This window comes from Streptococcus parasanguinis (assembly GCF_031582885.1).
In the GTDB taxonomy this organism is placed as follows: domain Bacteria; phylum Bacillota; class Bacilli; order Lactobacillales; family Streptococcaceae; genus Streptococcus; species Streptococcus parasanguinis_M.
Window position 1 is genome coordinate 173,014 of the sequence record NZ_CP133988.1, and the last position, 57,671, is coordinate 230,684.

Here is a 57,671-nt window from a genome sequence, read left to right on the forward strand (position 1 = left end):
CCTTATCAGGCAAGCTACGTTGTGGAATGTATTGGATCGAATAATCAACCGCTGCTTTCAAAACTTCATCTGGCAAGATGACATTGTGGTGTTTTTCATAAAGATCACGGATCCCTTGGAGAATCTTGAAAGTATCTTCAGCTGATGGAGCATTGACTTTCACTTCGTTGAAACGACGAGCAAGAGCCGCATTCTTCAAGATGGTGTTACGGTATTCATCTTGAGTGGTTGCACCAATGACAGTCAATTCCCCACGTGAAAGAGCAGGTTTGATGATATCCGCAAGACCTTTAGATCCTTGACCATCACCTGTGCTGCCTGCACCAAGGATTTGATGGATTTCATCAAAGAAGAGAACGACATTTCCCATAGCTTTGACTTCTTGGATCAGATTTTGAATATTTTCTTCAAAGCTACCACGGTATTGCGTACCAGCTTCTAGACCAGAAATATCAATCGAGATGATTTCTTTGTTTTTGATAGCCGCTGGAACATCCCCGTTCACAATAGCTTGTGCCAAACCTTCTACAACTGCTGTTTTACCAACACCGGCATCCCCTACAAGGACAGGGTTGTTCTTGGTACGACGAGACAAGATTTCAGCAGTTTCTTGAATTTCTTTATTACGTCCGATGACCGGATCCAATTTTCCTTCACGAGCTTCTTCGGTCAAGTTACGACCAAGTTTTGCAAGGATCCCATCTTGTTTCATTCCTTTACCTTGATGGTGTTGCACTTGCTCACTTCCTTCATTTGGAAGTTGACCAGTTTGGCGGTAAATAGCGAATTCTTCTGGTGTCACTTCACGACCGTTGATCATGTAGCGACGGCTTTCAGAACGAAAACCACCCATGTTTCCCATTAGTTGATTGAAAAGATCATCCATATTGTTAAAGTTGTTATTCATAGTTGTTACCTCATTTTACATAATTTTAATTCATTTATTTAATAATAGCCCTACAGGCTAACAGTTTCTATTTTCCTTTTATCAATTAGTTGTCTTAATTCTGGAAATAGCATATCACCATCTCCCTTCCACTATTGATCTTGTAAACCAGTAGGTTTTTCAACCTCTTTTTGTTTACATAAATTATTATAACGTAGACTGATTTCTTTGTCAACACTTTTTTACATAATTTTTAAAAATTTTTTAAAAAAATCTGGATGTCACTCCAGATTCCACATTTAAATAGAAGTTCTTGGCTAGATAGATTTAAATTTCCCAGCTTTTTCTTGAATAGCCGCCTGTACATTTTTAGCAAATTGACCCACCATGGACTGATCCTGTTGTTTTCCAACTACCTGGACGTCTTCTTCGGCTACTGTTGCAATCGCAGTCAATCCATCATTGTAACGTTTCTCAACTCCTGCCTTGCAGGTCAACAAAACGGGCGCATAGACAACACGGATTAAATCTTTTTCAAGTTTTTTTCGGCTTTCGATGATCCTCATCTTATCTTTCATATCTAAATCAAAGAAATCTTTGACTGGACTATCACCCATACTTCCTCCTCTTCTATACTATGAAACTTTATCTTGTGCAAACTCCTCTTCCAGTTGGCGTCTATCTTTCCGGTAGGATTGCCATAAATTCTCTTCCTCGATTTCGATCTGTTTTAAGGCTACTTGTGCAACTTCTCTAGCTTCGAGATCATACTCTTCTATACAGCGATGGAGGGACTCCCATCCACAACTGACATCAACCTCCTGCTCTTGTAAAAAGGAAGCTGCCATCGCATACTCTTCTTCCAGCATCTGGGTGAAGAGCTGCTGTTTTCTTTCTACTAAGCAACGCTTTTCATCTAACTCCAAGCGCGCTTTTTGGAACTCTCTTTCCAAGTGATCTAGTTTCTTTTCCTTTTTTGAAAGAGTAGATGAAATTAATAAGCTAGTTGTTCCCACTGGTTCATTTCTCCTGCTATTTCTTGATCTTTTGCTTTTAAGAGTTCAATTCCTGCATTCACTTGCTCATTTAAAGCATGAAATTCATTCGATAAGGACTGATATGTAGCCAAACGATTGTCGAACCTTTCTCTTACTTCAGTGACAACTGTTTGCCTTGTTGCACCAGCCTGTGCATAGGCCTCTTCTACTTCGGAAAGATTGAGAATGAAGCCTTTCGGAACGGTCTGTAATACTTTCTCCAAAGCTTCTAAATCTGTATCCAGTTGTTCCTTAGATTTCTGAGCTTGCCCCAGCCCTTCATCCACTACTCGAATCAGCTCATCAGAAGCCAAGCGCGCCTGCAAAGCATCAAGATAAATCCGTTCACTTGAGCTCAGTCCACCACCTGTTTTTTGCAATTTATCCTTTAGGCGATAGTAAACCTTCATCCGCTCTTCGATGATTTCCTTCCGAGTGATGGCTTCCGTTCCCTTTTCAAGAACCAAATTTCCATTCTTATCATAGATATAACCATGCATCATGTGCTGCAGGCCAGTATTTATCAAATTCTTAGTTTTGAGGTGCTTGACAATCCCACTTGATTCCTTGCTTCCAGAATCCTGATAGCCCAAGCTAACCAAATCTTTATGGTCAATGTGATTGTAGATTTTGTACTTCAACGAATCTATACGCGCTTTTTGCTCGGGTGTTAAGATGGAATAGGCATTAGGACCATTGTATAGGTGTACGGTCCCAATATGAGACGCTTCTTCTTCCGTCAAGCAGGCAAGCGCATACTGAATATTCATAGACCCCAGAGAGTGACCGTATAGATCGATCTTGGCATTAGGGTATTTTCGGATCACCTCTTTCAAATGAGCTGCAGCATCTTTAAATTGCGGAGGCGGGAAAGTACCTCTATCTTTGTTGTACTCTTTTAAAATGGTAGCCCCAATAAATACTGGAAACTTTGCTTGACTATCAATTAGAATATCCGTTCCCATACCATATAGATTTGCTTTCGCCTCACGATAAGCATTTGTTATTGGATTACTTCTAATACTCTTGACAAAGCTTTTTACATTATTTCCAACATTTTTATCGAGTAAACTAAACGGATAACTAATAAGCTCCGAAATATTATAATCGGCAGTTTCATCCCTTTTTTTCAAATTCTCCTTAATCTTATCTCTGGTGAATCTTTTCGCATAATCTGTCGCATAGTTCGCCGCTCCATTGGGACCAAGAATGTTAGAAGCAGCAGGCAAATCTGTCTTTACCCAATCCGTAAATGTATCATGGAGTAATTTTTGTGTACTTGTTTCAGTTTCAGATCCCTTCATCAAGACTGTCACGTCATGGATTTGGGCACGCGCTTCATCAGAAGCAGTATAGGGGACTGGATCTTGTTCAACACCCTTGCCACTATCCGTTAGTACGAAGACCTGTTCTTCATTGCCATTTACACTATCATAGATATGAGCTAAGTTACCAATATAATCATCTCCATCGTTAATAGAATAATCTTGCCCCATTTCTAACGGTTGATATTCTAATAAGGATGTTTTCTGATGTTGAAGATCCGAAAAATTAGAATTAATGACCATCACTTTCTCCTCTTATTAGTCTCGTTAACTTTTTTGGCATTCCAGACGCTGCAACGGTATATTCCCCTGAATCTTCCTCTTGAACTGTCATATTGATTATTAATGTATCATCATTGTTAATGACTACCTCTAGAATCAGCCCTCCCATTGGATTATATTTTAATTTATCTTTTAAAATCCTATAAGTCTTTATTTTTCCATTTGGAGTCAGTGCTTCCGGATCTAGTTTTTTTAAATATTTTTCAATCGCCACTTTCATCTTCTTACTCTCTGCGATTTGAATCATTTCTTGTTTTTTGGCAGATTGTCCATTAAAAAAGCTACAGCCTCCTAAGCTCAGGCTAAATACTACCATTATCAACACAATAAATTTACTTTTTTTCATCTTCTTCCCATTCTTTCTTCAGGTTTCTTAAAATTTATTATACAAAATTCTATCCATACCTGAAATGTTACTTTTGTTAAAAAATGTTGCCAAATCGTTACAAGCACTAGCTATTAATGTAACATACCAGCTTTGATCCAGAAATGTTTCTATTTAACTATATTAGGGGTATTTACCTATATGAGTTTATTTTCCAGTCTCTTCTGCTTTACTTAACAGATCATCTAATTTTGCTGAAATACCGTAACTACCTGCTTCGAACTGTCCTGAATCTTCCATTTGAACAGTCGTATCGATCGTTAACTTTTTATCGCCATTGATAACGAGAGAGACATTCATCCCTCCCATTGGATTGTATTCCAATTCACCTTTTATCAGGGTATAGGAGTGAATAACCCCTTCTGAAGTGAAAGCTTTCGGATCGATACTGGTTAACAAGTGTTTTATCGCTCGCTCCATTTTCGTGCTTTCTGCGATCTGAATCATTTCCCTTCTCTCAGCAGCTTTATCTGTAAAAAGACTGCAGCCTCCTAGAAACAAAGTCAGTAAGAATAGTAGTAAAAATCGTTGTTTTTTATCAGTCATATTTCCCTCTCACTTATATTATTCGTAATGATTTCTAAAAAATGAGCCAATTTTTAAAAATTTTTTCCAGAACCTAAAAAACACACCCTTACTGGGTGTGTCTCCTGTTAAATCATATATTCGACGCTATAAGTGGCATCGGATAAAATCCGTGAAAGGAATTGTTTGGTTCGTTCTTCTTTTGGACTGTTGAAGAATTCATGTGGTTCGTTTTCTTCGATGATGTGTCCGCCATCCATAAAGATGACGTTGTTGGCTACATCACGCGCAAAGCCCATCTCATGGGTTACGACAACCATGGTCACTCCTTCTTGGGCCAATTGCTTCATGACATCTAAGACGTCACCGACCAACTCTGGGTCTAGCGCTGAAGTCGGCTCGTCCAGCAAGATCACGTCTGGTTTCACTGCGATGGCACGCGCGATTCCGATCCGTTGCTGCTGGCCACCTGACAATTGAGAAGGATAGTAATCCTTGTAAGCGAGGAGACCAACTTTTTCAAGGGCTGATTCTGCCCGTTGGATAGCTTCTTCTTTTGGAATCTTCCGAGCCACAACCAGGCCTTCTAAGATATTTTCGAGCGCTGTTTTGTTAGCGAAGAGATTGTAATGCTGGAAGACAAAGGCTGTCTTTTGGCGAATTTCTAAAATTTCCTTTTTGCTGAGTTTTGAGAGATCATACTCTTTTCCACCCAAAGTCAAACGGCCTGTATCTGCCTTTTCCAAGTGATTGAGGCAGCGAAGGAAGGTTGTTTTTCCTGATCCAGATGGACCCAAAATAACGACGACATCCCCTTGGTTGACCTTGAGATTAACATCTACCAGGACCTGGTGGTCCTTAAATTTTTTCGATACGTGTTCTACTTCTAACATCTTCTTATTTCTCCTTCTTCTATGCGAGTGTCAGGCGTTTTTCTAAGAGATTGAATCCCCATTGAATCACCCCACAAATGACAATATAAAGAATAAAAATCACTAGATAGGATTCAAAATATTGATAGCCATAAGAGGCTTCGACCTTGGCAATGGCGGTGATATCCTTGATGGTCATGACAAAGACAAGGGAGGTTCCTTTGACCAAGTTGATAACCAGGTTACACAAATTGGGAAGGGCTGCACGCAAGGCTTGTGGAAAAACAATGCGGATGTAGGCTTGACGATTAGTCAAACCAATGGCTTGCGCTGCTTCTAGCTGGCCCTTATCAACGGTCAGAATGGCTGACCGTAGAATTTCAGCAAGACTTCCTGTTGTCATCAAGCTAAAGATGATAAAGGCATAGTAAATAGGATTGATCTCAAAGACATTAAAGTGACTACCAATACTCTTAAAAAAGCTATTTAAGAGGCTGGGAAAGAGACTATAAAAGAAGAGAATCAAGAGAATCGGAGGCGTCGCGCGGATAAAGGCTAAGTAAATCACTGAGAAACTGCGAACACCTTTGACCTTATAGATCTGACCGAGTGCCAAAAAGAGGGCTGGAAAGAAACTCAAAAGAATCGATACGACCATGATCAGAAGGGTCACTGGAACACCACCCAAGGTGGCTAGAAATGCTTTACTAATAAAATTGAAATCCATAAGCTACCTTTCTGTTACACTGAGTCGTTTCTCAAGGAGTTGAGCGGAGAAGGAGATCACAAGGGCAATTCCCCAGTATATCACTGCTACGGCTGTATAGGTCTCGAGGGAATAATTCCCAAGATTGCGGCTGATCAAGTTATTGCCTGCTCCCATGATATCGATAAAGCCAATGGTATAAGCCAAAGCGGCATCGCGCATGAGGTTCAAGATGGCAGTCGTCATATTTGGAAGAGCCACGCGAAAGGCTTGGGGAAGGACAATCCGCCAAATGGTCTGAGCTGGTGTCAATCCGATACTCAAGCCTGCTTCCATCTGACCTTTTGGAATGGCCAAATAGGCTGCCTTGAAGACCTCAGAAATCATCGCGGCAAAGAGAAGAAACATGGCAACCAAGACAAAGACAAACTTGGACCAGTGGTCAATATCTACTCCCAACCACCAGTTCAAAAATTGGGGCAGTCCATAAAAGACCAAAAAGAGCAAGACAATCGGAGGGGTACAACGCAAAGTAAAGACATAGCCTTTTGCCAGACCTGCTCCTACCTTATCTTCTGATACTTGTGCCCAAGTCAAAACCAAGCCAAATGCAGAACCGAGAACCGTCGTTAAAACCATCAAAGCTAGGGTCGCTGGTAGAGCTTGGACCAAGGTTGGAAGAAATGACCAGACCTTGGAAATGTCGTATGAGACCATGTTTCTTTTCCTTTCTGTATCCGTATAGAAATAAGGAAGCTGGGGCTATGCGCACCCAGTTTCATCTTATTTCTCTTTATCTACATAACTGAAGACATCTTCACCGAAATATTTTTTCGACAATTTAGCAAGTGTGCCATCTTTTTCTAATTCTTTGATGGCCTTGCTGTATTCTTCCGCAAATTTTTCGTTTTTCTTATCCTTATGGATCAATGGGTAAGTTGGAATTCCTTTGTAGGCAAACCAGCTCAGTTTGTCCGCATATTGGTGGTAAGAACCATCTTTATCTGTGACAGCTTTTTCAAAGGAAAGTTTGATGTCAAAGAAGGCATCGTAACGTCCTTCAAGAACCCAAGCATAAGCATCTGCGACTTTGAAAGATTCCGCAGCTGTTAATTCGATTTGTTGGTCCTTATGCTTTTCATTGTATTCTTTAATAACATTCCACTGCGCATTTTGTGGTGAAATTGGAACCAATTTTCCTTTTTCTTTAGCGAAGTCATCGATGTTCTTGTATTTTTTCGCATCTTCTTTCCGAACGGTAAATCCGATGATACTTGCTCCGATTGGTTCTTTTGGAATGATGAATTTCTTGGCACGTTCTTCGGTATACCAAGCTCCTTTGGTTCCGATATCGTATTTACCAGATTCTAGACCGATCAAGAGATCGTCATCACTTGTTCCAGTGTACTCAAACTTGTAGTCTGGTAGTTTTTCGTCAATGGCTTTGAGAACGGCTACTTCATAGCCATCTGATTCTCCTTTTTCATCAACGAAATCATACGGTACATAGTTTTGAGTGTGGGCTACTTTCAAGGTTGTTACCTTGTTCGATCCTGTTGAGCCTTTGCTATCGTTTGCATGGTTTAAGCTCCGTCCAAGAATGGTTGCACCTGCAATGGCAAGCACTGCCACCCCACCGATAATCCATGTTTTTTTACTCATACTCTGTTCTCCCTTTTTCCATTTTCCTTATTCTGCTGCAGCTTCACGAACCCATTCGATTCGTTCTTCATCAATGTCACTTGGAATCGTACAATCGGCACCAATGACCAAGCCTGTGGTTCCTGTTTCTGCGATGATGCGTTTGGTTTCTGCTTGGATCGCAGCCTTGTCTCCTGTGTAGAGAAGACCATTTTTGCCATTTTCAAAACCACCAAGAACCGTGCGTCCACCGAAGATTTCGCGTCCTTCTGCTAGGCTGATTCCTTCTGGTCCGACTGCCCAGTTAATGACTTGGGCTGGGTAGTCTGTGAAGAGGTGGATATCATTGCGAGCTCCTTCGTAGCCACAGATATGAAGGATATTTACGCCACCGGCTTCATTGGCTGTTTCTAAGACATGGAGTTCACTTGCTGCGATGACTTGTTTGTATACTTCTTGGCTCACGCGCGCATCTTGGATGCTTTGAACACTGAGGTAGATCCCGTCTGCCCCTGCTTCTTTGATGATTCGTTGGCTCAAACTTGCAATATCTTGGCCAATCGTATCCAATACTTTTTTAAGAGTTGCTGCATCTTGATCGATAAAGTTTGCGATCAAGTCATCTCCTCCTGAAACTTCTCCGACCAACCATTTGAAGTAGGTCACTGGAGCAAAGATATTGTAGATAGCCACAATGTCTTCTTCAAAACCGGCACGGATTTTTTTAACGAGCTCTACTTGCTCTGTGATCCATGGATGATCTGCTCCGAGTGGTTCAATCCCTGCTAAGTCAGAGATATTTTCAAGGCCTTTGTGAATGGCTGGATTTGGATAAGCAAAGTAACCATCGCTCATGAGTTTGACAAAGTCTGGTTTGACCTTGTGAAGGAAGTTTTTATGTCCATTCAGGTTTTTTTCAATAATTTCCGGATTAGAAAATCCTTTCAACCATTCTTCTTCTGTTGTAAAATGATGCCAAAATCCAACTGGCACACGGTCAACTGCTTCTCCTTTAAAAGCTTTTAAGACTAATTCTCTTTTTGATGACATGTTCTTACCTCGTTCTAATCTTTTCTTGTTTGTTATCTTATCACTTCGATAATTGTTTGACTAATATATATTTTTTATCAAGCTCTTCATCTTTTTTTATCACTGATCTTCAAGGAGTAGAATTCCTGCTAGGTCAGATGGGCGAAGGAGGGAGAGGCTATGAGCTGGAATCTTCTCCAGTCTTGCCATATCTGGATCTTTTTTTGCTTTCCCCTGACTACTTGCTAGAGCAGCTTTACTAAGCCCTAGAAGCAAAAACAAAACGGTTACCAGGATACACCATACATTGATCTTTTTCATCTCCCTCTCCTTTCTTCTTACAATACAGCTGCTTGACGTACCCAATCTAAGCGTTCCAATTGGAAATCATCTGGCACAGTACAGTCTGCTCCAAGGATCAAACCACGGCTTCCGGCTTCAGCCACCAAGCGACGAGTTTCTTGCTCAATAACTGCTCGTTCCCCTTGATAGAGCAAACCTTTCTTGCCATTGACAAAGCCACCCAAGACGGCACGATCGCCGAAAAGTTTACGACCTGCGGCTAGGCTAAGGCCTTCATGATGGGTCGCCCAGTTAATGACTTGAGCTGGATAATCCTTGAAGAGTTCCACTTCATTGCTGGCCCCTTCAAAACCACAGATATGAAGGATATTGATGCCTCCAGCTTCATTGGCTGCTGCTAGGACAGCGATATTGCTCGGTTCAATGATCTTACGGTATTCTTCCTCTGTCACACGCTCATCTTGGACTTGCTGGGTTGAAAAGTAAATCCCTTCAATACCTGCTTCTTGGATCAAGCGGCGACTTAAAGTAGCGATGTCTCCTGCAATCACGTCAAGGACATGAGCTAAAGTTTCTGGATCTTCCTTGATAAAGTCTGCAATCACTTGATCTCCACGGGATTGATCCGTACGGAACCAGCGTTTCAAATAAGAAATGGGCGAGAAGATATTGTAGAAAGAAGCAATCTCTTCATGGAAATGGGAACGAATCTCCTTGACCACTTCGATTTGTTTTTCAATCCAAGGATGATGCTCTCCAATCGGTTGAATATCCTTCAATTCTCGGATTGATTGGATCTCTCTCGAATAAAGAGCACTCGGATAGCGGAAGAAGCCATCGCTCATGATCTTGACAAAATCAGGTGAAATTTCTTCTACATAGTGTTGGTGGCCCTTAATACTTTTTGCTACTACAGCCGGATTGTCTAGACCCAATTCTTTTTCTTCTTGGGTCACATAATGGAGCCAAAATCCTACAGGGATTCGCTCTACAGCTTCGCCTCGAATGGCACGAAGAACCAATTCTTTTTTACTCATACTGTGCATCCTCCTCAATATTTCTCCAATAGAAAGGCTAACTGCTTTCCTTCTGGAATTTGTAACCATGATATCACCTCGAAAAGTAGCTGACTAATATATTTTCCCTATCAAGGCCTTAAAATTTCTTTATTAAGAAAGGTATCAAAAAAAGGCAAGCCCTTGAAAATAGGGACTTGCGGATATCTTTCTTTATTCTTTCATTTTAGAAGAAAAGGACCGCTTTGATCTTTTCTTGATCCTGTTATAGCAAAAAACTATACCTCTTCTTTTAAAGGAAAAAATGGCGTATGTTAAAGCAAAGAAACCTTTCATAACAGCATTTTTCCTCCTTTGTTCTTTTCACCGATTCCTAGACACCTTCTTCTCTTTCTTGTCAGGCAAGATTGAAAGGAGTATAATTTTTATAGAATAATTTTAAGGAGTGTACGGTTTATGAAAACAACAAAAACCACCTTTACCATCGTTTCTGCTCTTGCTTCTGTCATTTTACTGACGAGTTGTGGAAGCAACACCACTAAAACGCAAGAGACAAAAGCAAGCAGCACTAAAAATCAGGTGACGATGACCTATGATCAACAGCGCTCACAAGAAAATACCATGTCTGTTCTCTGGTACCAAAAGGCAGCAGAAACCAAGGCTTTGTATTTACAAGGCTACAATGTCGCTACTGACCGTTTGAAAGAGATCCTCCAAACTCCTTCTGATAAGCCTTATTCCATCGTCTTGGATTTGGACGAAACTGTTTTAGACAACAGCCCTTACCAAGTTCAAAACGTCAAAGATGGTACGGCCTTCAATCCTAAAGATTGGGATGTTTGGGTGAAAAAAGCAGCCGCAAAAGCGGTGCCAGGTGCCAAAGATTTCCTTCAATATGCGGATCAAAACGGAGTTCAAATCTACTACATTTCTGACCGTACAACCTCTCAAGTAGATGATACCATCAAGAATCTTGAAAAAGAAGGCATTCCTGTTCAAGGACGTGACCACCTCATGTTCTTAGAAGATGGCGTCAAATCAAAAGAAGGCCGTCGCCAAGCTGTACAAGAAAAGACCAATCTTGTCTTGCTCTTCGGGGACAATCTGGTTGACTTTGCAGATTTTTCTAAGACCTCTGAAGCTGATCGTGACAAGAAATTGGACGAATTGCAAAAAGAATTTGGTGAAAAATTCATCATCTTCCCAAATCCAATGTATGGATCATGGGAATCTGCTGTTTACCAAGGTAAAAAACTAGATGCCAAGGGACAAACAGAAGAACGCCTCAAAGCCTTGCAAGGTTTTGACAAATAAAGCAAACATCCTCGCTAGGAAAAACCTAACGAGGATGTTTTTTCTATATAGACAAGTTTATTCAACGGTTACAGACTTAGCAAGGTTCCGTGGTTTATCAACATCTAGCCCACGATGAAGGGTTGCAAAGTAGGCAATCAATTGGGTTGGTACCACCATTGAGATTGGAGAGAGGTAAGGGTGAACTGCTGTCAAGACCAAATCATCTGTCTCTTTAGCGACATTTTCTTCTGCAATGGTTAAAACATGAGCCCCACGTGCTGCCACTTCTTGGATGTTCCCACGTGTGTGGCTGGCTAGGACTGGATCAGACAAGAGGGCAATAACCGGTGTACCGTCTTCGATCAGAGCGATGGTACCGTGTTTCAACTCACCCGCAGCGAAGCCTTCACATTGGATGTAAGAAATTTCTTTTAGTTTCAGACTGGCTTCCATAGCAACATAGTAATCTTGGCCACGTCCGATATAGAAAGCATTGCGGGTTGTTTCCAACAAGCCACGGACTTTTTCGTCGATCACTTCTTTTTCTGAAAGGGTTGATTCGATCGATTGGGCAACGATAGACAATTCGTGCACCAAATCAAAGGCTTTGGCCTTCTCATTGCCATTGGCTTCCCCAACAGCTTTAGCAAGAAAGGCAAGGGCTGCGATTTGAGCCGTATAAGCCTTAGTAGAAGCTACCGCAATTTCAGGACCAGCATGGAGCAACATGGTCATGTCTGCTTCACGTGAAAGAGTTGAACCTGGAACATTGGTCACTGTCAAGCTTGGAATCCCCATTTCATTGGCCTTGACCAACACTTGGCGGCTATCAGCTGTTTCGCCAGATTGGCTGATAAAGATGAAGAGTGGTTTCTTGCTGAGAAGTGGCATACCATAGCCCCACTCAGATGAAATACCGAGTTCTACTGGGGTATCTGTCAACTCTTCCAACATTTTTTTAGAAGCAAATCCAGCATGGTAAGAGGTACCAGCCGCAAGGATATAGATCCGGTCTGCTTCTTGAACAGCCTTGATAATAGCTGGATCTACCACTACTTGACCAGATTCATCTGTATAGGCTTGGATCAACTTACGCATGACAGTTGGTTGCTCATCGATTTCTTTGAGCATGTAGTATGGGTAAGTCCCTTTACCGATATCAGAAAGGTCAAGTTCAGCCGTATAGCTAGCCCGTTCTTTGATGTTTCCATCATAGTCTTGAACTTCAACGCTGTCAGCCTTGACAATGACCAACTCTTGGTCATGGATTTCCATGTATTGGTTGGTTTCACGAATCATGGCCATGGCATCTGAGCAGACCATATTGTAGCCATCGCCAAGACCGATCAATAGTGGTGATTTATTTTTTGCTACATAGATGGTACTTGGATCTTCCGCATCCATCAAAGCAAAAGCATAGGCTCCACGGATGATGTGGAGGGCTTTTTTGAAGGCTTCCAGCGTAGACAAGCCATCTTCTTCAGCAAATTTTCCGATCAAGTGGGCTGCGATTTCTGTATCTGTTTGCCCCTTGAAATGGTGACCTGCTAGGTATTCTTCCTTGATTTCAAGGTAGTTTTCAATGACCCCATTGTGGACTAAAACAAAGCGACCTGTTTCAGAGCGGTGTGGGTGAGCATTGTCCTCAGTTGGTTTTCCATGAGTGGCCCAACGGGTATGTCCAATCCCAGCTGTCCCTTCGACACCTTCTGCCTTAGATGACAATTCTGCAATGCGGCCAACTGCCTTTACCAATTGGCTCTTGCCTTCACTAGCCAGAAAAACACCCGCAGAGTCATAGCCTCGGTATTCGAGTTTTTCAAGTCCTTGAATCAAAATATCAGTAGCATTTGTATTTCCTACAACACCAACGATTCCGCACATAGTTTTTACGATATAGCCTTGCTATACTTTCCCCTTTACTTAGTCAAACGACCCATGGTCGATTTCTCAGTTACTTTAAATTGGTCTAGTCTAATTTGACCAAAAAGCAACCAGCGGAGTCAGTATACAATGCTTCTTCTAGTTTGTCAACTAGGAAATTCAAGAAAATTGGTCTAGTTAAGGGAGGGTTAAGAAAAACCTATCAACATCTTGGTTGATAGGTTGCTTTTTCTACTCTTCAAATCCATTCCGCTGACTCAACTTACGGAACCAATGACCAGATTTTTTGAGGGTTCGTTTTTGACTTTCGAGCTCCAACTCAACTAAACCATAGCGGTTCTTGTAGCCATTGAGCCATGACCAGCAGTCAATAAAGGTCCAGATCAGATAGCCTTTACAGTTGGCACCATCTTGAATAGCCCGGTGGAGCTCGCGAAGATGGTCTTTGACAAAGTCAATCCGGTAATCGTCTTGGATCACTCCATCCTTGCGAAATTTTTCCTCTCCTTCAACTCCCATCCCGTTTTCGGTCAGGATCCACTCGATATTGCCATAGTTTTCCTTGATATTTTGGGCAATGTCATACAAGCCTTGCTCATAGATTTCCCAACCTCGGTGGGGATTGATCTTGCGACCTGGCATGACATAGGGTTCATAAAATTGTTCAAAGAGTAGGGGAGATGCTGGATTTGGAGCATAACGAGGAGCCGCCACACGGAGTGGTTGGTAATAGTTAACCCCTAGGTAATCCACCGTATTTTCCTCGATCAAGCGCAATTCAAAGGGATCATAATCCGGTAAGAGATCGCGCTCCCGTAGGATCTCCACTAATTCTTCAGGATAATGACCAAGAACAGATGGATCTAAAAAAGATTTGGCTTGAAAGAGCTCGGCAATACGCGCAGCTTTCACATCTTCTGGATGCTGGCTCCGAGGATAGGCTGGTGTCAAATTGAGCACAATCCCGATACGGTAATTAGGATCCACCTCATGACAGGCCTTAACTGCTAGAGAGCTTGCTAGCTGGGTGTGGTAGGCTACTTTAACAGCTGCTGCTGCGTCTACCTTATGAGGAAAATGGGCATCATAAAAATAACCAAATTCTACAGGGACAATAGGTTCATTAAAGGTGATCCACTGATCGACCAGATCTCCATAGGTCTTGAAACAAAAACGCGCATATTCCTGGTAAGCATAGGCGGTTTCTTTATTTTCCCAACCATCCCCTTGCTCTTGAAGAGCCATCGGTAAATCAAAATGATAGAGGTTGACCAAGAGGTGAATCCCTTTTTCTTTAATCTTTTCAAAGACACGGCGGTAGAAATCAACACCTGCTTGATTGATCTCCCCTCGTCCTTCTGGGAAAATACGTGACCACTGGATAGAGGTTCGAAAGGCCGTGTGGCCGGTTTCTAACAAGAGGTCCAGATCTTCTTCCCAGTGTTCATAAAAAGTCGATGTTTTCTCTGGTCCTTGCCCTTGATAAAAGCGGTTGGGCTCGACCCTATACCAGTAATCCCAGAGATTGTCTCCCTTTCCATCCTGGGCTAGACGTCCTTCTGTTTGAGGCCCCGAGGTCGAACTCCCCCATAAAAAATCCTTTGGAAATTGATACATGTCCTAATCCTCCTCATTCTACTAGCTCTATTGTAGCGCATCCTCCCCCAAAACCTAGGCACAATTTACAGTCTTTCTTACGCAGATTAAAGAAAAAGCCCCTTAGGAAAAATTCCTAAGGGAGCTGGTCCTCTTTATAATTGAGTCACGACATATTCAAAGAGCTTGCGATCTGCTGGGCTCTTGTCAAAACGTAGTTCTGGATGCCACTGAACTCCGAGGAAACGGCTCTCATCTGTGGATTGAACGGCTTCTATGATGTCATCTTTAGGATCCCGCGCGATTACTTCTAAGCCATCTGCCAAGTCTTTAATACTTTGATGATGGAAAGAATTGATGCGACTGGTCTTACCATAGATCTCTTGCAGGACCGTCTGATCCTTGGTCACCAACTCTTGACTGGTGTACTGACCTGGATTGTCCTGCCAGTGGTGTTCAATATCTTGATACAGAGTTCCCCCTAGAGCGACATTATAGAGCTGGGTCCCACGGCAGACGGTAAAGATAGCTTTTTTAGCCGCACGCGCTTCTTCAATCAAGGCCAACTCAAAGAGATCGCGTTTCAAGAGGTAGTCATCACTGTCGATGGTGATTTCTTCTCCGTAAAACTTGGGCAAGACATTTTGTCCACCGGTGATGATGAGCTTATCAATCATCGATATGTAGTCTTTGGCCAAGGCCGCATCTCCAATCGGCAAGATCAAGGGAATCCCTCCTGCCTCTTTGACCGCTTCGACAAAACCAGTCGCCGCATAGCTCATGTTCGCGTCTGGATCATCTGGGAAGGGTCTTTCATTTCCTGTAATTCCAATCACTGGTCTTATTTTCATGCTTATTTCCATATTCTTTCATTCATCTTCAAGGCTTATTGTAACACAATTTCAAGCCAGACTCAATGGAGATTTTTTTGAAGAGACAGTCAACAATTAGAATGAAAGGACTCAGCCATCTAACTTCTGTCAATAAGAGGCAATTCTGTTTCAAAGCCCCTGAGGATTCTTAAGTAGTTACTTTTCTTTAAACCACTCCATCCCTGGGGAATCCAGTATAATCTTGGTCAATTGTTGGGGGTTTTCCTGAGTCCCATTGATAATCCAGTCGACAATAAGTCCTGTCAAACCAGAAACATACATGGTAATAGCATAGCGCTCTGGCATTTGATAAGCTGCCACAATGACTGGTCGAGAACGTGGCGTAGACTCAATCATCCCCAAGATAAAATAACGAATGTTGTCTGCAAAACGAAAGCTTGGATTTTTTGCAATTTCAGCAAAAAAAGCACTGTTCTCTTGGAAATAAGACAAGATGGCTTCTAAGGCTTCTTTGGGATAAAAGGTTTCTTTCCTCAAAATCATACGAACCGTCGTTATGGTTTCTTCTTTTAATTGCTCTAAAAAATCCTGTTTATCTAGGTAGTGCAGATAAAATGTCGAGCGGTTGACACCCGCTTTTTTAGTTAACTGACTAATCGTTATATCCTCTAAACTTTTTGTAGCCAAAAGCTGAATGAAGGCTTCTTTAATATCTGACTTAGTTGTCGTTTGTCTCTGTTGCATACGAACCCCTTATTTCTACATATTGTTGATTAAAGTATATCTCGAATTTTGAAAATGTCAACTATCATCTGATATTTTCAGTTATGATTATCATATTCTCTTCGTTATTTCAACACATTGTTGTTTTCTGTTGTAGCAATCGTATTTAAAAAATCATAAAATAACCTTCGTAATTATTCAACAGGTTGTTGTTTTAGCAGCTGATAATTTTTAAAGGAGACAAATACACATGGCGTATATTGAAATGAAACATAGTTACAAACGGTATAAAACAGGTGATGTGGAAATCATCGCAAACAATGATATCACTTTCGAAATTGAAAAAGGGGAGTTAGTGATTATACTCGGTTCTTCTGGGGCAGGAAAATCAACTGTTCTCAATATTCTTGGTGGTATGGATACCAATGATGAAGGAAAGGTCGTCATCGATGGGAAAGACATCTCCAATTATAATGCGAAACAATTAACAGCCTATCGTAGAGACGATGTCGGATTCGTCTTTCAATTCTATAACTTGGTCTCAAACTTAACGGCCAAAGAAAATGTAGAGTTGGCTTCTGAAATTGTCGCGGATGCTAAAGATGCGGAACAAACTTTGATTGATGTTGGTCTAGGAAAACGCATCAACAACTTCCCTGCACAATTGTCTGGTGGTGAGCAACAACGGGTAGCTATCGCTCGCGCCGTCGCAAAAAATCCGAAAATTCTCCTCTGTGACGAACCTACAGGAGCCCTGGATTACAATACTGGAAAACAGGTCTTGAAGATTCTCCAAGACAAGGCTCGCAATGAAGGAGCTACCGTTATCATCGTCACTCACAACGGGGCGCTTGCACCTATTGCTGATCGTGTGATTCGTATGCATGATGCGCGTGTTCAAAGTATTGAACTCAATGCCCATCCACAAGATATTGATAGCCTCGAGTACTAGAAAGGATGTCTCATGAATCGTAAAACTTATTGGAAGGACGTGAGAAAGTCTTTCTCTAGTTCTAAAGGACGGGTGGTTTCTATTGCTTCACTCATGGCCTTAGGTTCTTTCGCTCTTGTGGGTCTAAAGGTGACGACACCTGATATGCAACACACGGGAACAAGCTATTTTACTAAACACCAAACAGCTGACCTCACAGTTACTGGTAGCTATGGACTGAACCAGTCAGATCAAGACCTCCTAAATCAAGTCTCATCAGAGGCAAACATTGAGTATGGTTACTTTAAAGATGTAGTACTGAAAGGTTCCACTGATTCCTTTCGACTATTTTCAAAACCAAAAGATATCTCAACTTATGAGGTTGTAAAAGGAAAACTTCCAAGTAAGCAAGGTGAAATTGCTCTTTCTTCAGTCTATCAAGATAACTATAAGATCGGTGACAAAATTGAGTTTTCTGAAAAAGAGGGTGACAATGGTAAGGATGTCTTAAAAGAACACAGTTTTACCATCACTGGCTTTGTTCAGTCTTCTGAAATCTTATCAAGTGTTGACCTAGGTTCATCGACAGCTGGTAGTGGGGAACTCAAAGGGTATGCGGTTGTTCCTGAATCTAGTTTTGATTCCGACGTCTACATGATTGCACGCTTAGCTTACAAAGACGTCCGTGGAGCTAACCTCTATACCCAGGATTACACTGACAAGGTTTCCAAACACGAGGATGAGCTTGAAAAATTAGTAAAAAATCAGCCTGCTAACCGTTTGAAAGAATTAAAAGCTGATCCACAGGCTAAGATTGACCAACAAACAAGACAACTTCAGAAAGCAGAAACGGAGCTTAACAAGAAACTTGAACAAGCGAAAGCCAGCGGTCAGGATAAGAATCCTCTTGTCCAGGGACAATTGACTCAGGCACAAGATGAAATCGCTGACAAGAAGGAGCAAATAAAGGAAGCTCAAGAAAAAATCGATAGCATTGCTGAACCAAGCTACGATGTCTACACACGTCGTGAAGCTCCTTGGTCAGAAGGGTACGTTTCCTATGAGACCAACGCTTCTGTTTTTCAGAACCTCAGTAATATCTTCCCTGTTATCCTCTACTTTATTGCTGCCTTGGTTACCTTTGTAACAATGGGACGCTTCGTCGAAGAAGAACGGATTAAGGCAGGGACATTCAAAGCTCTCGGTTACCAAAACAAGGACATCATCCGTAAATTTATTATTTATGGATTCGTGACGAGCATGATTGGTACTGCTATTGGGGTTGCTGCTGGACATATTCTCCTTCCAACTATCATATACAATAGTTATAAAGAGCGAATCCTCCTCGCACCAATTGAGTTACACTTTTATCCATTTAAGACTCTTCTAGCTATTGTGCTTGGTCTTTTGTCCACAGTTCTTCCCGCTTTCATGGTAGCCAAGCGCGAATTAGGAGAAAAGCCAGCCCAACTTCTTCTTCCAAAACCTCCAACATCTGGTTCTAAGATTCTTTTGGAGCGCATCACCCCACTTTGGAACCGTATGAACTTTACACAAAAAGTCACTGCCCGTAATATTTTCCGATACAAGCAACGGATGTTCATGACTATTTTTGGTGTCTGCGGTTCCATCGCACTTCTCTTTGCTGGACTCGGTATTCGTTCTTCTATTGGAGACCTTAACACACGCCAATTCCCTAACATCATTCGCTATGATATGATTGTCGCAAACAAGGATCATCTGGATGGGCAGGAAAAGGAAAACATCCAAAAATTAATTAACGATAGCAAGGTCAAGGAACATCTTTCTATTCATTACGAAATGCTTTCAAAAGTGGCAGGAAATAATAACGATCGTCAAGATATCACAACCCTTGTGGTCAAAGACAAGGATCAAGAAACTCTACAACATTACATCAAGCTCAATAATCGTGAAACTGGTCAAAAACTCGATTTGACCGACAAAGGGATTATTATTTCTGAGAAATTGGCAGACTTAGCTGGCGTTTCTGTAGGGGATGAGTTAACCGTTCAAAATAGCCAAGACAAGGATATCAAACTCAAAGTTGCTGGTATTTCTGAAATGTATATGGGTCACTTCATCTTTATGAATGAAACTACTTACAGAAATGCTTTTGGTAAAGAGGCGAGCCAAAATGCTACTATTCTGACACTGAAGAATCACTCAGACAAAAACGTTGAGCAAACAGCCAGTCAATTTATGGAGCTTGATGGTGTCAAAGGGGTTGTTCAAAATACTACTCTAAAGGCACAAATCAAGACCATCGTCAACTCCCTTAGCCGTGTTATGGCAGTATTGATTGGGATTTCTGTTCTTCTTGCTTTAGTTGTTCTCTTTAATTTGACAAATATCAATGTGGCAGAACGTATCCGTGAGTTATCAACCATTAAGGTTCTAGGCTTCTTTAATAGAGAAGTGACACTCTACATCTATCGAGAAACCATTTATCTCTCTATCATTGGTATCTTGGTTGGATTCGGACTTGGTTGGGGATTGCATCAATACATGGTAGAGGTTATCCCTCCTGAAAATATTATGTTCAATCCAGGTCTGAGCTGGCTCATCTATGCCATTCCAACACTTGTTGTCATTATCATTCTGACAGGTCTCGGTATCTTTGTGAACCAACACCTTAAGAAAGTCAATATGCTCGAAGCCCTAAAATCTGTTGAGTAACATACGATCTAAGCTAATAAGTAGAGCTAAAGTACAAGGATAACTTCCTTATTCTAGACAAACGTCATTTTGGGCGTTTGTCTTTTTTATTTTTTAAATGATTTACTTTATCATCTGGTATTTCCATCCAAAAATCTGATTTTAAGTAAAATAAAAAGGGATATTCGCTATTCATTTCACCAATCTTTTGATATTTAACAAGGAGGCACATACTTTTGGATGACTCTTATACTCCAGTCATCTATGTCATGTAAATACAATAGTCCAGATAACGGCATGATGGAATCCTTCTTTGGCATTCTGAAGTCTGAGATGTTTTATGGTCATGAGAAAACGTTTCAGTCACTTGAGCAATTGGAACAAGCTAGTGTAGACTGTATTAATTATTACAACAACAAACGCATTAAGATAAAACTAAAAGGACTTAGTCCTGTGCAATACAGAACTAAATCCTTTGCTTAAATAAATTGTCTAACTTTAGGTTAGTACAAAATCAGTTTCTTTTGTGGAGTCAAAGGACTACTGTCCTAGGCTCTTTTTATCGTAACCAACTTTCGTCTAACTGGCCTTTACTTTTGCCAAAAGCTTTCCCATGTTCATCAATGACAGCATGAATCTCTTGGCATTGTTTGAGAGTGAGGCCTTCCAAGACGTTACCGTAAACAGCATGCATGTCATTATAGGTATCAAAGTTTCCAAATCCTAAGCGTCGAAAAAGTCTTCTCGCATATTCATCCGAAATAAAAACGGGACGATCAAAAAGATAAAGTAAAAGTGCATCTGCAGTCTCTGGTCCAATCCCTTTTAACTCCAACAGTAGCTTCCGTAAATCTTCTGTTCCAATTCTGGCAAGAAACTCAAAACCACCAACTTCTCTTAACCAGGTCAGAAGTCCCCTAATCGTTTGTGACTTTTGCTTGAAAAATCCGGCAGGTCGAATACGTTCCTGTAACTCTTCTAGCGGTAAAGCCAGGATACCCTCTACTGTCATGACATCCATTAGACCAGCTAAAGCCAACTTAGCATTCTTCTCTGTTGTTCGCTGGATCAGAATGGTCGATACCAAATCTTCAATCTTGTTATCCGATTGCCACCAATTTTGTTCTCCATAGTGCTTGCAGAGTCGCAAAAGAGTTTCTTGTATTTCTTCTTGCTTAATCATTTCTTCAATAGTCCTTGTTTTACCAAAAACTCACGTGCGACTTTAGCAGCAGGTTTTCCTTCTACTCCCACTTGGTAGTTCATCTGACTCATTTGGCTCTCTGTGATTTTGCCAGCCAACTTGTTCAGAATGCCTTCCAATTCTGGATGTTTCTTAAGAAGAGCTTCTTTCATGAGGGGTGCTCCTTGATAAGGTGGGAAGAGGTGTTGGTCATCCTCTAGAACAACTAAATTATATTGAGCAATTTCTGGGTCTGTTGAATAGGCATCTGTTATTTGAATATTGCCTTGTTGGATTGCCTCATAGCGAAGTGCCGGCTCCATGGTAGCCACATTAAGATTTAGTCCATAAACTGATTGAAGTCCTTTGTTTCCGTCCTCACGGTCGTTAAATTCCAACGTGAAACCAGCTTTGAGCTTGTCCTGAACTTTCTTGAGATCAGAAATCGTCTTCAGATTATACTCTTTCGCAATACTTTTCGGAACAGCAATCGCATAGGTGTTTTGATAAGCCATCGGTTTGAGTAAAGCTAGATTATCTTGTTTCTTTATACCATCACGCGCAACCTTGAAAACTTCTTTGGAGTCGTTGCTGACTTTAGGAGCTGGTTGCAAGAGAGAGCTTGTAATGGTCCCTGTAAATTCTGGATAGATATCGATATCACCCTTTTTAAGCGCTTGATAAAGGAAATCTGTCTTCCCAAAGTTAGGCTTAACGGTCACCGTCATGTCACTATTTTCCTCAATGAGAAGTTTGTACATATTCATGAGAATTTCAGGCTCAGGCCCCAATTTCCCAGCTATGACTAGGTTTTCTTTTTCTTTCTGAGGAATCATGCTTGGAGCATAACTCGCTCCCAAACCAAGGAGCATCACCGCAAAGGCCGCAACAATCGTACGCAACTTGGCCTTTTCCAACCATTTGAGAATAACATTAAATAGAATGGCCAAAATGGCTGATGAGATTGCGCCGATTAAAATGAGACTAGCATTTCGACGATCAATCCCCAAAAGGATAAAGGAGCCCAATCCACCAGCTCCAACAAGAGCGGCTAAAGTCGCTGTCCCAATGATCATAACGGTTGCTGTACGAACCCCTGATACAATAACAGGCATGGCCAGTGGAATTTCAAACTTCTTGAGTCGCTCCCACTTGGTCATTCCAAAAGCAATCCCTGCCTCCTCAAGACTAGGATCAATGCCGTTCAAGGCTGTGATTGTATTTTCCAAAATCGGGAAAATAGCATAAATGACTAGAGCTGTAAGGGCCGGTAAGGTTCCAATCCCCATGAAAGGAATAAAGAGCCCCAACAAAGCCATTGAGGGAATGGTCTGGAAGATACCCGCAACTTGTAGCACCCAATTCGCCACTTTTTTGTGACTATTTAGATAAACCGCAAGTGGGATGGTCAGAAAAATAGCAACCAATAAGGTCAAAAGAGACAATTGCAAGTGTTGCCCAAGGGCTGTTAACCATTCCCCAAAACGATCTTGAAAAGTTGTAAGTAGTTTAGACATGGTGAGCACCTCCAAACAAATCTGCGACAAAGTCTGTCGCAGGCGCTTGTAAAATTGTTTCAGGGTCTGCCACCTGGCGGATTTCTCCATCCTGCAACACTGCAATTTGATCCCCTAATTTTAAGGCCTCATCCGTATCATGGGTTACGAAGATGGTCGTCATGCCGAATTCTTTATGTAATGCCTTGGTCAATTCTTGCAACTGCTTGCGAGAGATGGCATCCAAGGCTGAAAAAGGTTCGTCCATCAATAGAATTTTTGGTTCTCCAATGATAGCGCGCACAATGCCAATCCGCTGTTGCTCCCCACCAGATAATTCACTAGGCATGCGATTTGCATACTCTGCAGCAGGGAGCCCCACCTTATCCAAGAGTTCTTCTGTCTTAGAAGTGATTTGTTCTTTAGTCCAGCCCTTCATCTCAGGAATCAATGCTATATTTTCAGCAACGGTCAAGTTAGGAAATAAGGCAATGGCTTGAAGGACATAGCCGGTACTGAGACGTAACTCCCGTTCATCATAGTCCTTGATACGTTTCCCATCCATATAGATATTGCCATCTGTCGGCTCCAAAAGACGGTTAATCATCTTGATCATGGTGGTCTTACCAGATCCTGAAGGACCCACTAGCACCATGAATTCTCCATTTTCAATGCGGAGATTGACATCTTTCAAAATGTCCTTTTCCGTGTAGCGCAAGGCTACATGTTTGTATTCAATCATATTTTTCCTCAATAAGTTTTCTGTCTCTAAGAATATCCAATAAGCTACTTGCTGGATGCCCTAGGACTTTTTCGACATCTGCTGAAACTCCAGCTTGTTCTCCAGCTTTAATCGCTGTATAGGTACTGACCCAGGCATCATACTCCCAAGTTTGTGCTGGCCATTTTTTCCGTGACTCATAGGCTTCTTCTACTGATTCATCCACATACGCGATGGTCTTACCGGTCTCTTCTGAGAGAAGCGCTACGATCTCTTCCATGGAAAGTTCCTCTGGTCCTGTTAGATTCAAGGTTTGATTTTCCCATTTCTTAGCATGTAAAAGAATCTCTGCTGCAACCCTAGATGTATCCTTACGGGCAACAGCTGACACAAGACCACTGCCGGCCGGACCGCGAATCTCTCCATTTTCAAGCGCCATATCAATCAGGAAGTCCAAGTAAAAATTATCTCTCAAAAAAGTGTAGGTGAACCCTAACTCCTTGATATAGGCTTCCGTCTGGGCATGATCTCGAGACAAGGTGAAAGTTGCCTTCTCATCTGCCCCATAAAAGGAGGTATAGACGATATGCTCTACTCCTGCTAGCTTTGCGGCATTTAAAAAACTCGTGTGTTCCTCAACACGCTCTGGATTTTCCCGAGCAGAAACCATCAACAAGACATCGATCCCCTTTAAGGCCTCAACCACCTCTGGTGTATTGGCATACACTATTTTACGAATTTCCGCAGACGCGTAGATTTTTGCACGCTCTGGGCTTCGTGCTAGATGGACTGAAGCAATTCCCTTCTTATCGACAAGATTCGCCACATAAGAACCTAATTTCCCTGTTACACCTGTTATTCCAATCATAAGCATTTTCCCCTCTACTACAGTTCATTCTCTTTAGCTTTTAGATTGTCAATAATACGCTCTTGATAGGCTTCAAATTCTCGGATTTCTTGATCCGAAAAGCCTTGGTAAAAAATCTCTCCAAGTTCTTTGCTGACACGGTCACCGATTTCTTTTTGCGCCCAACCAAGGTCTGTCAAAGAAATATATTTTTTCCTTTTATCCTGCGTGCAAGGTTGAATCGTAACCAAACCTTGTTCTTCCAATTTCTTAACCATACTGGTTAATGTATTATTAGCTAGACCCGTCGCAAGAGCGATATCGGTCGCAGTAGCGCACCCCAACTCTTGCTTCCACAAAATCGTTAAAATTTTCCCCTGTTCACTTCGGTATTGGGCATCTGGTTCCTTGCTCAAGAGTTTTTGAAAAAGTCGCCCGTTCAATAAGCGTATCTGTAAAGCTTGGTATCCCCCTTGCATCTTGTCCATTTTGTCTCCTTTTTATTTCTATATCGAAATATCAAAGTCATTGTACCACTGCCTGTTACATCTGTCAACTATTTCGATATAGAAATAACATTTTCCTTGGAAGAAGAGAAACATTTAAACTCCTTGTAAAACAACACTGAGTTTTACATATGTTCACTGTAATGCAGAATGAAATTTGTTAAAAAGCTTCGGTAGATTTCTTCCTACCGAAGCTTTTTTGATATCACGCATCCAACCAACAACTATTTTCAAACCGACTCTTTGCCTTTTCACAAAAATCCTCCAGAGCTGAACTCTGAAGGATTTATTTTTTATTTCACAACGATATTAACGAGTTTATTAGGGACACTAATCACTTTCACGATTTCTTTGCCATCAATCTCTGCCTTGACTTTTTCGTCAGAGAGAGCAACTTCTTGCAATTCTTCGCGTGATAGGTCTTTTGCGACCATGAGTTTAGCACGGACTTTTCCTTTGATTTGAACGACGATTTCGATTTCGTCTTCAATCAATTTGCTTTCGTCCCATGTTGGCCAAGCTACGTAAGAGATAGATTCGCCTGTTGCTGCGACTGTTTGCCAGAGTTCTTCTGCCAAGTGAGGCGCAAATGGAGCGATCAATTGGATAAAGCCTTTGGCGTAGTCCACATAGAGTTTGTCTTCCTTGTTGGCCGCGTTGACAAAGACCATGAGCTGGGCAATGGCTGTGTTGAATTTCATAGACTCGATTTGCTCAGTGACAGCCTTAACAGTTTCGTTATAGACCTTGTCAAGAGCACCATTGTTATCCGCAACAATTTCTTTACTTGTAATCAAACGGTAAACACGATCAAGGAATTTACGGCTTCCTTCCAATCCTTCTTCAGACCAAGCGATGGAAGCATCGAGTGGTCCCATGAACATTTCATAGACACGAAGAGTATCAGCACCGTATTGTTCCACCACATCGTCTGGATTGACAACGTTCTTGAGGGATTTAGACATCTTAGCTGGTGCTTGCTCCAATTCTTCTCCTGTTTCCACATGGAAGAAGGAACCGTCACGTTTTTCAACCTTATCAGTCGCCACAAGTGCGCCACGGTGGTCACGGTAGCTAGTTCCCAAAATCATACCTTGGTTAAAGAGTTTTTGGAATGGCTCTTTGGTTGGAACAACACCGATATCATAGAGGAATTTGTGCCAGAAACGTGCGTAAAGCAAGTGGAGTACGGCGTGTTCTGCCCCACCTACGTAGATATCGACTGGCAACCATTGTTTGAGGAGATCCTCGTCAGCCAATTTCTCAGTGTTGTGTGGATCGATATAGCGGAGGTAGTACCAGCTTGAACCTGCCCATTGTGGCATGGTATTGGTTTCACGACGACCTTTGACGCCATCCTCACGAGTCACTTCCAGCCAGTCTGTCAAGTTAGCCAATGGGCTTTCACCAGTACCTGAAGGGCGGATATCCTTGGTTACTGGCAAGACAAGTGGGAGTTCACTTTCTGGAACAGCTGTCGAAGTCCCATCTTCCCAATGAATGATTGGGATTGGTTCACCCCAGTAACGTTGACGGCTAAAGAGCCAGTCGCGGAGACGATAGGTAACCTTTTCTTGACCAAAGCCTTTTTCTTCTAGCCAAGACACGATTTTAGCAATCGCTTCTTCTTTGTTGAGACCGTTCAAGAAGTCAGAGTTGACGTGAAGGCCATCTTCTGTGTAAGCAGCCTCTTCAACGTTCCCACCTTCAAGTACTTCTACAATTGGAAGGTCAAATTGTTTAGCAAATTCCCAGTCACGTTGGTCGTGGGCAGGTACGGCCATAACAGCACCTGTACCATAGCTAGACAGAACATAGTCTGCAATCCAGATAGGAATTTCTTTGCCATTGACAGGGTTGATCGCATAAGCTCCAGTCCAAACCCCTGTTTTTTCCTTGGCAAGGTCTGTACGAGCTAAGTCTGACTTGAGGCTGGCTTGGTGTTTGTAGTCCGCTACAGCCTCAGCTTGTTCAGGTGTTGTGATGGCATCTACCAGTTCATGCTCAGGAGCCAAAACAGTGAAGGTCGCACCAAAAAGGGTATCTGGACGTGTTGTAAAGACGGTGAATTCCTTGTCTGTTCCTTTCACCTTGAAAGTTACGTTAGCACCAGTTGATTTCCCAATCCAGTTGCGTTGCATGTCCTTGATAGACTCTGGCCAATCCAGGTCATCCAAGTCATTGAGCAAGCGTTCCGCATAGGCAGTGATTTTGAGCATCCATTGGCGCATTGGTTTGCGGACAACTGGATAGCCCCCACGCTCAGATGTTCCATCTGGAAGAACTTCTTCGTTGGCGATAGCTGTACCCAATTCTTCCACCCAGTTTACTGGTACTTCCGCTTCATAAGCTAAGCCTTTTTCGTAAAGCTTGGTGAAAATCCATTGCGTCCACTTGTAGTAGTTCGGATCTGTCGTATTGACTTCACGATCCCAGTCGTAAGAGAAGCCAAGCGCATTGATTTGGCGTTTGAAGTTAGCAATGTTTTCTGCTGTGAATTCCGCTGGGTCATTCCCTGTATCCATAGCATATTGCTCTGCAGGCAAACCAAAGGCATCCCATCCCATTGGGTGAAGGACATTGTAACCTTGGGCACGTTTGAAACGGCTAAGGATATCTGTTGCTGTGTAGCCTTCTGGGTGTCCTACGTGAAGACCCGCTCCAGATGGATAAGGGAACATGTCCAATGCATAAAACTTAGGTTTTGAAGCATCTGTTCCTGTCTTAAAGGTGTGATGGTCAGCCCAGTATTTTTGCCACTTAGGCTCGATTTCTTTATGATTGTAAAAACTCATAGCGTCTCTCCAATTTTCGTGATGCTCCTATTATACCATTTTTAGGCGATTTTTAAAGGTTCAGACAAAGAAAAAGACAGGTCCCATACGGGACCTGTCTTTCCTGTTTTCTTCAAGAAAAGTCTATTTCACATGCTTTTCAAGTTCTTCTTGCGCTTTTTTATTGGATTTTTCTTTTTCTTTCTTCCATTGATCACGCGCTTTGTCGTAGTCTTTAGCCGATACAACCTTGTCTTGAACTTCCAAATATTTATAGTTGAAGGTTTGACCCTTGTGGCCTGTCCAAGCAAAGGCTGCAGAGTATGGTACAGTCTTACGAACGACTGGAGAAGCTCCATCTGAATGGATCGGAATCAAGAGGGCACTATCGGTCAACCAAGCTTGAGCGGCAGCGTATTTTTCGTAACGCTTGTTCACATCTTTGGTTTCATTGTGCGCATCTTCGATCAATTGATCATATTCATCAAAACCAGCTGCTTTTGCGGCTGCATTATCCGTACCAGCATCGAATCCAAAGTAAGAATTGGCGTTTTCGCCGGATTTACCACTAGTGATATCGATGTAAGAAGATGGGTCCGTATAGTCTGGTCCCCAACCCAAGTTATTGTTCAAATCCCAGTCTTGTTGCGAAGCATTTTCAGCAAAGTAAGTCACCCGTTGCAGATCATCCTCAGAAACCATATTCAGGTCGATGACAATATTTTCTGCTCCTAGTGTAGATTCAACTGACTGTTTAAAGGATTGAGCTTGTTTGATCCCTTCTGTATAAGTTGAAGAAGTTGGAAGGTCCAAATGAATTGGGAATTCAACTCCTTGAGCCTGCAAATCTGCCTTGGCTTTGGCAAACTCTTCTTTGGCCTTGGTTGGATTGTAGAGGGTGTCTTTTCCATCTGCGACAGAGACCCCTTTCCATTCATCCCCATAAGCTTCTAAGTCTTTTTCTACTGCATCACCAAATTGTTTGCCATCGATTTGGACAAAGTTTGGTGGCGTAAAGGTATTACGGATCACCTTATTGGCACCCGCTTCCCCGTTAGTTTGCGCTACATAAGCCTTGCGGTTGAAGGCAAACATAATGGCTTGACGGAAGTCTTTATTTAAGATGGCTTTCTTAGTTGAAGTCTTTTGAGCATCCGTGGTCTTCTTTGTGATTTCATAAGCCTGACGGTCAATGTTGAAGGAAAGATTGTAGGTAGAGGAACCTTGGTCAGTATAGACAATGTCGTCCTTATGCTTCTTCTCTACACTCTTATAGTTAGAACCATTTGGGAAAACACGGGCAACTGTATAGTCGCCGTTATCAAACCCACGAATCAAGGATTCTGAGTCTTGTCCATCATAATAGGTCAGCTTGACTTTACTGATCTTAACATTATCCGCATCCCAGTATGTTGGGTTCTTTTCCAATATCGCAGAAGATTTAGAAGTGATAGATTTGATCAAATAAGGACCGCAGTAGAGGATACTAGATGGAGAAGTTCCTTGACCATAGTCATCTCCTTTAGATTTCAGGAATTCTTCATTGACCGGCATCAAGATCCCCATCGTAGTCTTGGAATTCCAGAAACTTTCTGGTTGGCTCAAGGTATATTGAACGGTGTAATCGTCAATAGCTTTCACACCAACAGTTGAGAAATCAGATGTCTTCCCTGAAACATAATCATCCAAACCTTTGACAGATTTTTGGACCAAGTAAATCGCTTGTGATTTCTTATCTGCCGCGTGTTTGAGACCTGTGACAAAGTCTTTGGCCTTGACTTCTCCATATTCTTCCCCTTCAGCAGTCATCCATTTGACCCCTTTGCGGAGTTTATAAGTATAGGTCAAGCCATCCTTGGAAACAGTCCAGTCTTTAGCAAGCGATGGGATCAAGTTCCCGTACTTGTCCACTTCCAACAAGCCATCTATCGCATTTCCTGTAAACTCGGAAGTCGATTTTTTATTGGAAATCGAGTAATCCAGTGTATCCGGATCCTGGGTATAGACATAGCTAAAAGTCTGATCGCCGGAACTTCCAGATTTCCCTCCTGAGCAGGCTGCCAGTACACCAGCTGATAAAAGCAGAGCGCTGGTAGCTAAGAGTACCTTCCCTTTGTTCATATAAATCACCTCATTGTAAAAATGTTATACTCAATTTAAATTATAGCACTTTCTAGGGAAATGTAAACGCTTTTACTGCGAAATTATTCTATTTTTTCTTTATTTTTTCAATTTCTACTTTTTCTAAAATTTTTTCAAGTTGAATCCCTGGCCTGTATGATATAATGGAACTTATGAATAATGGGAGACATTTACACAAACGACTAAAACACAGCCTCTTGTCCCTCCTTGTAGGAGTCTTGGCATTAGGCCCTATTTCCACTGCCTTTGCGGACGACATCTACCAGCAAGAAGATGTCATGAAAATCGCAGCTGATGCTGGACTGGTATTGGACGATTTTTACAAACCTAAGGCTGACATCGTCATCGACGCCAATACTGGAGCTATATTGTACGGAGATAATATCGACACGGTCCGGGACTCAGGAAGCATGGCCAAACTCATGAGTGCCTATGTAGTCTTTCGGGCCCTCAAAGAAGGCAAGATCAAATATGATACCGTGGTCACAGCAACAGAGGCAGACCAAGCCATCTCGGAAAACAATCTGTTAAGTAACTCACCTATTGTAGCTGGTGTAGACTACAAGGTATCGGAATTGATCAAGATGCTCTTTGTTCCTTCTTCCAGTGCGGCCGTGATTATGCTCGCCAACGCCGTCACTGACAATGATCCCGATAAGTTTTTGGACTTAATGAATCAGTACGCACAAGAAATGGGGATGAGTCATACCAAATGGCACAATCCAAATGGGGCGATGATTTCGGTCCTTCAGGGCTACTACAATCCTCAGCGCTACGATGTCAATGCGAATAACGAAATCACAGCGCGGGACATGTCTATTCTGGCTTATCACATCGTAAACGACCTGCCAGAAATGTTGGAATACACCAAGCAAGCTCATACTACGATCATGGAAGGAACCCCCTACGAGCAAAGCTACGATAACTACAACACTTCCCTCGAAGGTGGAAAATTCGCCCTTAAAGGAACGGATGGCCTCAAGACCGGATCCAGCCCGACTGCTGACTACAACTACACCGCGACAACCAAGCGGGGGAAACAGCGGATTATCGAAGTGATTTTGGGGGTTGGAAACTACGATGTCGAGATCGCCGAAAGCTACCGCAATCAGATCGGAAATACCTTGGCTGAGAAAATGTTCGCAGACTACCAGTATAAAAAAATCCTTTCTGCAGGCGATCATACCATCGACGGGAAGACCATTCACTTGAAGCAAGACTTCTATGCGACCGTTAAGAAGGGGACGAAGCCAGCCCTTAAACTGGAAGACAACCGCCTAGTCGTTCAGAACGGCTTGCAACAGGTATCTCCAAGCATTAAAGCGGGAGTGGCTGTAAGTGAGTCTAAAGCAACGACCTCTAGCAGTAAAAGCAAGGGACTCGATGTCATGTGGCTCTTCTGCTTCCTGCCTGCCGGAATTTTATACCTGATCTTTAAACAAACCGATCCAAAAAGAAGAAAATAGAAAAAGAACTCCCATTACCATAAGGTATGGGAGTTCTTGGTTTGTCGACAAAGCCATCTTAGAAACTTTCCTTAGGTGAGTACGGACGTCAGCGAACTTCGAAGAAGTTCCATGACTTAGTTTTGAGCCTAAGGTCTCAAAACTCCCGAGTGCCTGAAACAATTGTTTTCAGGCACTTTTCTCACGGCGGAAAGTTCCTAAGTATTTTTTAATGAGCCTTAAAAAGTATCTAATTTTAATTTTTTAGGCATCCATTAGTTTGTTTGATGTAAAAAATCAGTTTGTCTACATTATCTGTGAATGACAGATATTGATTTAGTCTAAACCTTGAACGTAGGCATCTACTGCTACGATGGCTTGGGCAATATCAGAAGCCTTCACTTCAAATGGCATTTGATGGATGGTTTCTCCTTCGATGGTGGCTTGTTGACCAACTTTGAGAAGATCTTCATAACTTGCAGTTTCAAGATGCATTTCTTTCAGAGTGGTTGGCATACCGATTTGTTGATAGAAACGAATGTATTTATTCAATTCTTCCTTCGGACGGTTTTCCAAGAACAATTGAACGAGCGTTCCGTAGGCTACTTTTTCACCGTGAGTTAAATGGTGGATGTCCCCAGTAAGGGCTGTAAAGCCATTATGGATGGCATGGGCAGCAGCTAATCCCCCACTTTCAAATCCAATACCACTGAGAAGGGTATTAGCTTCAATAATGTTTTCAAGAGCAGGTGTTACAACTTTGGCTTCACAAGCAGCCATGGCTTGAAGACCGTCTGCAAATAAGGTTTCTTCACAACGTTGTGCAATGGCGACACCCGCTAAGGTTTGTTGTTGACCCAACATGGTTTTTCCATTCGCTTGCATCACCGCACGCGCTTCTACCCAAGTCGCTAATCCATCTGCGATACCAGAGGCGAGCAAACGTTTTGGTGCTTGAGAGATCACTTTGCTATCCACCAAGACCAATTCTGGGTTCTTAGAATAGAAGATATAGCGCTCAAAGGCACCCTCATCCGTATAGATAACCGACAAGGCGGAAACGGGAGCATCTGTAGAGGCGATGGTCGGAGCAATCACAACTGGTGATTTTAGAAGATCAGCAATAGCTTTTGCACTATCGATGGTCTTTCCTCCACCAAGTCCAATGACCAAATCACAGCCATTTTCTTCTGCCAGACTAACCACACGATTGATTTCGTTGTCAGAAGCTTCTCCATTGAAGAAGACTGGCAAAACCGTGAGCCCATTTTGACCAAGGTATTCTTCAAAACGCTTCCCTACGATATCATAGACCACTGAATCACATAGCAAAACAGGGTGATTCCCTAATTCTGAAATAGATTGTGCATTTTCAAATAAGGCATTCTCACCTTGAATGTAACGTGACGGACTTGCAAAATTTCTCATAGTCTGCTCCTTTAAAATTTATTTAGTTCACACCTATAGTAGCATTTATTTCTATGAAATTCAAAGAATTATACAAGGCACCACTCAATTAAATTTATCTGTTCACGCAGTCATTGGAAGCGTTTCATTTTTATTTGATGTATCTTATTATCAAAAATCCCCAAAGCTAGTTTCAGTAGGTTGAAACTTAACTCTGGGGATTTTTATTTTTTTCACGAGCAATCAAGAAAATCAATCGCTTAACTGAAGTTGAGACTACTTCCTTTGATCAACAAAACTAGTATTGCGAAATTGAACTCGCCCTAAAAGCGTCGAGAAAAAGAGAGATTGCCTGGTGGGCATGGCCCACATGGTCAATCTCCTATTTTCTTCTCGCTTTTTTTACGGGCTTAGTATCTTGATTTACCAAATGATCACACGGTCTTCTGGTGCGCGCCACATGCCGTCACCTTCTTTGACATCAAAGGTTTCAAAGAATTCATCAAAGTTTGGTAACTGAACATTGGTACGGAGTTTTCCTGGTGCGTGGACATCGACACTTGCGAGAAGTTGCATGTACTCTGTCCGGGCTTTCATGCGCCAGATGCGGGCAAAGTTGGTGAAGAATTCTTCTGCTGAGAAATCCTCCTCTTTCTTAGCCGCTTCAAGGGCTGCAGCGATTCCTCCGAGGTCTGCCACGTTTTCAGAAACGGTCAATTTCCCGTTAATCTTGGCACCGTAAGAGTCTTGTCCTTCAAACTGATCGATGACTTTTTGAGTCCGAGCGGTAAAGGCTTCGTAATCTTCTGGCTTCCACCAGTCTTTCAAGCTACCGTGCTCATCAAAGGAAGCACCATTGGTGTCAAAGGCGTGGGAGATTTCATGGGCAATGACTGCACCGATTCCGCCGTAGTTGGCTGATGATGATTGGTGAAGGTCATAGAAAGGTGCTTGTAAAATCGCTGCTGGGAAGACGATTTGGTTTTGTTGCGGATCATAGTAGGCATTGACCAGATGGGCTGGCATGTGCCATTCGCTTCGATCAACCGGTTGGTTCCACTTGCTCCAAGTATGGGCAATGGAAATTTCGTAAAGGGCTTGAGCATTTTCAACCAAGGTCTTGCTTTCGTCGATGATCTTTTTGGCGTATGTTTCTGGTAATTTTTCAGGGTAGCCGATATGTGGTGTGATGACATTGAGTTTGACAATGGCTTTTTCACGAGTTTCAGGAGCGAGCCAGTCTGCTTTTTCTAAGCGCTCCTTATAGACGTCAATCATGGTCGCTACTTTATGCTCTACGTCTGCTTTTGCTTCTGGTGAGAATTTTTCTCCCGCATACCAGAGTCCAAGTGCTTGGCTATAAGGTCCTTCTGCCAAGGCCAGAGCGGCTTTTTCTTTTGGACGAGGTTCTGGAATCCCCGTGATGATCCGTCCATATTCACCAGACAAGACACGGATTTCTTCCGTCAAGAAAGACGTCCAATCTAAAGCTGCACCAAGTTTCAATTTGGCATGAATGGTTTCCCAGTTGGCTGCCGAGTAGTATTTTGGTGCGAATTCCTTCCAGAAACGCTCTTCTGGCACGATGATTTTATCTGGTGTTTGTCCGATCACTTCAGTAAAGAAGGCATCGAGTGGCAATTCTGGGACCAAGGCCTTGAAATCTGCCCACTCATAAGGATGATAGAGTTTGTTGTACTCTGATCTTTCTTCATTTGACAAAACATATTTGGCCAATTCTGCATCCGCCGCAATGACCTTATCCAGGATATCCTTGATTTCTTCCTCTGAGAATTCAAATTTAGGTAAGAGTTTTTCCATCATTTGGCGCCAGATAGCCAGTAATTCTGGGCCTTTTTCGTTGCCTTCTTCATAATAGGTTGTATCTGGCAAGATGAGAGCAAGAGACTCTCCCCACAAGACATTCATTTGGGCATTCATAAAGTCTGGTGACACGCTAAATGGCATGAGATTTGGTTTGCCAGCTAGTTCATAGGTCCCCAACTTGCTGGTATAGTCTTCAAAAGAAGACAGAGCCTTAATTTCATTGATCAAGGGCATGACTGGTGCCACACCAGCTGCTTCTCGCGCATCAAAATCTGCCACCATTTTATGGTATTTGACAAAGTTTTGCAGAATGCTATCTTCAGGCAGCTCTTCTCCCCGTTGCCATTTTCCAGTGATATCCAACATCAAGTTTTCGATGTCTTGGATCAAGTCCATAAAACCACCAGTTGACGGTTTGTCATCAGGAATCACAGCTGTCTCAGCCCATTCCCCATTGACGTAATCATAAAAATCATCTTGTAAACGTACCATGATCTTCTCGCTTTCATTCTTTTCTAATAACCTTATCAAAAATAGGAACTTTTTTCAATGATTACAAGTAAGTTAATCTAAATCATTTTAAAAATTAACTTGACTTAATTTTTTTATTTATGTATATTAATAGTAAAGGAGCAAAATCATGATTCAAATTGAACATCTAAGTGTTGCTTACCAGCAAACACTGGCCTTGGAGGATCTTTCCCTCACCATCCAGGGTCCAACCATCCTAGGCATTCTTGGACCCAACGGAGCTGGAAAATCAACCCTGATCAAGGCCATGCTAGGACTTCTCCCTCATTCGGGAAAGGTCCTGCTCGATCAAAAAGATCTCGGCCAAGCTCTTCAACGAGTGGCCTACGTCGAACAGAAATCCGCTATTGATTTCCACTTCCCCATCACGGTGCGGGAGTGTGTCTCACTGGGTCTCTATCCCCATCTTTCTATCTTCAAGCGAAAAAGTAAAGAAGATCTCCAAAAAGTGGAAAATGCCTTGAAACTTGTCAATCTTCTTGATCTAGCAGATCGCCAGATCGGCCAGCTTTCGGGAGGGCAATTCCAACGGGTGCTAATCGCCCGCTGCTTGGTCCAAGAAGCAGAGGTCATCTTTTTGGATGAGCCCTTCGCAGGGATTGACTCCGTCAGCGAAGACATTATCATGCAGACCCTTCAGACCTTGAAACAAGAAGGCAAGACCATTCTGATCGTCCATCACGATCTCAGCAAGGTCCCTGCTTACTTCGACCAGGTCCTCCTTCTCCATCGTAAGCTGATTGCTTTTGGAAAAACAGAGGAAACCTTTACCAAGGAGAATCTGCATGCAGCCTACGGGCATGAACTCTTTATAGGAGGTGGCGTCGGATGATTACAGAATTTATCGATGGATTACAACAATTCCACTTCTTACAGAATGCCCTGATCACAGCCATTGCCATCGGTATTGTCGCTGGAGCTGTCGGATGCTTCATTATTTTGCGAGGCATGTCTCTCATGGGAGATGCTATCTCGCACGCAGTCCTTCCAGGGGTGGCCCTGTCCTTTATCCTTGGCATCAATTTCTTTATTGGCGCCATTGTCTTTGGGCTTCTAGCTTCCATCCTTATCACCTATATCAAGAGTAACTCCATCATTAAGAGCGACACAGCGATAGGGATTACCTTTTCTTCTTTCCTTGCCTTAGGAGTCATTCTGATTGGAGTCGCCAAAAGTTCCACCGACCTCTTCCACATCCTCTTTGGGAATATCTTGGCCGTGCAAGACCAGGATATGTGGATGACCATCGGTGTTGGGGTGGCGGTCTTGCTGGTAATTGTCCTGCTCTTTCGTCCCTTGCTGCTCACTTCTTTTGATCCCGTTCTGGCTCAATCCATGGGCGTTCGGGTCAAGATCTATCACTACCTCCTCATGGTGCTCTTGACTTTGGTTTCTGTCACTGCTATGCAAAGTGTCGGGACCATTCTGATCGTCGCCATGCTCATCACACCTGCTGCGACAGCCTATCTCTATGCCAATAGCCTCTGGTCCATGATGCTCTTGTCCTCTAGCCTAGGCGCTCTTGCATCCGTTCTGGGACTCTTTATTGGCTATAGTTTGAACATCGCCGTTGGGTCTTGTATTGTCCTCACTTCTGCCGTCTTCTTTCTCATCAGCTTTTTTATCGCTCCTAAGCAGAGAAAGAACAAGCACGCTCTTTCATCTCATTAAAGGAGAAACACATGAAAAAAATCGCTTCTGTCCTCGCCCTCTTTGTGGCGCTCTTATTCGGTCTTCTAGCCTGTAGCAAGGGTTCTTCTTCTGGAGCTTCTGGTAAATTGAAAGTGGTCACCACCAATTCGATCCTTGCAGATATGACCAAAAATATTGCTGGGGATAAGATCGAGCTCCACAGTATCGTTCCCGTCGGCAAAGATCCCCACGAATACGAACCGCTCCCAGAAGATGTCAAAAAAACTTCACAAGCAGACCTGATCTTCTACAACGGGATCAATCTCGAAACCGGTGGCAATGCTTGGTTCACTAAATTGGTCAAAAATGCCAATAAAATAGAAAACAAGGACTATTTCGCAGTGAGCGAGGGAGTCGACGTCATCTACCTAGAAGGCCAAAACCAAGCTGGAAAAGAAGACCCACACGCTTGGCTCAATCTCGAAAATGGGATCCTCTACGCTAAAAACATTGCCAAACAATTGATCGCCAAAGATCCGAAAAACAAGGACTTCTACGAAAAGAATCTAGCTGCTTATACTGAAAAACTCAGTAAGCTCGACCAAAAAGCCAAGCAAGCATTCAATAACATCCCGGCAGACAAGAAGATGATCGTAACCAGCGAAGGCTGCTTCAAATACTTCTCCAAAGCCTATGGCGTCCCATCTGCCTATATCTGGGAAATCAATACGGAAGAAGAAGGCACACCTGACCAAATCAAAACGCTGGTAGAAAAGCTCCGTCAAACCAAGGTGCCGGCCCTCTTTGTTGAATCCAGTGTCGATGAACGTCCTATGAAAACTGTGTCTAAAGATACCGACATCCCAATCTATGCAAAAATCTTCACTGATTCCATCGCCAAAGAAGGAGAAAAGGGCGATAGCTATTACAGCATGATGAAGTGGAACTTAGACAAGATCGCAGAAGGTTTGAGTCAGTAGCCCCTTCAGATTTCCAAACAAATCAGTGGCCCCTCCTCCGGTATTGCGGTACAATAAAAACAAAAAAGGAGTCTTTTTATGGCAACATTTTTAGGAAACCCTGTTACCTTTACCGGATCTCAACTTCAAGTTGGGGAAATGGCTCATGATTTTTCATTGATCACTCCAGCTCTGGAGAAGAAATCTTTAGCTGATTTTGCTGGCAAGAAAAAAGTCCTCAGCATCATCCCATCCATCGACACAGGGATCTGTTCGATGCAAACACGTCACTTCAACAAGGCCCTCTCTGACATGGAAGACACTGTGGTCTTGACCATCTCTGTCGACCTTCCTTTCGCTCAAGGCAAATGGTGTGCTGCTGAAGGGCTCGACAATGCCATCATGCTCTCAGACTACTTCGACCATTCCTTCGGGAAGGCTTATGGCCTCTTGATCAATGAATGGCACTTGCTTGCGCGTGCTGTCTTGGTCTTAGATGCGAATAACAAGGTTACTTACGTTGAATACTTAGACAACATCAACAGCGAACCCAATTACGACGCTGCAATCGAAGCCGTCAAAGCACTTGGGTAAACGAAAAAGAGGTCTGCGACCTCTTTTTCATTGCTATAAAATCCGATGGAGCCCATTCTGGAGGAGGACTCGCCAACGTAAGCGAGGGATGCCTTGTAGGAAGCTTCGCACGCGCTGTGCTACTTGTTGCTTATAGCTCTTGCCTCCTTGTGCAAAAACTCCTTTTCGACTCCAATAACCTTGCTCTCCTCGGTCATTCTTCGGAGCTAGATAGCGAACTCCTTGCTGATAGAGGACCTGCTTGCGAAAGGCTGGATCCCACGCTTTGACGGGGTCAATATCTAAGTCCTTATGGGTCCTGCCCCTAGCCAAGCCATAGTTAAAACTGGCACCATTGACAATGCCATTTTCAGAAACTTCTACTGGATCAACTTCATTGAGGAAATGCCCAGCTTGATCGAGAATATACTCCGTATGGAAATTTAACAAGACCTTGAAATTAACTTGTTGGGAGGCCCCTGATGGATAATGAAGGTGACCATCTGGCCTTAGGGAGACCTTATTGTGAAGACGAGCAGCCGCATAAGCATCCACCGTGACCGCTCTAGCCTCCTGTAGGTAAGCTTGTAAGGCCTCTTCGTCAGTCTGTCCAGCTCTCGCATTATGTATCCGAATCCATTGCGCCTGGTAACTTGAAAGTAGATAACGCAACTGGTGAACCTGGCGTTTCAAAAGTTGATCTCCCGACTGATCCGCTAAGGGATCCCTTTCAAAGGCGACCTGCACGACGCGTGAAAATGCCGTCCAAAAGTCGGATCCTGGCGGACAATCTGGAGCCATCCTACTCAGAAGAAAGGCTGTTTCTTCACAAGTTCCAGACAAGTCACTCGGCATTAGGAGAATTTTCATGACGCCCCTCAGTAAGTCTTGGGCAGCAGTCTCCGTTAGATCTTTGATCTCTTGAAACCACATGTTTTGAAACAGAGGACTGGCAAAGAAAAAGATAGACTGGTATTGTTCTTGGTAGGCTTGTGGATCTTTGTATCCCTGCAAGTGCTTCTCTAGATAGGCTAAACTATTTTCTCTCCAGCCTAGTCTCGCTAATTCCCGTCTGTTCATGATGCCGTCCTTTCTATGCTACTATACTACCATCTTTTGGAACTTGAGACAATTCTCATTACTCCACTAGCGTTTTTGAGGATTTTTTTGATATACTAGAAGTGAGCGAAGAAAAGAGGAAAGCATGACACCAAACAAAGAAGATTACCTCAAGTGCATTTATGAAATTGGCACAGAAGTAGAAAAAATCAGTAATAAGGAAATCGCTAGTCGCATGCAGGTCTCTCCACCCGCTGTGACCGAAATGATTAAGCGGATGGTCTCTGAGGGTCTCCTAGTGAAAGATAAGACCCATGGCTATCTACTAACAGATCTGGGCTCGCAATTGGTCTCTGATCTCTACCGCAAGCACCGCTTGATCGAAGTATTTCTGCTGAAAAATCTTGGCTACACAACTGAAGAAGTCCATGAAGAGGCAGAAGTTCTCGAGCATACCGTTTCTGAACATTTCATCGACCGGCTGGATCACATGCTTGGAAATCCTAAGACCTGCCCTCATGGTGGGACAATTCCAAAGAAAGGTGAAAGGCTTGTCGAAGCCTACCAAGACCGTCTCAGTGAAACGACTGAGCCTGGTCTGTATATTCTGCAAAGGGTCTATGACACCTATGAATTGTTAAAATTTTTAGACCAGATCCATCTCCAAATTGGTGATACCATCGTGTTTCAACGGTACGATGACTACACAGGCCTCTATCACTTCGTTATCCATGGACAAGAAATTTCTATCAACCAAGTGATCGCCCAACAACTCTATATCGAAAAACATGCAGTCTAACCCGACTGCATGTTTTCTTACTTATGGATGTTTTGTATCTAGCAAAATCGTCACTGGACCATCATTGATCAATTCAATCGCCATATCGGCTCCAAAGATCCCTCGTTTGACAGGGACTTCTTTTTCTAATTGATCATTAAAGGCATCATATAACTGACTGGCCATATCTGGCTTGGCAGCCCCTATAAAAGCAGGACGGTTGCCTTTTTTTGTCTCCGCAAAGAGGGTAAATTGAGAGATCGACAAGATTTCTCCTTGAATATCTTTGACCGAAAGATTCATCTTATCTTCCTCATCTGAGAAAATACGCATCTGCGATACCTTGCGGACCGCATAATCTAAATCTTTCTGATCGTCATCTGGACCGACACCTACTAGGAGCAGCAAGCCTTGCTGGATCGCATTGTAGACTTGACCATCAATGGAAACCGAGGCACTCTTGACCCGTTGAATTACTAATTTCATTTTATTATCCTATTTTATAAATCTATTGAGCATTCACTGCTACCCTTGAAAGAACGTCAACCACAGACGACGAGCTAACCAAGCAATAAAAGAGTTCTGAACATATCCTAGCTTCTTCAAAGAAAATCGACATCAAACAAGGCGGTGAGACGCAGGCATACTATCTGAAAAGTAAAGGCTGTTCAGTTGCTTTTAGTGCGAGACAGCGAGACAAAGACAGTACTGAAGTACGGCGAGGCGAGCTAACGAAGCAATAAAAGAGTTCTGAGCACATCCTAGCTTCTTCAAAGAAAATCGACATCAGACAAGGCAGTGAGACGCAGGCATAACTGTAGTTAGGCCAGTCGAAACTAACGCAGTATGAAGTCGATTTTCGTAGAAAACTAGCCGTTGGTACGCTTAACAGAGTACACCTCCGGCACACTCTTAATCTTATCCACAACCGTTGTCAACATAGACAAGTTTGGAATCCCAAAGGAAATGTGGATATTGGCAAATTTCATATCTTTGGTTGGTTGGGCATTGACGGTTGAGACCATCTTAGCTGTATTGGAGAGGACTTGGAGTACATCGTTCAGAAGTCCGGCACGGTTGAGACCGTAAATATCGATGTGAGCAATGTAGTCCTTGGTCGTATTGTTATCTTCCCATTCTACATCGATCAAGCGTTGCTCGTAGTTGTCTTGAGCTCGGAGGTTCATACAGTCCTGACGGTGAATGGCAACACCGCGTCCTTTGGTGATGTAGCCGACGATTTCATCACCTGGAACTGGATTACAACACTTAGCAATCCGAATCAAGAGTCCAGAAGCACCTTGGATAACCACGCCACCTTCGTGACGGACCTTCAGGGTGTCTTTTTTATTTTCAACCTTGACCTCGCCACCTTTGACTAGCTCTTCTGCTTCTGCGCGTGCCTTAGCCCGCTCTTCTTCCCGGCGTTCATCCTCCGTCAAGCGGTTAAAGATGGTAATAGCCCCAATCTCTCCAAAACCAATCGCCGCAAACAAGGCTTCTTCTGTCTTATAGCTTGATTTTTGTAGCACTTTGTCCATGTGCTTTTTGTTCATGAACTTATTGGCTACCAAGTCATGCTCGTGGAATTGGGCCATCAAGAGGTCCCGACCACGGTTAATCGACAATTCCTTGTCTTGATTTTTAAAGAACTGACGAATCTTGTTGCGCGCCTTGCTAGTTTTAACAAGTGTCAGCCAGTCACGGCTCGGACCAAAGGAGTTGGCGTTGGTGATAATCTCCACCTGGTCTCCCGTCCGAAGTTTGGTATTGAGGGGCACCATCCGGCCGTTGACCTTGGCACCAATCGCTTTTTCCCCAACCTTGGTGTGGATTTCATAAGCAAAATCGATCGGTCCAGAATCTTTCGGAAGCGAGCGCACGGTTCCATCTGGTGTGAAGACGTAAATCTCTTCTGCCAAGATGTCTTCTTTTACATTTTCAACAAATTCTTTAGCATCGCCTGACTGGTCTTGGAGTTCCATCATCTCCTTAATCCAGTTCATCCCAATAGCCGATTCCTTGCTGTTGACTTGACCCTTGATTCCTTTTTTATAGGCCCAGTGAGCCGCAACCCCGTACTCAGCAACCTCATGCATTTCCTTGGTTCGGATCTGGAACTCAATCGGTCCTTTAGGGCCGTATACAGTCGTATGGATGGACTGATAGCCATTGGCCTTCCTGTTGGCAATATAGTCCTTAAATCGACCCGGCATTGGCTTCCAGAGCTCATGGATATAGCCCAGCATGGCATAAACATCACTTGGAGTGTCCAGGATGCAGCGGATGGCAATCAAGTCATAGATTTCATCGAAGCGTTTCTTCTTATCCTGCATTTTGCGATAGATCGAATAGATATGCTTTGGTCGACCATAAATTTTCCCATGCAGATGGCGTTCCCCAGCATAGGTCTCGATCTTGTGGACAACCTCTTCGACCAACTCTTCTCGCTCGCGACGTTTTTCCTTCATCATATGAGAAATCTTGTAGAATTCTGTCTCATTCAAATAACGGAAAGACAAATCCTCCAGTTCCCATTTGACGCTGGAAATCCCGAGACGGTGGGCGAGTGGCGCATAGATCTCCATGGTCTCACGCGAAATGCGCTCTTGCTTATCCTTGCGCAAATGCTTGAGGGTACGCATATTATGCAAGCGGTCTGCCAATTTGACCAAAATGACACGAATATCTTGAGACATGGCCATGAGCATCTTGCGATGGTTTTCCGCCAACTGCTCTTCATGGGACTTGTACTTGACCTTCCCGAGCTTGGTCACCCCATCGACAATCACGCGCACATCATGACCAAATTCGCGCTCTAAATCATCTAAAGTCGCATCCGTATCTTCCACGACATCATGCAAAAAGCCGCAGGCGACCGTCACAGCATCCAGTTTCAGCTTGGCAAGGATCCCTGCTACTTGAATTGGGTGGATGATATAAGGCTCGCCAGACTGACGGAATTGCCCATTATGGCAATCAACCGCATAGACCAAAGCCTTTTGCACAAAAGCAACATCTTCAGGTGATAAATATTTTTTTGTAAGGGCAACGACTTGGTCCCCTGTTAAATTCTCTTCTTTCGGCATGTATTTTCTCCAGTTTCTTGGATACTATTTTAACACTTTTAGAAGCAGATGGGAACCAATGAAGCTACTTTAATATACGGATACTTCTCGAAGATCATTCTGGGATCCACCTTGCTTTCATCATTCTTGTAAAAAAACTAACGAAGCGATTCCTTCACTTCGTTAGTTCATTAATTCTGTGACAACACTCACGGCGCTGAGAGCGTAGAGTGGAGCTGTTTCTGCTCGAAGTATGCGAGGCCCAAGTCCTGCAAGGACTGCTCCTTTAGCTGTAAAACTTTTAATTTCTGCAGGGGATAAACCGCCCTCTGGTCCAAAGATAAAGAGTAGTTTACATCCAGCTTCTAAGCCTGTCAGCGACTGAATCAGAGCGGCCGCCTCGCCTTCTTTAGCTGACTCTTCATAGGCCACCACGATCCGGTCAAACTGGTCGAACTGAGCCAGAAAGTCTGCCTTTTTCTCAAAAAGGGTAATGCTTGGGACCAGATTTCGCTTACTCTGCTCGGCTGCTCCGAGGGCGATTTTTTCTAGTTTCTCGACCTTTTTACCCAATTTCTTGCCGTCCCACTTAGCAACGGACCAGTCTGCAGGGAAGGCCCAGATTTGGCTGGCACCGAGTTCCGTTACTTTCTGAGTGATGAACTCGAGCTTGTCTCCCTTGGGAAAGCCTGATGCGATGGTCACTTGGACTGGCAGTTCCACATTGTCAGCTAATTCCTCGATTAGCTCCAACTTACGGGCTTCTACATTTACCACGCGCGCCAAACGCTTGATCCCATCATCAAAGACCAAAGTCACCTCATCATCTTCTTTTAAGCGCATGACCTGAAACATGTGCTTGCTGGTCTCCTTGTCCTCTATGGTGACAGGTGAGCTAGCCAAACCTTTTACAAAATACTGCTGCATGCTAGCCTCCAATCACACCGGAGATATCCTTGGTCTTCTTGAAGACGCAGGCATTCCATTCCCCTTGGATCATGTGGGTTTCAAGGAAAAATCCAGCTGACTCAGCCGACTCACGCACCATGTCCCACTTGTCCTTGATAATGCCACTCATGATGAGATAACCTTCGTCCTTGACCAAGCGATAAGCATCATCTGTCAGATGGATAAGGATATCCGCCAAAATATTGGCTACGATGACATCCGCCTCAATCTCTACGCCTTTAAGCAAATCGCCTGGGGCTACATGGATGTTTTCCATACCAGGATTGAGCTCAATATTTTCCTGAGCCACACGAACCGCTACATCATCTAGGTCATAGGCAAAGATTTCCTTGGAACCTAGAAGTGAGCTAGCAATAGAAAGGACGCCTGAACCTGTCCCCACATCCAGCACTGTTTCGCCACCGCGAAGGACCTGCTCCAAGGCAAAGAGGCTCATCTTGGTTGTCGGGTGGGTTCCTGTTCCAAAGGCCATACCAGGATCCAGCTTGATAATCTTTTCTCCAGCAGTCGCTTCATAGTCTGTCCATGACGGCACGATAGTCAAGTCATGGGTAATGCGAGCTGGTTCATAGTACTTCTTCCAGTTGTCTGCCCAGTCTTCCTCAGCCAAGGCAGTCGTGCCCGTCTTGACCTCTCCTAGATCCATAAAATCCGTCAATTCTGCTAAGCGAGCCTGCAAATCCGCTTCAACCGCTGCTACATCAACCGTTTCCGGGTAGTAGGCCGTCACCACGATTTCTTCTTGCTGCTCGACCTCAGGAAAAATCTCACCAAAGCGGTCGACATTTCCCACATAGTCCATACTGTCTTCAATCGCAACCCCTTGGGCGCCTAACTCGATCAAGAGATTAGAGACCAGCTCTTCTCCCTCACGCTTCACTGTAACTTTTAACTCTTGCCATGTTTCCATCATTAAGATACCAAGCCCGTAAAACACAAAGCCAAAATAGGACACTCTCTGAAGACACTTGTGTCTAAGAGAAGTTTATCTTTTTGGCACAGTGTTTAGGGCGGGTTCAGTTTAGAAATTTAACCGAACCATCCTTTCTATTTCTCTATCAATTTTTTCATGTAGACCATATCCATGCCTTCTTTTTCAGGCTCGATATGGGTTTGATGGTAGCCATTCTTCTCGTAGAACGCGACCATGCCTGCATCCTGTAACACCGTACACAAATCCCATTGTCTAACGGTTGAAAATTCCTCTTCTAGCAAGCGCAATCCTTCAGATCCATACCCTTTTCCTTGATAGGGAGGTAAAATCGCCGCTGTTCCCAACCAAGCATTTGTTAACTCTTCATTGGTCTGAATTCGCAAAAAACCAATCTTGTCTTCGTTTTCTTTTACAAAGTAGTAATAGCTATTGGGCCGCTCAACTAATTTCCATTTGATTCGCTCGCGGTCCTCCAGATAAGGATCATACTCATCTTGGTATTTCTCATAGACCGCCTTAAAACTGGCTCTTTGAATCGTAATAATCGTTTCTAAATCTTCTGCTCTTGCTTTCTCAAGTGTTATCATAAACTTTCCTCCGCATAATCACGTACTCGTTCTTGCAATTGGGGAACAACTCGATCTGAAGTTAAAAACTCTTCAAAGCTCACTAACTTATAGCTCTGTCCTTCATCTCCAAAGTCAATGCGATCAAACTCTTCTTGGGCTAGATTGCCAACTAGAAAAACGAACTGTTTCGTCTCATCCAAGAGGCCAGGATAGATCCCAGACCAGATTACGTCATCTTTCGACAGTTGGATATTTAATTCTTCATAGACTTCACGCGCTACGCACTCAAAGGGGGTCTCATCCTCTTCACGGCCACCGCCCGGTAACTCCCACAGATTAGGTCAGGGAATAGTCTCTTTATCATCACGCAAGATGGTCAAAATTTGCCCATCACAAATCAAGGCAATTTTACAACCCGTAAATCCGAACCGTGCTTCTATGCAATCCTCAAGCATGAGCTTTCTCTCCTAATATCTTGGATAGGGATAAAAGGTGCTTTCTTCTAGGCCAACTTTGCCTTCTTCAAAAACTTCTTGGTTCCAGACGATCTCAAAGCTCTCTGCTTCTTCGTCTGCCAAGAAATCCATGAGCTCATCCAAGGCCAGCTCGGCTGTATCTCGAAGGAAAGTCGCAAAATAGGCTAGAAACTCACGAGACAAGCCTTTTTTAGGCTCATAAGGAATCGCTGTTAAATAGGCATCTTCCTCCACATGAGACTTGGCTGGATTGTAGAAGAGCACGGCTTCTTCAAAGAAGATATCCTCATCAGATTCTTCGCCTGCTTCATCAACCAGGGCAACCCCTCCCGTATTCTGTGCTTCCAAGAGAAAAGCCACTTCTACCGCATGGTTTTTCTTATCCCAATTGATCTCAAAATCAAAAGGAAAAACCTTGTCCATCTCCTCTTCTAAAACATCCAAAAATCCGTATTTAGACATAGCGTCCTCTTTCTAATTTCCCACTCTTAGAGCGGAATATGATACAATAGTTACTACAATCTTACCATAAAAACCGCCTCTTTGAAAGGAGACAAAGCTAGAAAGGAGAAGGAAATGCCCGACAATCTCGCACTCCGTATGCGACCACGAACGATCGATCAAGTCATCGGTCAACAGCACCTGGTTGGAGAAGGCAAAATCATTCGTCGCATGGTCGAGGCCAATCGTCTGTCCTCTATGATTCTCTATGGACCTCCGGGGATCGGAAAGACCAGTATTGCTTCTGCGATCGCAGGAACGACTAAGTATGCCTTTCGGACCTTTAATGCAACAGTTGACAGTAAAAAACGCCTACAAGAAATCGCAGAGGAGGCCAAATTTTCTGGTGGCTTGGTCCTGCTCTTGGACGAGATCCATCGCCTCGATAAAACCAAGCAAGATTTTCTCCTGCCTTTGCTCGAAAGTGGTCTTGTCATCATGATCGGTGCAACGACTGAAAATCCCTTTTTCTCTGTCACACCCGCTATTCGTAGCCGCGTACAAATCTTTGAGCTGGAACCGTTGACGACGGAGGAGGTCAAGCAAGCTCTAAAAACGGCGCTGGATGATCCCGACCGTGGCTTTGATTTTCCAGTCGTGCTCGATGAGGACGCTTTGGATTTCATCGCTACCTCAACCAATGGAGATCTTCGCTCTGCCTTTAATTCTCTCGATCTGGCGGTGCTGTCGACCTCTGAAAATGCAGAAGGAATTCGCCATATTACGCTAGAGATCATGGAAAACAGTCTCCAGCGCAGCTACATCACCATGGACAAAGATGGAGACGGCCACTACGACGTGCTCTCTGCTCTGCAAAAATCTATCCGTGGTTCGGATGTCGATGCTAGTCTCCACTATGCCGCTCGTTTGATCGAAGCCGGAGATCTACCCAGCCTAGCTCGTCGCTTGACTGTCATCGCTTATGAGGATATCGGTCTGGCCAATCCAGATGCGCAGATTCATACGGTAACAGCCCTTCAAGCAGCTGAGCGCATCGGCTTCCCTGAAGCACGCATTCTCATCGCCAACATCGTCATCGATCTAGCCCTTTCGCCAAAATCTAACTCAGCCTACGTTGCCATGGACAAGGCGCTGGCTGATCTTAGAAGTTCTGGCAACCTTCCTATTCCTCGCCACCTCCGCGATGGTCATTATGCCGGAAGCAAGGAACTGGGAAATGCGCAAAACTATAAATACCCCCACAACTACCCTGGCAACTGGGTCAATCAGGACTACCTGCCAGACAAGCTCAAACACGCCTCCTACTTTATTCCCAATGAAAATGGCAAGTACGAGCGTGCTCTCGGAGCCACCAAGGAGAAGATTGATCAATTTAAGAAAAAGTGACATCGGTTTCAAAAAATTGAGATTTTCCCTTGAAATATTTTCAAAATGTGGTATCATATACATATAGAAACGCTGTGGTGTACGACTTCACACTTAAGTGTTGACCGACTATTTTTTGTATTATTAGGGAAACAAAAGACTTCTGGCAGTATGCAGGCCGTTTCACGCGGAAGCAGCTAAGTCAGAGCGAGTTGCCCACCTGCTTAATTGCGCGGGTTCAATACAAATCGTGAAGTTTCGGCACCAATACAGCTTTTTATATTTGCCTCCTTAGCTCAGTTGGTAGAGCAGTAGACTCTTAATCTATGGGTCACAGGTTCGAGCCCTGTAGGGGGCATCTAAATCAACAGGAAAAAGCCTTGATTTATAAGGCTTTTTTGCTTGTCTATAACTGATTTGCCCCATCATTTGCCCCACATTTTTTTATGAGCAATCTTTCCAAACATCTCTAATTTGATTAAATTCTTCAAAAATTTTCTCTTCTAAAGTGTGTCCATATACTTCTACTAACATTGAAATATCTCTATGCCCTAGAATTTTTGCAATAACTCCAAGGTCAAATCCTTTGTGCCAGAGGTGGCTTCCATAGGTATGACGTGCTCCTTTTGTCGTGATAATTGGATAAATATCTAATTCATTTAAAAGAACACTCAAAGCTTTATTGACACTTGCAATATCTGGTACCAAGTGAATATATCCATAATGCTGAAAAATCATTTTATACCTATTCTTGATTCCTAGCTCTTTATTAGCCTTCTCCTGTTCAATTTTTAGGACTTGTAATATCTTAATACATTCTTCGTCTATCGGTACCATCCGAATAGACGTTTTATTTTTTGGAGGGACAAATTTATGAGAAAGGGTATTAAACCTCCTATATGTTTCTAGCAGTCCTCTGTCAAAGTCAACTTCATTCCAAGTTAACGCTATTAACTCTCCAAACCTCATGCCTGTTTTTAATAGAAAATAGACAATATAAGGAACAATTGAACGTTGGTAATCAAATTTTCTCTTTACTGCTAAAAGTAAATCCAGATAGTCCCTTTCTGTATGTAAATATTTCTCTTCTGTCATCTGTTGTTCTTTGGATGAAAATAACTCGACATGTTGTGTAAAATCATCAATTAGAACTTTGTCGGCAATTGCCATTTGGATGCTCTGATGAATCCCAGTATTCAATCTACCAAGAAAATTTCTACCAACTGTTTGCCCATACTTATTCATAATTCTTTGGTAGTCACTCGCACGAATTTGAGTGACTTTTTTATTTCCAAATAATCTTTCAATTGTGTTTTTACGGAGAAGATATTTTCTCTTTGTCTCTTCCGACCTACTACTCGGAAGAATTTTTAGTTCAAGCCATTCTTGATACAGATCTACAAGAGAAATATCTCTAGAAATTCTTTTTCCTAAACGAAGTTCTTGCAGAATCGGTTCAGCTTCTGACTCTGCAAGTTTTTTTGTTTTAAAACCGCTATTATGAACAACAGTTTTTCCTTCGTTACGAATTTCATAGGTCCATAAATTACTATCTCCTCGCTTTCGATAACGAACACTTGCCATATTACGCCACCTCAGTTCCTAGAATCTCATTTACAACACTTTTTGGAACAACCATCAAACGTTTGCGATTATAAAATGTATAGCCTCGTGAGACAAGTAATTCTCTTGCCTGATGAATGATATCATTTGCTGTATGAGGGCGATAGCCCATTTCAATTAATTCTTTGTTACTAATTAAATTATTGTCCATAGTTATCCTCCTTATTTATTTTCTAAATTCAGAAACTCGCCTACAAGTAGTTGTAAATCTGCATTTAATTTAGGGAGATTCTGTATTAATACTTCTTTTAGTTCTTCCGCAAATTGATTCGTTTCTTCTCTCAATAGTTTGCGGACTCTTGTTTTTTTCTTTTTGATGCTGTCTGATTTTAAATTTGGAAAAGCCAATGATAACAGTTCAGGATTGTTGAGAAAGATAATTGTAAATGCTCTTTGCTCCACTCGAATATGTTCTAGCTTATAAAATCCGAAATTATCAAGTCGATTCATAACATCTTGGACCATCTCCTCACCAATCGCTTTGGTTCTGAGTTGGAACTCTAGTCTCCACCAAAACGGATTTACAGCCAAATCTAGCTTCTCTTCGCGCTTGTGAGCAATGATTTCTTTATTCTTATCATATAACCTAACTTGTACATTACTACCGCTAGAACCCCAATATTTCGTCTCTAATTCGCCCCCTCTACCGTAGAAGACCTTATGGGTAACACCACCTTTAATATGTTGCAAATTAACGATTTCAGGCCTGTTGAAAATGTCAAATGCCAAATCAAAACGAGACAAACGTACCGTCAATGAATTCAATCTGGCAAAGTACATTAATTGCCTCCATACTTTCATTCCATCAAATTCTTTTAAAGTGTTAGGATTGAAATCAATCCGAATCAATTGTTCACCTCCATAAGTGGATAATTGAAAAAATATAATATTGATTGAATCATACTCATTAAGATCCTTAGCTAAAGTAAAGACATCATCTCGCACGTTATCATGTATTTCAAATGCGTCAACTCTTGTACTTATTGCCTGTTTCAGATTTTTGAAAATTCGTCTTAGGGAACCAGTGTCTGTATCCCAGATAACCGTTAATCTATCAATACTGACATCTAACCTCTGTACTAATTCTCCTACATCACATTGTTCTTGAATGCTTCTTAAATCTTGTATAGAAACCAACAAAATTGTCCCCCCTTCTTTTTGATTTTTTAGGTCTCAGAAACACCGTCAAATCAACGTTTGCTCGTTCCGTCGTTCTTTGGGCGTTGCCCTAAGTGTACCTTTTTGCTGGCTGTTAGAATAGCCAGCTTTTGCTTGGCTAGAAATTGTCTGGACGGCAGTCTGCAGGACTTCGCCTGACTTCCCGTCAGGCTCGTCCCTTGTCCTTGTCCACACAATTTCTAGCTCCAAGGCTTCGAATAGTCATAAGTCATAGTCTCGTCCTCAACTTCCTCCCCACTCACCAATCCTAAACTTACGAGCTATTTTGTATTATTTATAACTTATTTATAAGTTATAAATATATTTTATAAAAAATATTTTAATTAGTCAACTAAAAACTTGATTTGTAAGTTTATAGGTGATAAAATAAGTTAAAAATAAAAATAGGAGTTTCCCATGACCTTTATTATTCAAAATTTTGGACCCAATTTGGCACGACTACGCATAGAAAAAGGAGTAAGCCAAACTCAACTAGCTGAAGATTTAGGAATCGGTAAACAGTCCATCTCTGATTACGAAAAACAAAAAAGCTATCCTACCTTTGCAAATTTGGATAAGATAGCAGAATATTTTAATGCAACTCCAACCCAACTCTTTGGAACGAGTAAAGAGATTGAGTTAGAAAAGAGTGTTCTTGAATCGAATGAATACTCTGATAAAGTAAGTGAAATCTTAAAAGCTGTTAAATACATCGAGCATTTCCTACATACTGATGGACAGTACTTAGAGGATTTACTTTACCTAACAAGAGGCAACCAACTATACACAGAAGATGGAAAAGAGTTGTATATTGATCCAACTTCTCAGAAAAGAACACTTCATACCCAATATGAACCTGGTTTTATTGAAGCAAGAGATAAATCTCCACTAGAGCTCTTAATTGAAAATAAGGACCTATTAGATTAAAAAAAGCGAGGATATGTACTGATCCCAAAAGTTAGATTTTTTCTGTCTAACTTTTGGGGTGCAGTACATTTTCAACTCTCTTATTTATTTTCTTATCTCACATAATTACTTCACATATCCAGGCTCATCAAATTCATTTTTTTCAATAACATATGCCACATTTGCATCCTTATTGATCAAAGAACATATATCTATTAAACTACAAAAGCTCTCTGACCGCAAAATTCCGTTAATTTACAACCTTATTCCTACTTTCTATTTTACTTTTCTGACAGATAAGATTATAATAAGAAGTATTTATTTTCGGAGGTTTTTATGTCATTTCTATCAAAAAATTGGGCAGGACTGTTAGTCTGTCTGATCATTTCTATCATCTCTTGGGTTTTAGGAGGCTTTCTGCCTGTTGTGGGAGCACCTGTTTTCGCCATTTTTATCGGAATGATTCTCTACCCCTTTCTCACTCCCTATAAACAACTGGATGCTGGTTTGACTTATAGCTCCAAAAAATTGCTTCAGTATGCTGTTATCTTACTTGGTTTTGGACTCAATATCTCTCAAGTTTTCGCAGTTGGAAAATCTTCCCTTCCTGTCATCCTTTCGACTATTTCTATCGCTTTAATTATTGCTTTCTTTTTCCAACGATTTTTTAACATGGATACAAAGCTAGCTACCTTGATTGGGGTAGGCTCTTCTATCTGTGGCGGTTCTGCCATTGCAGCGACTGCTCCTGTTATTCACGCCAAGGAAAAAGAAGTAGCCCAAGCCATTTCTGTTATCTTTTTCTTCAATGTCTTGGCAGCTCTTATCTTTCCAACTCTAGGTTCTTGGCTCCATCTCTCCAACGAAGGTTTTGCTCTCTTTGCGGGTACTGCGGTCAACGATACTTCCTCTGTAACAGCCACAGCTAGCGCCTGGGATAGTCTGTATCATACCAATACTCTAGAATCTGCAACCATTGTCAAACTGACTCGTACCTTAGCTATTATCCCTATTACTCTCTTCCTCTCCTATTGGCAAAGCCGTCAACAAGACAACAACCAAGGAGTAAAGCTTAAAAAAATCTTCCCCGTTTTCATTCTCTACTTCATCCTAGCTTCTCTGCTAACTACCGTCCTTACTTCTTTTGGTGTTAGCAATAGCTTCTTTTCACCTCTCAAACAGCTCTCCAAATTCCTCATCATCATGGCTATGAGTGCTATTGGTCTCAAAACTAACCTCGTTGCTATGATCAAATCCAGTGGAAAATCCATTCTTCTTGGAGCCCTTTGCTGGATTGCTATCATCCTGACTAGTCTTGGCATGCAATTACTCATCGGTATTTTCTAAGAAAAAAGGGAGCCTAAAGGCTACCTCAGAACGTAGACAGACGTCATTTTTGGCGTTTGTCTTTTTGTATGTTCAAAGATATTTTGTCTTATCATCTACTATTCCATCCAAAAATCTGATTTAAAGCAAAATAAAAAGGGATATTCCCTATCCATTTCGATAATTTTTTCATTAATTTGTTTTTCCATTTTATCCTCCGATTAGTCTCGCACTGATATTTATTGATAACAACACTATATTTCTAGTATAGCATAATCATTAGATATTATAGGTTTTCAAACCAAATGAGAGTCATTCGTTTTTGCCCCATTTTTAAATCATGACATTGGAAATACCTAAAAGTACTTCCCTAAAATCACTTATATTTCAATATTTTTAATTACTCTCAATATGAAAATCCTTTCCAAATCCATGCAGGGGGCATCTAAATCAACAGGAAAAAGCCTTGATTTATAAGGCTTTTTTGCTTGTCTATAACTGATTTGCCCCATCATTTGCCCCACATTTTTTTATGAGCAATCTTTCCAGACATCTCTGATTACGAAAAACAAAAAAGCTATCCTACCTTTGCAAATTTGGATAAGATAGCAGAATATTTTAATGCAACTCCAACCCAACTATTTGGAACTAGTAAAGAGATTGAGTTAGAAAAGAGTGTTCTTGAATCTAATGAATACTCTGATAAAGTAAGTGAGATTTTAAAAGCTGTCAAATACATCGAAGATTTTCTAGAAACTGATGGACAGTACTAAGAGGATTTACTTTACTTAACAAGAGGCAACCAACTATACACAGAAGATGGAGATGAGTTGTATATTGATCCAACTTCTCAGAAAAGAACACTTCATAACCAATATGAACCTGGTTTTATTGAAGCAAGGGATAAATCTCCACTAGAACTCTTAATTGAAAATAAGGAATTGTTTGATAAATAGAAAAAGCGAGGATAACCTCGCTTCAGATTGAAGTTAAAATCTTTAGAAGACACTTTTATAAGGACTTTGTCTTCAATCTGTGAAAAGGAGTGAAAACTCCTTTTCTTTTTGTAAGTCAGACTGAAACTTCCAAATTGTTTATTTATTTTATTGACATTTTCTATAAAAATAAGTACAATAGTTTTATTAGAAAACTATACTATATAGGGGGTATTGAAATGAAATTTTCTAATCGTTTACTGCTATTCCTTGCAGGAGTTGTTTTTGTCCTTTTAGGACTTTTCCTATTTACAAACCCAGTAGCTAATCTTGTTGCTTACAGCTGGTGGATTTCATTTGGTTTACTGGTTTCTTCTATAGCAGCTATTTTAGGCTATTTCTCTGCACCAAAAGAGCTTCGCTCACCTGTTTATCTTTTCCAAGGATTTGTTAGTCTTCTCTTAGCTCTTTACCTCGTTGCTTATGGTTTTGTGACCCTGCCGGTCGTCATTCCGACCATTGTAGGAATTTGGTTAATTGTAGAAGCCATTATTGCTTTCTTTAAAGGCATTCGTCTAGGATTGATTTTCCCTATTATTGGTAGCAATATCACGTGGGTAGCCTTGCTTGAATTTTTACTAGGTCTAGTGATTCTGTTCAATCCAGTGGCTACAGGTGTCTTTGTCGTTTATGTCATTGCCTTTTCATTTTTAGTTACTGGCTTCACCTACATTATTGAGGCCTTTCGTAAATAGTCTAGTTGCTATTTCTATCGCATTCAAAAAAGCTGGGAAATCATATTCTCAGCTTTTTCGTCTCTTTAATTATCACTTTTTCGCATTCCATTCTACGTAGAAATTTGTTTTTCCATTTTATTCTCCAATTTGATCTCGCACTGACATTTATTTATAACAAAACTATATATCTAGAATAGCATAATCATTAGGTATTATAGGTTTTCAAACAAAATACGAGTCATTCGTTTTTGCCCCGCTTTTGCCCCATTTTTAAATCCTGACATTGAAAATACCTAAAAGTATTTCCCTAAAATCAGCTATATTTCAACATTTTTGTTTATTTTCAATATGAAAAGTTCTTACAAATCCATGTAGGGGGTATCTAAATCAACAGGAAAAAGCCTTGATTTATAAGGCTTTTTTGCTTGTCATTTTGTTTTTTGTACCAAATTTTGTACCAAATAATTTATATTCACCAAATTAGAGAGTCTCATCCAAAGACTCGTTATTTATCTCACACTCGTTTTCGTCGAAAAAACCACCGCAAGGGTGGTTCTTTTTTATCAATCGTCAAATACTCCGCCTGTGAGTTGGTACATGAGATAAATGTGTTCCAGGACTTTTACTTTATCCATGTAATCCACATCTTTAAAGCCTCCTAATGCCAAGAGCGGGACAAAACCGAAACATTGGTTATAAGACAGAGCACCATGTTTTGATACAGCTTGTCTATATAAATCCAGTTCAAAGTTATCAGTCACATATGAGTTATCTAAATACTGAAGGAAATATTTCAAGCTCTTTATAATAATGTCGCAGTCTTGAAGGTTATATTTTACAATACCAACAAATTCATTCTCTTCCCAAGTAATAATATCTCCAAATGCTGTTACGAACATAGGAAAAAGAAGTAAGGAACTATTCATAATAATAGCCGTAGCAAATCTTTGCATTTTTGTCTTATCTTTTTTAAGATAGTACTATTAAAAAAAGAAAAGGTGAAAATCATGGAAACATATACACTTGCAAATGGGGTTGCTATTCCTAAAATTGGTTTTGGAACTTGGCAAATTGCTGAAGGCGAAGAAGCCTATAACAGCGTTAGCTTCGCACTTAAGGCGGGTTACACACATATTGATACCGCACAAATTTACGGTAACGAGGTTTCCGTAGGTAAGGCGATTGCTGATAGTGATTTGGCACGTGAGGATATTTTCCTAACCACCAAACTTTGGAATGATAAGCACGATTACGAGTTGGCTAAGACTTCTATCGATGAGTCTCTCGAAAGACTTGGTGTGGATTATTTGGATCTTTTGCTTATCCATTGGCCTAATCCAAAGGCGCTTCGTGAGAATGATGCTTGGAAGGCTGGCAATGCGGGTGCATGGAAGGCTATGGAAGAAGCCTACAAAGAAGGTAAGGTGCGTGCTATCGGTGTGTCAAACTTTATGCAACATCACCTAGAAGCTCTTTTTGAAACAGCTAAAATTGTTCCACATGTCAATCAAATCCTCTTGGCTCCAGGTTGTGACCAAGAAGACTTAGTTGACTATTGCCAAGAGCGCGATATCCTTCTTGAAGCCTATAGTCCACTAGGTACAGGTAGCATTTTTGGAAATGAAGATGTTGAAGCAGTGGCTGAACGTAACGGTAAATCTGTGGCACAAATTGCTCTGCGTTGGAGCCTCCAAAAAGGTTTCTTGCCACTACCTAAGTCTGTGACACCTAAAAATATAAAAGGTAACTTGGATATCTTCGACTTCGACTTATCAGAGGAAGATATGGCAGTCTTGGATAAGATTCAAGGCACCAAAACTCAGAATGATCCTGACACAGTTAATTTTTAATAGGATTTTAAGCAACTCGTCAGGGTTGCTTTTTAGCGTGTTTCTTTAGATTTGCTATGATGAAACTATCATTTTTTATTTATAGATGGGAGTTACGTAATGGAGTCTCGAAATCTTTTGCCTCAGAATACACGTACTTCATTATCAATCATCAAACACTCCGCCTGTAATCTGGTACATGAGGTAAATGTGCTCCAAGATTTTGACAATTCGCGCCACATGAAATTATTTAAGCATATCCTTTTCTCTCATTACCATTTTCTGTTATAATGAATTGTATTTCTAAAATAGAAAGGTATTAATATGACAACTCTTATTAAACATAAACGTGTAGAATTTTCAGAACTTTTTTATGACCTAGTTTTTGTTTTTGCAATTTCAAAAGTAACTACTTTAATTGAGCATCTTCATAACGGTATTTTGACTTGGAATTCTTTCCTTGATTTTTTCATAGCTGTCTTGTTTCTCACCGATTCCTGGATGATTCAAACCCTTTATACCAATCGCTATGGAAAGAACTCTTTATTTAACATGGTAATCATGTTTATCAAAATGGGAATTTTACTCTTTATAGCCAATATGATGGGACCTGATTGGCAACAATATTTTCATTATCTCTGTTGGGCTATTGGTACATTAACCTTTACCTTATTTTTACAATATTTGGTTGAATTTTTTAGAAAATCAACCGATAATGCTAATCGGGAAAGTATCAAAGGTTTTCTATGGATAACAGGTCTAGGAAGTTTAGGATACTATCTAGCAACTCTTCTTCCTATTTACGTTGGGGTCTCTATCTTATTTGCTAGTATTCTGCTAACATTTATTATGCCAATTATCTTGCTTAGTAAAGATAAGCATTACCAGGTAAATCTCCCCCATTTAATCGAGCGCATCTCCCTTCTTGTCATTATTACGTTTGGAGAGATGATTATGGGGCTAGCTAACTTCTTTACAATCGAGAATTTCTCGATTTATTCGGTTCTTTATTTCATAATTATGATTTCTCTGTTCTTGTTTTATTTTGGTCAATTCGACCATGCTATTGATCAAAAATCTAATCAAAAGGGACTATTTCTAATTTACAGTCACTATCCTATTTTCATTGGGCTTATGATGATGACTGTATCGATGAGTTTTCTTCTGAATCCTGAAGCTAATCGTCTCTTTGCAACCAGCTTCTCTTATATCGGATTTGGCCTCTTTCAAGCTGCTGTCCTAGTAAATGGGCCCCATAACAAACACTATCTTCGCTATTCGAAAAGTTACTACTGTGTCCAAGCGACACTCTATCTGGCTGCCTTGATTCTCTCTTTAATCTTTGCTTCTAATCCTATAATAGTAGTGAGTATAACAACCATTTTAGCTCTAGCTATAGCCACTCATTTTATTTATTTTTATATGACACAGAATAAAAAATATTCCAAATCTAACTGGGGGTTCTTTTAATGAGTTTATAACATAAAA

Annotated in this window: 52 protein-coding genes, 1 tRNA gene, 1 other RNA gene and 4 pseudogenes (1 of these 58 running past the window's edge); 19 read left to right on the forward strand and 39 right to left on the reverse strand. The window is 41.9% G+C overall.

The window, feature by feature from the left end; translation table 11 throughout:
* The 13 genes from RDV49_RS00775 to RDV49_RS00835 form a co-directional block, all read right to left on the reverse strand.
* Nucleotides 1-907: the 5' end (the start) of an AAA family ATPase gene (locus RDV49_RS00775; protein WP_003009968.1), read on the reverse strand. The gene continues 1,223 nt to the left of window position 1, outside the view; 907 of the gene's 2,130 nt are visible here — the first part of the coding sequence; the start codon lies at nt 905-907; its stop codon lies off the left edge, out of view.
* Between the two features lie 296 nt (nt 908-1,203).
* Entirely contained in the window at nt 1,204-1,503 is a 300-nt protein-coding gene (locus RDV49_RS00780) for a hypothetical protein (protein WP_003009967.1), read from the reverse strand.
* A gap of 18 nt (nt 1,504-1,521) precedes the next feature.
* On the reverse strand, nt 1,522-1,902 hold the full coding sequence (locus RDV49_RS00785) for a hypothetical protein (protein ID WP_003009966.1): 381 nt from the start codon (nt 1,900-1,902) through the stop codon (nt 1,522-1,524).
* Nucleotides 1,881-3,491, reverse strand: coding sequence for an alpha/beta hydrolase family protein (locus tag RDV49_RS00790; protein WP_003009965.1), 1,611 nt, complete (start codon nt 3,489-3,491; stop codon nt 1,881-1,883). Before RDV49_RS00790 ends, RDV49_RS00785 begins: the two co-directional genes overlap by 22 nt.
* Entirely contained in the window at nt 3,481-3,876 is a 396-nt protein-coding gene (locus RDV49_RS00795; RefSeq protein WP_003009964.1) for a DUF1310 family protein, read from the reverse strand. Before RDV49_RS00795 ends, RDV49_RS00790 begins: the two co-directional genes overlap by 11 nt.
* Nucleotides 3,877-4,062: 186 nt before the next feature.
* A complete protein-coding gene (locus RDV49_RS00800) occupies nt 4,063-4,461 on the reverse strand; it encodes a DUF1310 family protein (protein ID WP_003009963.1) in 399 nt (132 codons plus the stop codon).
* 107 nt (nt 4,462-4,568) lie between these two features.
* Entirely contained in the window at nt 4,569-5,333 is a 765-nt protein-coding gene (locus RDV49_RS00805) for an amino acid ABC transporter ATP-binding protein (protein WP_003009962.1), read from the reverse strand.
* 19 nt (nt 5,334-5,352) lie between these two features.
* The gene (locus RDV49_RS00810) at nt 5,353-6,039 is read right to left on the reverse strand and encodes an amino acid ABC transporter permease (protein WP_003009961.1); all 687 of its coding nucleotides are present in this window, start codon (nt 6,037-6,039) and stop codon (nt 5,353-5,355) included.
* 3 nt (nt 6,040-6,042) lie between these two features.
* A complete protein-coding gene (locus tag RDV49_RS00815) occupies nt 6,043-6,735 on the reverse strand; it encodes an amino acid ABC transporter permease (protein ID WP_003009960.1) in 693 nt (230 codons plus the stop codon).
* A 66-nt stretch (nt 6,736-6,801) separates the two neighbouring features.
* The gene (locus tag RDV49_RS00820) at nt 6,802-7,680 is read right to left on the reverse strand and encodes a transporter substrate-binding domain-containing protein (protein ID WP_003009959.1); all 879 of its coding nucleotides are present in this window, start codon (nt 7,678-7,680) and stop codon (nt 6,802-6,804) included.
* Between the two features lie 27 nt (nt 7,681-7,707).
* Nucleotides 7,708-8,709, reverse strand: a complete 1,002-nt coding sequence (locus RDV49_RS00825) for a uroporphyrinogen decarboxylase family protein (protein WP_003009957.1) — start codon at nt 8,707-8,709, stop codon at nt 7,708-7,710.
* A 99-nt stretch (nt 8,710-8,808) separates the two neighbouring features.
* Nucleotides 8,809-9,009 carry a hypothetical protein gene (locus RDV49_RS00830; RefSeq protein ID WP_003009954.1) on the reverse strand — a complete coding sequence of 67 codons (201 nt, stop codon included), beginning with the start codon at nt 9,007-9,009 and terminating at the stop codon, nt 8,809-8,811.
* Nucleotides 9,010-9,026: 17 nt separating this feature from the next.
* Nucleotides 9,027-10,028, reverse strand: coding sequence for a uroporphyrinogen decarboxylase family protein (locus RDV49_RS00835; protein WP_037608270.1), 1,002 nt, complete (start codon nt 10,026-10,028; stop codon nt 9,027-9,029).
* A 435-nt stretch (nt 10,029-10,463) separates the two neighbouring features.
* Between RDV49_RS00835 and RDV49_RS00840 the strand changes: the two genes are divergently transcribed.
* Nucleotides 10,464-11,321 carry a 5'-nucleotidase, lipoprotein e(P4) family gene (locus RDV49_RS00840; protein WP_003004374.1) on the forward strand — a complete coding sequence of 286 codons (858 nt, stop codon included), beginning with the start codon at nt 10,464-10,466 and terminating at the stop codon, nt 11,319-11,321.
* 57 nt (nt 11,322-11,378) lie between these two features.
* On the opposite strand, the gene glmS is transcribed toward RDV49_RS00840, so the two are convergent.
* From glmS to RDV49_RS00860, 4 genes are all read right to left on the reverse strand, one after another.
* Nucleotides 11,379-13,187, reverse strand: coding sequence for a glutamine--fructose-6-phosphate transaminase (isomerizing) (gene glmS / locus RDV49_RS00845; RefSeq protein ID WP_003009950.1), 1,809 nt, complete (start codon nt 13,185-13,187; stop codon nt 11,379-11,381).
* A 231-nt stretch (nt 13,188-13,418) separates the two neighbouring features.
* A complete protein-coding gene (locus tag RDV49_RS00850) occupies nt 13,419-14,804 on the reverse strand; it encodes a glycoside hydrolase family 1 protein (protein WP_003009948.1) in 1,386 nt (461 codons plus the stop codon).
* A 134-nt stretch (nt 14,805-14,938) separates the two neighbouring features.
* Nucleotides 14,939-15,634, reverse strand: coding sequence for a gamma-glutamyl-gamma-aminobutyrate hydrolase family protein (locus RDV49_RS00855; RefSeq protein ID WP_021154354.1), 696 nt, complete (start codon nt 15,632-15,634; stop codon nt 14,939-14,941).
* 177 nt (nt 15,635-15,811) lie between these two features.
* A complete protein-coding gene (locus RDV49_RS00860) occupies nt 15,812-16,360 on the reverse strand; it encodes a TetR/AcrR family transcriptional regulator (RefSeq protein WP_003009944.1) in 549 nt (182 codons plus the stop codon).
* A 229-nt stretch (nt 16,361-16,589) separates the two neighbouring features.
* On the opposite strand from RDV49_RS00860, the gene RDV49_RS00865 reads away from it, so the two are divergent.
* The 3 genes and pseudogenes from RDV49_RS00865 to RDV49_RS00875 form a co-directional block, all read left to right on the forward strand.
* Nucleotides 16,590-17,291, forward strand: coding sequence for an ABC transporter ATP-binding protein (locus RDV49_RS00865; RefSeq protein ID WP_003009942.1), 702 nt, complete (start codon nt 16,590-16,592; stop codon nt 17,289-17,291).
* Between the two features lie 12 nt (nt 17,292-17,303).
* Nucleotides 17,304-19,967, forward strand: coding sequence for an ABC transporter permease (locus RDV49_RS00870; RefSeq protein ID WP_003009940.1), 2,664 nt, complete (start codon nt 17,304-17,306; stop codon nt 19,965-19,967).
* A 231-nt stretch (nt 19,968-20,198) separates the two neighbouring features.
* Nucleotides 20,199-20,429, forward strand: a pseudogene (locus tag RDV49_RS00875) (IS3 family transposase); the annotation flags it as partial.
* A 76-nt stretch (nt 20,430-20,505) separates the two neighbouring features.
* Here RDV49_RS00875 and RDV49_RS00880 read toward each other — a convergent pair.
* The 7 genes from RDV49_RS00880 to RDV49_RS00910 form a co-directional block, all read right to left on the reverse strand.
* On the reverse strand, nt 20,506-21,129 hold the full coding sequence (locus RDV49_RS00880) for an endonuclease III domain-containing protein (RefSeq protein WP_003009934.1): 624 nt from the start codon (nt 21,127-21,129) through the stop codon (nt 20,506-20,508).
* Nucleotides 21,126-22,646, reverse strand: a complete 1,521-nt coding sequence (locus tag RDV49_RS00885; protein WP_003009933.1) for an ABC transporter permease/substrate-binding protein — start codon at nt 22,644-22,646, stop codon at nt 21,126-21,128. The genes RDV49_RS00880 and RDV49_RS00885 overlap by 4 nt, the downstream gene beginning before the upstream one ends.
* A complete protein-coding gene (locus RDV49_RS00890; RefSeq protein WP_003009931.1) occupies nt 22,639-23,367 on the reverse strand; it encodes an ATP-binding cassette domain-containing protein in 729 nt (242 codons plus the stop codon). Before RDV49_RS00890 ends, RDV49_RS00885 begins: the two co-directional genes overlap by 8 nt.
* Nucleotides 23,360-24,214, reverse strand: a complete 855-nt coding sequence (locus RDV49_RS00895) for an SDR family oxidoreductase (RefSeq protein ID WP_037608466.1) — start codon at nt 24,212-24,214, stop codon at nt 23,360-23,362. The genes RDV49_RS00890 and RDV49_RS00895 overlap by 8 nt, the downstream gene beginning before the upstream one ends.
* A gap of 17 nt (nt 24,215-24,231) precedes the next feature.
* Complete coding sequence (locus tag RDV49_RS00900; protein WP_003009927.1) at nt 24,232-24,681, reverse strand: MarR family winged helix-turn-helix transcriptional regulator; 450 nt, start codon at nt 24,679-24,681, stop codon at nt 24,232-24,234.
* Nucleotides 24,682-24,992: 311 nt separating this feature from the next.
* Nucleotides 24,993-27,494, reverse strand: a complete 2,502-nt coding sequence (gene leuS, locus RDV49_RS00905) for a leucine--tRNA ligase (RefSeq protein ID WP_003009925.1) — start codon at nt 27,492-27,494, stop codon at nt 24,993-24,995.
* A gap of 123 nt (nt 27,495-27,617) precedes the next feature.
* Nucleotides 27,618-29,594, reverse strand: coding sequence for a peptide ABC transporter substrate-binding protein (locus RDV49_RS00910; RefSeq protein ID WP_003009924.1), 1,977 nt, complete (start codon nt 29,592-29,594; stop codon nt 27,618-27,620).
* Nucleotides 29,595-29,758: 164 nt separating this feature from the next.
* Here RDV49_RS00910 and RDV49_RS00915 point away from each other — a divergent pair, with 164 nt between their 5' ends.
* Nucleotides 29,759-31,081: a DUF1958 domain-containing protein gene (locus RDV49_RS00915; protein WP_003009922.1), complete on the forward strand. Its 1,323-nt coding sequence runs from the start codon at nt 29,759-29,761 to the stop codon at nt 31,079-31,081.
* A 315-nt stretch (nt 31,082-31,396) separates the two neighbouring features.
* Here the strand turns inward: RDV49_RS00915 and RDV49_RS00920 are convergent, their stop codons facing one another.
* Nucleotides 31,397-32,488: a glycerol dehydrogenase gene (locus tag RDV49_RS00920; protein ID WP_003009920.1), complete on the reverse strand. Its 1,092-nt coding sequence runs from the start codon at nt 32,486-32,488 to the stop codon at nt 31,397-31,399.
* Between the two features lie 402 nt (nt 32,489-32,890).
* Nucleotides 32,891-34,786: a M13 family metallopeptidase gene (locus RDV49_RS00925; protein ID WP_037608265.1), complete on the reverse strand. Its 1,896-nt coding sequence runs from the start codon at nt 34,784-34,786 to the stop codon at nt 32,891-32,893.
* Between the two features lie 148 nt (nt 34,787-34,934).
* Here RDV49_RS00925 and RDV49_RS00930 point away from each other — a divergent pair, with 148 nt between their 5' ends.
* The 4 genes from RDV49_RS00930 to tpx all read left to right on the forward strand — a co-directional run bounded on the left by RDV49_RS00930 (nt 34,935) and on the right by tpx (nt 38,010).
* Nucleotides 34,935-35,657, forward strand: a complete 723-nt coding sequence (locus RDV49_RS00930; protein ID WP_003009916.1) for a metal ABC transporter ATP-binding protein — start codon at nt 34,935-34,937, stop codon at nt 35,655-35,657.
* Nucleotides 35,654-36,496: a metal ABC transporter permease gene (locus tag RDV49_RS00935; RefSeq protein ID WP_003009914.1), complete on the forward strand. Its 843-nt coding sequence runs from the start codon at nt 35,654-35,656 to the stop codon at nt 36,494-36,496. Before RDV49_RS00930 ends, RDV49_RS00935 begins: the two co-directional genes overlap by 4 nt.
* 11 nt (nt 36,497-36,507) lie before the next feature.
* Nucleotides 36,508-37,437: a metal ABC transporter substrate-binding lipoprotein/fibrin-binding adhesin FimA gene (fimA, locus tag RDV49_RS00940; protein ID WP_003009912.1), complete on the forward strand. Its 930-nt coding sequence runs from the start codon at nt 36,508-36,510 to the stop codon at nt 37,435-37,437.
* Nucleotides 37,438-37,515: 78 nt separating this feature from the next.
* Nucleotides 37,516-38,010, forward strand: a complete 495-nt coding sequence (gene tpx, locus RDV49_RS00945) for a thiol peroxidase (protein ID WP_003009910.1) — start codon at nt 37,516-37,518, stop codon at nt 38,008-38,010.
* A 33-nt stretch (nt 38,011-38,043) separates the two neighbouring features.
* On the opposite strand, the gene RDV49_RS00950 is transcribed toward tpx, so the two are convergent.
* Nucleotides 38,044-39,069 (reverse strand): DUF3114 domain-containing protein, encoded by a 1,026-nt coding sequence (locus tag RDV49_RS00950; RefSeq protein WP_003009907.1) that lies wholly within the window; start codon nt 39,067-39,069, stop codon nt 38,044-38,046.
* A 124-nt stretch (nt 39,070-39,193) separates the two neighbouring features.
* On the opposite strand from RDV49_RS00950, the gene RDV49_RS00955 reads away from it, so the two are divergent.
* Nucleotides 39,194-39,847 (forward strand): metal-dependent transcriptional regulator, encoded by a 654-nt coding sequence (locus RDV49_RS00955; protein WP_003009906.1) that lies wholly within the window; start codon nt 39,194-39,196, stop codon nt 39,845-39,847.
* A 21-nt stretch (nt 39,848-39,868) separates the two neighbouring features.
* Here RDV49_RS00955 and dtd read toward each other — a convergent pair whose 3' ends face one another.
* The 7 genes and pseudogenes from dtd to RDV49_RS00990 form a co-directional block, all read right to left on the reverse strand.
* Complete coding sequence (dtd, locus tag RDV49_RS00960; protein WP_003009902.1) at nt 39,869-40,312, reverse strand: D-aminoacyl-tRNA deacylase; 444 nt, start codon at nt 40,310-40,312, stop codon at nt 39,869-39,871.
* 383 nt (nt 40,313-40,695) lie between these two features.
* The gene (locus tag RDV49_RS00965; RefSeq protein WP_003009899.1) at nt 40,696-42,915 is read right to left on the reverse strand and encodes a RelA/SpoT family protein; all 2,220 of its coding nucleotides are present in this window, start codon (nt 42,913-42,915) and stop codon (nt 40,696-40,698) included.
* A gap of 162 nt (nt 42,916-43,077) precedes the next feature.
* Nucleotides 43,078-43,821, reverse strand: coding sequence for a 16S rRNA (uracil(1498)-N(3))-methyltransferase (locus tag RDV49_RS00970; protein WP_003009896.1), 744 nt, complete (start codon nt 43,819-43,821; stop codon nt 43,078-43,080).
* Between the two features lies 1 nt (nt 43,822).
* Nucleotides 43,823-44,773, reverse strand: coding sequence for a 50S ribosomal protein L11 methyltransferase (gene prmA, locus RDV49_RS00975; RefSeq protein WP_155106233.1), 951 nt, complete (start codon nt 44,771-44,773; stop codon nt 43,823-43,825).
* A 137-nt stretch (nt 44,774-44,910) separates the two neighbouring features.
* A complete protein-coding gene (locus tag RDV49_RS00980; protein WP_003009888.1) occupies nt 44,911-45,384 on the reverse strand; it encodes a GNAT family N-acetyltransferase in 474 nt (157 codons plus the stop codon).
* Nucleotides 45,381-45,821: pseudogene (locus tag RDV49_RS00985) on the reverse strand (NUDIX hydrolase). Before RDV49_RS00985 ends, RDV49_RS00980 begins: the two are co-directional and overlap by 4 nt.
* 12 nt (nt 45,822-45,833) lie before the next feature.
* Nucleotides 45,834-46,304: a DUF3013 family protein gene (locus RDV49_RS00990; RefSeq protein WP_003009881.1), complete on the reverse strand. Its 471-nt coding sequence runs from the start codon at nt 46,302-46,304 to the stop codon at nt 45,834-45,836.
* Nucleotides 46,305-46,418: 114 nt separating this feature from the next.
* Between RDV49_RS00990 and RDV49_RS00995 the strand changes: the two genes are divergently transcribed.
* The 3 genes from RDV49_RS00995 to RDV49_RS01005 all read left to right on the forward strand — a co-directional run bounded on the left by RDV49_RS00995 (nt 46,419) and on the right by RDV49_RS01005 (nt 48,027).
* A complete protein-coding gene (locus RDV49_RS00995; protein WP_037608262.1) occupies nt 46,419-47,690 on the forward strand; it encodes a replication-associated recombination protein A in 1,272 nt (423 codons plus the stop codon).
* 66 nt (nt 47,691-47,756) lie between these two features.
* Nucleotides 47,757-47,949, forward strand: a non-coding RNA gene (ssrS, locus tag RDV49_RS01000) — 6S RNA.
* 5 nt (nt 47,950-47,954) lie between these two features.
* A tRNA-Lys gene (locus RDV49_RS01005) sits at nt 47,955-48,027 on the forward strand.
* Nucleotides 48,028-48,113: 86 nt separating this feature from the next.
* On the opposite strand, the gene RDV49_RS01010 is transcribed toward RDV49_RS01005, so the two are convergent.
* The 4 genes from RDV49_RS01010 to RDV49_RS01025 are packed head-to-tail and all read right to left on the reverse strand — an operon-like array spanning nt 48,114 to nt 50,660.
* Complete coding sequence (locus RDV49_RS01010) at nt 48,114-49,253, reverse strand: tyrosine-type recombinase/integrase (protein WP_310744360.1); 1,140 nt, start codon at nt 49,251-49,253, stop codon at nt 48,114-48,116.
* Between the two features lies 1 nt (nt 49,254).
* Nucleotides 49,255-49,443 (reverse strand): DUF3173 domain-containing protein, encoded by a 189-nt coding sequence (locus RDV49_RS01015; RefSeq protein WP_000369785.1) that lies wholly within the window; start codon nt 49,441-49,443, stop codon nt 49,255-49,257.
* Between the two features lie 11 nt (nt 49,444-49,454).
* Nucleotides 49,455-50,432: a hypothetical protein gene (locus tag RDV49_RS01020; protein ID WP_003009866.1), complete on the reverse strand. Its 978-nt coding sequence runs from the start codon at nt 50,430-50,432 to the stop codon at nt 49,455-49,457.
* A gap of 45 nt (nt 50,433-50,477) precedes the next feature.
* A complete protein-coding gene (locus RDV49_RS01025; RefSeq protein WP_003009863.1) occupies nt 50,478-50,660 on the reverse strand; it encodes a hypothetical protein in 183 nt (60 codons plus the stop codon).
* Nucleotides 50,661-50,867: 207 nt separating this feature from the next.
* Between RDV49_RS01025 and RDV49_RS01030 the strand changes: the two genes are divergently transcribed.
* The 4 genes and pseudogenes from RDV49_RS01030 (at nt 50,868) to RDV49_RS01045 (ending at nt 54,372) form a co-directional block, all read left to right on the forward strand.
* The gene (locus RDV49_RS01030; protein WP_003009860.1) at nt 50,868-51,377 is read left to right on the forward strand and encodes a helix-turn-helix domain-containing protein; all 510 of its coding nucleotides are present in this window, start codon (nt 50,868-50,870) and stop codon (nt 51,375-51,377) included.
* Nucleotides 51,378-51,692: 315 nt separating this feature from the next.
* The gene (locus RDV49_RS01035) at nt 51,693-52,703 is read left to right on the forward strand and encodes a YeiH family protein (RefSeq protein WP_003009857.1); all 1,011 of its coding nucleotides are present in this window, start codon (nt 51,693-51,695) and stop codon (nt 52,701-52,703) included.
* Nucleotides 52,704-53,221: 518 nt separating this feature from the next.
* Nucleotides 53,222-53,638 (forward strand): annotated as a pseudogene (locus RDV49_RS01040) (helix-turn-helix domain-containing protein).
* Nucleotides 53,639-53,856: 218 nt separating this feature from the next.
* Nucleotides 53,857-54,372, forward strand: a complete 516-nt coding sequence (locus RDV49_RS01045) for an HdeD family acid-resistance protein (RefSeq protein WP_000672741.1) — start codon at nt 53,857-53,859, stop codon at nt 54,370-54,372.
* A 545-nt stretch (nt 54,373-54,917) separates the two neighbouring features.
* On the opposite strand, the pseudogene RDV49_RS01050 reads toward RDV49_RS01045, so the two are convergent.
* Nucleotides 54,918-55,259 (reverse strand): annotated as a pseudogene (locus RDV49_RS01050) (T6SS immunity protein Tdi1 domain-containing protein); the annotation flags it as partial.
* Between the two features lie 102 nt (nt 55,260-55,361).
* Here RDV49_RS01050 and RDV49_RS01055 point away from each other — a divergent pair.
* Both RDV49_RS01055 and RDV49_RS01060 read left to right on the forward strand, forming a co-directional pair.
* Nucleotides 55,362-56,204 (forward strand): aldo/keto reductase, encoded by an 843-nt coding sequence (locus RDV49_RS01055; RefSeq protein WP_016466258.1) that lies wholly within the window; start codon nt 55,362-55,364, stop codon nt 56,202-56,204.
* Between the two features lie 303 nt (nt 56,205-56,507).
* Complete coding sequence (locus RDV49_RS01060) at nt 56,508-57,653, forward strand: low temperature requirement protein A (protein ID WP_003009842.1); 1,146 nt, start codon at nt 56,508-56,510, stop codon at nt 57,651-57,653.
* Nucleotides 57,654-57,671 lie beyond the last annotated feature (18 nt).

Excerpts from the sequence above, each read along its gene's own strand:
- RDV49_RS00780 (WP_003009967.1), bottom strand. The coding sequence starts at position 1,503 with ATGGGTGATAGTCCAGTCAAAGATTTCTTTGATTTAGATATGAAAGAT.
- RDV49_RS00790 (WP_003009965.1), bottom strand. The coding sequence starts at position 3,491 with ATGGTCATTAATTCTAATTTTTCGGATCTTCAACATCAGAAAACATCC.
- RDV49_RS00795 (WP_003009964.1), bottom strand. The coding sequence starts at position 3,876 with ATGAAAAAAAGTAAATTTATTGTGTTGATAATGGTAGTATTTAGCCTG.
- RDV49_RS00800 (WP_003009963.1), bottom strand. The coding sequence starts at position 4,461 with ATGACTGATAAAAAACAACGATTTTTACTACTATTCTTACTGACTTTG.
- RDV49_RS00805 (WP_003009962.1), bottom strand. The coding sequence starts at position 5,333 with ATGTTAGAAGTAGAACACGTATCGAAAAAATTTAAGGACCACCAGGTC.
- RDV49_RS00810 (WP_003009961.1), bottom strand. The coding sequence starts at position 6,039 with ATGGATTTCAATTTTATTAGTAAAGCATTTCTAGCCACCTTGGGTGGT.
- RDV49_RS00815 (WP_003009960.1), bottom strand. The coding sequence starts at position 6,735 with ATGGTCTCATACGACATTTCCAAGGTCTGGTCATTTCTTCCAACCTTG.
- RDV49_RS00820 (WP_003009959.1), bottom strand. The coding sequence starts at position 7,680 with ATGAGTAAAAAAACATGGATTATCGGTGGGGTGGCAGTGCTTGCCATT.
- RDV49_RS00825 (WP_003009957.1), bottom strand. The coding sequence starts at position 8,709 with ATGTCATCAAAAAGAGAATTAGTCTTAAAAGCTTTTAAAGGAGAAGCA.
- RDV49_RS00830 (WP_003009954.1), bottom strand. The coding sequence starts at position 9,009 with ATGAAAAAGATCAATGTATGGTGTATCCTGGTAACCGTTTTGTTTTTG.
- RDV49_RS00835 (WP_037608270.1), bottom strand. The coding sequence starts at position 10,028 with ATGAGTAAAAAAGAATTGGTTCTTCGTGCCATTCGAGGCGAAGCTGTA.
- RDV49_RS00840 (WP_003004374.1), top strand. The coding sequence starts at position 10,464 with ATGAAAACAACAAAAACCACCTTTACCATCGTTTCTGCTCTTGCTTCT.
- glmS (WP_003009950.1), bottom strand. The coding sequence starts at position 13,187 with ATGTGCGGAATCGTTGGTGTTGTAGGAAATACAAATGCTACTGATATT.
- RDV49_RS00850 (WP_003009948.1), bottom strand. The coding sequence starts at position 14,804 with ATGTATCAATTTCCAAAGGATTTTTTATGGGGGAGTTCGACCTCGGGG.
- RDV49_RS00855 (WP_021154354.1), bottom strand. The coding sequence starts at position 15,634 with ATGAAAATAAGACCAGTGATTGGAATTACAGGAAATGAAAGACCCTTC.
- RDV49_RS00860 (WP_003009944.1), bottom strand. The coding sequence starts at position 16,360 with ATGCAACAGAGACAAACGACAACTAAGTCAGATATTAAAGAAGCCTTC.
- RDV49_RS00865 (WP_003009942.1), top strand. The coding sequence starts at position 16,590 with ATGGCGTATATTGAAATGAAACATAGTTACAAACGGTATAAAACAGGT.
- RDV49_RS00870 (WP_003009940.1), top strand. The coding sequence starts at position 17,304 with ATGAATCGTAAAACTTATTGGAAGGACGTGAGAAAGTCTTTCTCTAGT.
- RDV49_RS00880 (WP_003009934.1), bottom strand. The coding sequence starts at position 21,129 with ATGATTAAGCAAGAAGAAATACAAGAAACTCTTTTGCGACTCTGCAAG.
- RDV49_RS00885 (WP_003009933.1), bottom strand. The coding sequence starts at position 22,646 with ATGTCTAAACTACTTACAACTTTTCAAGATCGTTTTGGGGAATGGTTA.
- RDV49_RS00890 (WP_003009931.1), bottom strand. The coding sequence starts at position 23,367 with ATGATTGAATACAAACATGTAGCCTTGCGCTACACGGAAAAGGACATT.
- RDV49_RS00895 (WP_037608466.1), bottom strand. The coding sequence starts at position 24,214 with ATGATTGGAATAACAGGTGTAACAGGGAAATTAGGTTCTTATGTGGCG.
- RDV49_RS00900 (WP_003009927.1), bottom strand. The coding sequence starts at position 24,681 with ATGGACAAGATGCAAGGGGGATACCAAGCTTTACAGATACGCTTATTG.
- leuS (WP_003009925.1), bottom strand. The coding sequence starts at position 27,494 with ATGAGTTTTTACAATCATAAAGAAATCGAGCCTAAGTGGCAAAAATAC.
- RDV49_RS00910 (WP_003009924.1), bottom strand. The coding sequence starts at position 29,594 with ATGAACAAAGGGAAGGTACTCTTAGCTACCAGCGCTCTGCTTTTATCA.
- RDV49_RS00915 (WP_003009922.1), top strand. The coding sequence starts at position 29,759 with ATGGAACTTATGAATAATGGGAGACATTTACACAAACGACTAAAACAC.
- RDV49_RS00920 (WP_003009920.1), bottom strand. The coding sequence starts at position 32,488 with ATGAGAAATTTTGCAAGTCCGTCACGTTACATTCAAGGTGAGAATGCC.
- RDV49_RS00925 (WP_037608265.1), bottom strand. The coding sequence starts at position 34,786 with ATGGTACGTTTACAAGATGATTTTTATGATTACGTCAATGGGGAATGG.
- RDV49_RS00930 (WP_003009916.1), top strand. The coding sequence starts at position 34,935 with ATGATTCAAATTGAACATCTAAGTGTTGCTTACCAGCAAACACTGGCC.
- RDV49_RS00935 (WP_003009914.1), top strand. The coding sequence starts at position 35,654 with ATGATTACAGAATTTATCGATGGATTACAACAATTCCACTTCTTACAG.
- fimA (WP_003009912.1), top strand. The coding sequence starts at position 36,508 with ATGAAAAAAATCGCTTCTGTCCTCGCCCTCTTTGTGGCGCTCTTATTC.
- tpx (WP_003009910.1), top strand. The coding sequence starts at position 37,516 with ATGGCAACATTTTTAGGAAACCCTGTTACCTTTACCGGATCTCAACTT.
- RDV49_RS00950 (WP_003009907.1), bottom strand. The coding sequence starts at position 39,069 with ATGAACAGACGGGAATTAGCGAGACTAGGCTGGAGAGAAAATAGTTTA.
- RDV49_RS00955 (WP_003009906.1), top strand. The coding sequence starts at position 39,194 with ATGACACCAAACAAAGAAGATTACCTCAAGTGCATTTATGAAATTGGC.
- dtd (WP_003009902.1), bottom strand. The coding sequence starts at position 40,312 with ATGAAATTAGTAATTCAACGGGTCAAGAGTGCCTCGGTTTCCATTGAT.
- RDV49_RS00965 (WP_003009899.1), bottom strand. The coding sequence starts at position 42,915 with ATGCCGAAAGAAGAGAATTTAACAGGGGACCAAGTCGTTGCCCTTACA.
- RDV49_RS00970 (WP_003009896.1), bottom strand. The coding sequence starts at position 43,821 with ATGCAGCAGTATTTTGTAAAAGGTTTGGCTAGCTCACCTGTCACCATA.
- prmA (WP_155106233.1), bottom strand. The coding sequence starts at position 44,773 with ATGGAAACATGGCAAGAGTTAAAAGTTACAGTGAAGCGTGAGGGAGAA.
- RDV49_RS00980 (WP_003009888.1), bottom strand. The coding sequence starts at position 45,384 with ATGATAACACTTGAGAAAGCAAGAGCAGAAGATTTAGAAACGATTATT.
- RDV49_RS00990 (WP_003009881.1), bottom strand. The coding sequence starts at position 46,304 with ATGTCTAAATACGGATTTTTGGATGTTTTAGAAGAGGAGATGGACAAG.
- RDV49_RS00995 (WP_037608262.1), top strand. The coding sequence starts at position 46,419 with ATGCCCGACAATCTCGCACTCCGTATGCGACCACGAACGATCGATCAA.
- RDV49_RS01010 (WP_310744360.1), bottom strand. The coding sequence starts at position 49,253 with ATGGCAAGTGTTCGTTATCGAAAGCGAGGAGATAGTAATTTATGGACC.
- RDV49_RS01015 (WP_000369785.1), bottom strand. The coding sequence starts at position 49,443 with ATGGACAATAATTTAATTAGTAACAAAGAATTAATTGAAATGGGCTAT.
- RDV49_RS01030 (WP_003009860.1), top strand. The coding sequence starts at position 50,868 with ATGACCTTTATTATTCAAAATTTTGGACCCAATTTGGCACGACTACGC.
- RDV49_RS01035 (WP_003009857.1), top strand. The coding sequence starts at position 51,693 with ATGTCATTTCTATCAAAAAATTGGGCAGGACTGTTAGTCTGTCTGATC.
- RDV49_RS01045 (WP_000672741.1), top strand. The coding sequence starts at position 53,857 with ATGAAATTTTCTAATCGTTTACTGCTATTCCTTGCAGGAGTTGTTTTT.
- RDV49_RS01055 (WP_016466258.1), top strand. The coding sequence starts at position 55,362 with ATGGAAACATATACACTTGCAAATGGGGTTGCTATTCCTAAAATTGGT.
- RDV49_RS01060 (WP_003009842.1), top strand. The coding sequence starts at position 56,508 with ATGACAACTCTTATTAAACATAAACGTGTAGAATTTTCAGAACTTTTT.